49 protein-coding genes are annotated in these 57,671 nt (G+C 47.0%); 24 read left to right on the top strand and 25 right to left on the bottom strand.

Annotated elements, in window-relative coordinates; genetic code table 11:
* Positions 1-97 precede the first annotated feature (97 nt).
* A complete protein-coding gene (locus B9A32_RS15070; RefSeq protein ID WP_084070319.1) occupies positions 98-1,420 on the top strand; it encodes an FAD-dependent oxidoreductase in 1,323 nt (440 codons plus the stop codon).
* A 132-nt stretch (positions 1,421-1,552) separates the two neighbouring features.
* Here the strand turns inward: B9A32_RS15070 and B9A32_RS15065 are convergent, their stop codons facing one another.
* The 9 genes from B9A32_RS15065 to trxC form a co-directional block, all read right to left on the bottom strand.
* Entirely contained in the window at positions 1,553-2,875 is a 1,323-nt protein-coding gene (locus tag B9A32_RS15065) for an L-lactate MFS transporter (RefSeq protein ID WP_084070316.1), read from the bottom strand.
* A 166-nt stretch (positions 2,876-3,041) separates the two neighbouring features.
* Positions 3,042-4,457 (bottom strand): ATP-binding protein, encoded by a 1,416-nt coding sequence (locus tag B9A32_RS15060; protein ID WP_084070314.1) that lies wholly within the window; start codon positions 4,455-4,457, stop codon positions 3,042-3,044.
* A gap of 16 nt (positions 4,458-4,473) precedes the next feature.
* The gene (locus B9A32_RS15055) at positions 4,474-5,196 is read right to left on the bottom strand and encodes a response regulator transcription factor (protein WP_232367185.1); all 723 of its coding nucleotides are present in this window, start codon (positions 5,194-5,196) and stop codon (positions 4,474-4,476) included.
* A gap of 398 nt (positions 5,197-5,594) precedes the next feature.
* Positions 5,595-5,942: a cytochrome c3 family protein gene (locus tag B9A32_RS15050; RefSeq protein ID WP_139795847.1), complete on the bottom strand. Its 348-nt coding sequence runs from the start codon at positions 5,940-5,942 to the stop codon at positions 5,595-5,597.
* A gap of 144 nt (positions 5,943-6,086) precedes the next feature.
* Positions 6,087-6,188 (bottom strand): rubredoxin-like domain-containing protein, encoded by a 102-nt coding sequence (locus B9A32_RS22475; RefSeq protein WP_332308522.1) that lies wholly within the window; start codon positions 6,186-6,188, stop codon positions 6,087-6,089.
* 169 nt (positions 6,189-6,357) lie between these two features.
* Positions 6,358-8,514 (bottom strand): FAD-dependent oxidoreductase, encoded by a 2,157-nt coding sequence (locus B9A32_RS15045; RefSeq protein WP_232367184.1) that lies wholly within the window; start codon positions 8,512-8,514, stop codon positions 6,358-6,360.
* 149 nt (positions 8,515-8,663) lie between these two features.
* Positions 8,664-9,776, bottom strand: a complete 1,113-nt coding sequence (locus B9A32_RS15040) for an NAD(P)/FAD-dependent oxidoreductase (RefSeq protein ID WP_084070303.1) — start codon at positions 9,774-9,776, stop codon at positions 8,664-8,666.
* A 266-nt stretch (positions 9,777-10,042) separates the two neighbouring features.
* Positions 10,043-10,873, bottom strand: coding sequence for a rhodanese-like domain-containing protein (locus B9A32_RS15035; RefSeq protein ID WP_084070300.1), 831 nt, complete (start codon positions 10,871-10,873; stop codon positions 10,043-10,045).
* 222 nt (positions 10,874-11,095) lie between these two features.
* A complete protein-coding gene (trxC, locus tag B9A32_RS15030) occupies positions 11,096-11,542 on the bottom strand; it encodes a thioredoxin TrxC (protein ID WP_084070297.1) in 447 nt (148 codons plus the stop codon).
* 311 nt (positions 11,543-11,853) lie between these two features.
* Here trxC and B9A32_RS15025 point away from each other — a divergent pair, with 311 nt between their 5' ends.
* Together B9A32_RS15025 and B9A32_RS15020 are read left to right on the top strand one after the other, a co-directional pair.
* A complete protein-coding gene (locus B9A32_RS15025; RefSeq protein WP_084070375.1) occupies positions 11,854-12,642 on the top strand; it encodes an exodeoxyribonuclease III in 789 nt (262 codons plus the stop codon).
* 95 nt (positions 12,643-12,737) lie between these two features.
* Positions 12,738-14,192 carry a cytochrome c family protein gene (locus B9A32_RS15020; protein ID WP_084070294.1) on the top strand — a complete coding sequence of 485 codons (1,455 nt, stop codon included), beginning with the start codon at positions 12,738-12,740 and terminating at the stop codon, positions 14,190-14,192.
* A gap of 262 nt (positions 14,193-14,454) precedes the next feature.
* Here the strand turns inward: B9A32_RS15020 and cooS are convergent, their stop codons facing one another.
* Complete coding sequence (cooS, locus tag B9A32_RS15015; protein ID WP_084070291.1) at positions 14,455-16,419, bottom strand: anaerobic carbon-monoxide dehydrogenase catalytic subunit; 1,965 nt, start codon at positions 16,417-16,419, stop codon at positions 14,455-14,457.
* 945 nt (positions 16,420-17,364) lie between these two features.
* Here cooS and B9A32_RS15005 point away from each other — a divergent pair.
* Both B9A32_RS15005 and B9A32_RS15000 read left to right on the top strand, forming a co-directional pair.
* Complete coding sequence (locus B9A32_RS15005) at positions 17,365-17,826, top strand: ferritin family protein (protein ID WP_084070285.1); 462 nt, start codon at positions 17,365-17,367, stop codon at positions 17,824-17,826.
* A gap of 273 nt (positions 17,827-18,099) precedes the next feature.
* Entirely contained in the window at positions 18,100-18,924 is an 825-nt protein-coding gene (locus B9A32_RS15000; RefSeq protein WP_084070282.1) for a potassium channel family protein, read from the top strand.
* Here B9A32_RS15000 and B9A32_RS14995 read toward each other — a convergent pair.
* The 4 genes from B9A32_RS14995 to B9A32_RS14980 are packed head-to-tail and all read right to left on the bottom strand — an operon-like array spanning position 18,914 to position 21,413.
* Positions 18,914-19,600: a rubredoxin-like domain-containing protein gene (locus B9A32_RS14995; RefSeq protein ID WP_084070280.1), complete on the bottom strand. Its 687-nt coding sequence runs from the start codon at positions 19,598-19,600 to the stop codon at positions 18,914-18,916. The genes B9A32_RS15000 and B9A32_RS14995 overlap by 11 nt on opposite strands.
* A 5-nt stretch (positions 19,601-19,605) precedes the next feature.
* Entirely contained in the window at positions 19,606-20,793 is a 1,188-nt protein-coding gene (locus B9A32_RS14990; RefSeq protein ID WP_212637959.1) for a citrate/2-methylcitrate synthase, read from the bottom strand.
* Between the two features lie 15 nt (positions 20,794-20,808).
* Positions 20,809-21,138: a ferredoxin-thioredoxin reductase catalytic domain-containing protein gene (locus tag B9A32_RS14985; protein WP_084070277.1), complete on the bottom strand. Its 330-nt coding sequence runs from the start codon at positions 21,136-21,138 to the stop codon at positions 20,809-20,811.
* A gap of 2 nt (positions 21,139-21,140) precedes the next feature.
* Entirely contained in the window at positions 21,141-21,413 is a 273-nt protein-coding gene (locus tag B9A32_RS14980; RefSeq protein ID WP_084070274.1) for a glutaredoxin family protein, read from the bottom strand.
* 608 nt (positions 21,414-22,021) lie between these two features.
* On the opposite strand from B9A32_RS14980, the gene B9A32_RS14970 reads away from it, so the two are divergent.
* The 6 genes from B9A32_RS14970 to B9A32_RS14945 all read left to right on the top strand — a co-directional run bounded on the left by B9A32_RS14970 (position 22,022) and on the right by B9A32_RS14945 (position 28,208).
* Positions 22,022-23,722, top strand: a complete 1,701-nt coding sequence (locus tag B9A32_RS14970) for a 2-oxoacid:acceptor oxidoreductase subunit alpha (protein WP_084070268.1) — start codon at positions 22,022-22,024, stop codon at positions 23,720-23,722.
* 3 nt (positions 23,723-23,725) lie between these two features.
* The gene (locus B9A32_RS14965; protein ID WP_084070265.1) at positions 23,726-24,574 is read left to right on the top strand and encodes a thiamine pyrophosphate-dependent enzyme; all 849 of its coding nucleotides are present in this window, start codon (positions 23,726-23,728) and stop codon (positions 24,572-24,574) included.
* Between the two features lie 99 nt (positions 24,575-24,673).
* The gene (locus B9A32_RS14960) at positions 24,674-25,828 is read left to right on the top strand and encodes an alpha-hydroxy-acid oxidizing protein (RefSeq protein WP_084070262.1); all 1,155 of its coding nucleotides are present in this window, start codon (positions 24,674-24,676) and stop codon (positions 25,826-25,828) included.
* A 169-nt stretch (positions 25,829-25,997) separates the two neighbouring features.
* Entirely contained in the window at positions 25,998-26,792 is a 795-nt protein-coding gene (locus B9A32_RS14955) for a sulfite exporter TauE/SafE family protein (RefSeq protein WP_084070259.1), read from the top strand.
* Positions 26,793-26,826: 34 nt separating this feature from the next.
* A complete protein-coding gene (locus tag B9A32_RS14950) occupies positions 26,827-27,261 on the top strand; it encodes an NADPH-dependent FMN reductase family protein (RefSeq protein ID WP_084070256.1) in 435 nt (144 codons plus the stop codon).
* A gap of 2 nt (positions 27,262-27,263) precedes the next feature.
* Positions 27,264-28,208 (top strand): phosphotransferase enzyme family protein, encoded by a 945-nt coding sequence (locus B9A32_RS14945; protein ID WP_170923854.1) that lies wholly within the window; start codon positions 27,264-27,266, stop codon positions 28,206-28,208.
* On the opposite strand, the gene B9A32_RS14940 is transcribed toward B9A32_RS14945, so the two are convergent.
* Positions 28,209-28,955: a DUF3047 domain-containing protein gene (locus tag B9A32_RS14940; protein WP_084070253.1), complete on the bottom strand. Its 747-nt coding sequence runs from the start codon at positions 28,953-28,955 to the stop codon at positions 28,209-28,211.
* 480 nt (positions 28,956-29,435) lie between these two features.
* Between B9A32_RS14940 and B9A32_RS14935 the strand changes: the two genes are divergently transcribed.
* From B9A32_RS14935 to B9A32_RS14920, 4 genes are all read left to right on the top strand, one after another.
* Positions 29,436-29,594, top strand: coding sequence for a rubredoxin (locus B9A32_RS14935; protein ID WP_084070252.1), 159 nt, complete (start codon positions 29,436-29,438; stop codon positions 29,592-29,594).
* A gap of 12 nt (positions 29,595-29,606) precedes the next feature.
* On the top strand, positions 29,607-30,800 hold the full coding sequence (locus B9A32_RS14930; protein WP_084070251.1) for an FprA family A-type flavoprotein: 1,194 nt from the start codon (positions 29,607-29,609) through the stop codon (positions 30,798-30,800).
* 248 nt (positions 30,801-31,048) lie between these two features.
* Positions 31,049-31,519 (top strand): ferritin-like domain-containing protein, encoded by a 471-nt coding sequence (locus tag B9A32_RS14925; RefSeq protein ID WP_084070250.1) that lies wholly within the window; start codon positions 31,049-31,051, stop codon positions 31,517-31,519.
* Positions 31,520-31,555: 36 nt separating this feature from the next.
* Positions 31,556-31,903: a DsrE family protein gene (locus B9A32_RS14920; protein WP_084070249.1), complete on the top strand. Its 348-nt coding sequence runs from the start codon at positions 31,556-31,558 to the stop codon at positions 31,901-31,903.
* A gap of 431 nt (positions 31,904-32,334) precedes the next feature.
* Here B9A32_RS14920 and prxU read toward each other — a convergent pair whose 3' ends face one another.
* The 4 genes from prxU to B9A32_RS14895 all read right to left on the bottom strand — a co-directional run bounded on the left by prxU (position 32,335) and on the right by B9A32_RS14895 (position 35,371).
* Positions 32,335-33,057, bottom strand: a complete 723-nt coding sequence (gene prxU / locus B9A32_RS22170) for a thioredoxin-dependent peroxiredoxin (RefSeq protein ID WP_232367181.1) — start codon at positions 33,055-33,057, stop codon at positions 32,335-32,337.
* 173 nt (positions 33,058-33,230) lie between these two features.
* Complete coding sequence (locus tag B9A32_RS14905) at positions 33,231-33,605, bottom strand: desulfoferrodoxin (RefSeq protein WP_084070246.1); 375 nt, start codon at positions 33,603-33,605, stop codon at positions 33,231-33,233.
* Between the two features lie 41 nt (positions 33,606-33,646).
* Entirely contained in the window at positions 33,647-34,225 is a 579-nt protein-coding gene (rbr, locus tag B9A32_RS14900; protein WP_084070245.1) for a rubrerythrin, read from the bottom strand.
* Positions 34,226-34,228: 3 nt separating this feature from the next.
* On the bottom strand, positions 34,229-35,371 hold the full coding sequence (locus B9A32_RS14895) for an NAD(P)/FAD-dependent oxidoreductase (protein WP_084070244.1): 1,143 nt from the start codon (positions 35,369-35,371) through the stop codon (positions 34,229-34,231).
* A 362-nt stretch (positions 35,372-35,733) separates the two neighbouring features.
* On the opposite strand from B9A32_RS14895, the gene B9A32_RS14890 reads away from it, so the two are divergent.
* From B9A32_RS14890 to B9A32_RS14870, 5 genes are all read left to right on the top strand, one after another.
* Positions 35,734-36,966, top strand: coding sequence for a GAF and HD-GYP domain-containing protein (locus B9A32_RS14890; protein ID WP_232367180.1), 1,233 nt, complete (start codon positions 35,734-35,736; stop codon positions 36,964-36,966).
* A gap of 318 nt (positions 36,967-37,284) precedes the next feature.
* On the top strand, positions 37,285-38,487 hold the full coding sequence (gene rocD, locus B9A32_RS14885) for an ornithine--oxo-acid transaminase (RefSeq protein ID WP_084070243.1): 1,203 nt from the start codon (positions 37,285-37,287) through the stop codon (positions 38,485-38,487).
* Positions 38,488-39,021: 534 nt separating this feature from the next.
* Positions 39,022-40,797 (top strand): substrate-binding domain-containing protein, encoded by a 1,776-nt coding sequence (locus B9A32_RS14880; protein WP_084070242.1) that lies wholly within the window; start codon positions 39,022-39,024, stop codon positions 40,795-40,797.
* Positions 40,798-40,921: 124 nt separating this feature from the next.
* A complete protein-coding gene (locus B9A32_RS14875) occupies positions 40,922-42,631 on the top strand; it encodes a histidine kinase dimerization/phosphoacceptor domain -containing protein (protein WP_139795846.1) in 1,710 nt (569 codons plus the stop codon).
* Positions 42,632-42,634: 3 nt separating this feature from the next.
* A complete protein-coding gene (locus tag B9A32_RS14870; RefSeq protein WP_084070240.1) occupies positions 42,635-43,264 on the top strand; it encodes a response regulator in 630 nt (209 codons plus the stop codon).
* A gap of 37 nt (positions 43,265-43,301) precedes the next feature.
* On the opposite strand, the gene B9A32_RS14865 is transcribed toward B9A32_RS14870, so the two are convergent.
* Both B9A32_RS14865 and B9A32_RS14860 read right to left on the bottom strand, forming a co-directional pair.
* Positions 43,302-44,225: a DMT family transporter gene (locus B9A32_RS14865; protein WP_084070239.1), complete on the bottom strand. Its 924-nt coding sequence runs from the start codon at positions 44,223-44,225 to the stop codon at positions 43,302-43,304.
* Between the two features lie 14 nt (positions 44,226-44,239).
* Positions 44,240-45,646, bottom strand: a complete 1,407-nt coding sequence (locus B9A32_RS14860; protein WP_084070238.1) for a sigma-54 interaction domain-containing protein — start codon at positions 45,644-45,646, stop codon at positions 44,240-44,242.
* Between the two features lie 326 nt (positions 45,647-45,972).
* On the opposite strand from B9A32_RS14860, the gene hybA reads away from it, so the two are divergent.
* The 3 genes from hybA to B9A32_RS22385 are packed head-to-tail and all read left to right on the top strand — an operon-like array spanning position 45,973 to position 50,115.
* Complete coding sequence (gene hybA / locus B9A32_RS14855) at positions 45,973-46,896, top strand: hydrogenase 2 operon protein HybA (protein ID WP_084070237.1); 924 nt, start codon at positions 45,973-45,975, stop codon at positions 46,894-46,896.
* The gene (gene nrfD / locus B9A32_RS14850; RefSeq protein ID WP_084070236.1) at positions 46,886-48,088 is read left to right on the top strand and encodes an NrfD/PsrC family molybdoenzyme membrane anchor subunit; all 1,203 of its coding nucleotides are present in this window, start codon (positions 46,886-46,888) and stop codon (positions 48,086-48,088) included. Before hybA ends, nrfD begins: the two co-directional genes overlap by 11 nt.
* 11 nt (positions 48,089-48,099) lie before the next feature.
* Entirely contained in the window at positions 48,100-50,115 is a 2,016-nt protein-coding gene (locus B9A32_RS22385) for a tetrathionate reductase family octaheme c-type cytochrome (RefSeq protein WP_408607041.1), read from the top strand.
* 85 nt (positions 50,116-50,200) lie between these two features.
* Here the strand turns inward: B9A32_RS22385 and B9A32_RS14840 are convergent, their stop codons facing one another.
* The 4 genes from B9A32_RS14840 to tyrA all read right to left on the bottom strand — a co-directional run bounded on the left by B9A32_RS14840 (position 50,201) and on the right by tyrA (position 56,459).
* Entirely contained in the window at positions 50,201-52,291 is a 2,091-nt protein-coding gene (locus tag B9A32_RS14840) for an ATP-binding protein (RefSeq protein ID WP_084070235.1), read from the bottom strand.
* 175 nt (positions 52,292-52,466) lie between these two features.
* Positions 52,467-53,678, bottom strand: coding sequence for an ABC transporter substrate-binding protein (locus tag B9A32_RS14835; protein ID WP_084070234.1), 1,212 nt, complete (start codon positions 53,676-53,678; stop codon positions 52,467-52,469).
* A gap of 222 nt (positions 53,679-53,900) precedes the next feature.
* Positions 53,901-55,019 (bottom strand): ABC transporter substrate-binding protein, encoded by a 1,119-nt coding sequence (locus tag B9A32_RS14830; RefSeq protein WP_170923851.1) that lies wholly within the window; start codon positions 55,017-55,019, stop codon positions 53,901-53,903.
* Positions 55,020-55,193: 174 nt separating this feature from the next.
* On the bottom strand, positions 55,194-56,459 hold the full coding sequence (gene tyrA / locus B9A32_RS14825) for a bifunctional chorismate mutase/prephenate dehydrogenase (protein WP_232367178.1): 1,266 nt from the start codon (positions 56,457-56,459) through the stop codon (positions 55,194-55,196).
* Positions 56,460-56,603: 144 nt separating this feature from the next.
* On the opposite strand from tyrA, the gene B9A32_RS14820 reads away from it, so the two are divergent.
* Positions 56,604-57,596, top strand: coding sequence for an HAD family hydrolase (locus B9A32_RS14820; protein WP_212637958.1), 993 nt, complete (start codon positions 56,604-56,606; stop codon positions 57,594-57,596).
* The last annotated feature ends 75 nt before the right edge of the window (positions 57,597-57,671 follow it).

The following is a 57,671-nucleotide window of genomic DNA, read 5'->3' as shown; positions in this document are numbered from 1 at the left end:
TGGGAATGATCGGGACAGAAGAATTTTGTCTCGTTTTTTTATGAAATAAAATAGAACGAACATTCGTTTTAGAAAATTACAACTCACGGAGAAAATCATGAAAAAAAGTGATATTATTATTATTGGAGGCGGTGCTGCGGGTATCGTTGCTATTAATACCATCCATGCCTTGAATTCCAACCTTTCACTCACCCTGATCAAGGATGAAGAGATGCTTGTCAATAGATGCTCCATCCCTTACGGAATTGGGGGAGAAAAGGAAATTGAAAACTATGTTGTCCCCAACAGCAGCATCACCAGTACCGGAGCCGATCTTGTCATCGGACGGGTGGAAGAAATAGACAAAGGAAAAAAAGAGGTGATTCTCCAGACAGGTGAGAGATACGGTTATAAACAGCTTCTGCTGGCAACCGGTTCTCGTCCCCTGCTTCCCCGGTTGCCCGGCATCCAATCGGAAAAGATCCTGGTAGTGCGCTCCCTTGGAGACTTGGAGCACCTCCGTGCTTCAGTCCGCGCCAGCCGTAAAGCATTGATTGTGGGCGGGGGGTATGTGGGAGTAGAACTGGCCACCGAACTTCAGCAGCTGGGATTGACAGTCTCCTTGGTGGAGATGCAGGAGAGAATCCTTTTGGCCACCACCGAGCCGGAGTTTATCGGCGACGTGGAGCAGATGCTTCACCGTAAAGGCATTCGGGTGGTGACCGGGCGTAGGGTGACGGCATTTGAAGATGATCCCCAGGAGATGGTCACCGCCAGGCTTGATGACGGGACGGTGATTGAAACCGATTTTGTGGTCATTTCTGCCGGGGTTGTGCCCAATATGGAACTTGCCCAGCGGGCGGGTATCGAAACCTCTCCCTTGGGAATCATCACCGACACCGCCCTTCGAACCAGCGACAAGGATATTTTTGCCGCCGGTGATTGTGCAGAAAAGCATGCCTTTGGCACAGGTCAGCCCATTCGGGGAGATTTTGGCACCAACGCGGTTTTCATGGGCAAGGTGGCTGGACAAAATCTTGCCGGGATGAAGACTTCCTTTATGGGGATCATCAACGCCAATGTTTCGTCGATCTACGATACCAGTTTCGGTTCGGCGGGTCTCACCGAGGCCGAAGCCCGGAAAGCGGGATTTGATGTGGCTGTGGGGCTGTCCGAAACCCTCGATAGATACCCCATGATTGATGGTGCCGCTCCGTTTCGAACCAAGTTGATCTTTGATCGCACCAGCCGTGTTCTCATCGGGGGAAGCGTCATAAAACAAGGTAAGGGCGTGGCACCGCACATCGATCTGATTTCCCTTGCCATCCAGAAAAAAACCACTCTTGAGGAATTTCTTTGCCACCAATACGCTACCCATCCTCACTTGGCGGTGGTTCCTACGGAAAATAGCTGTCTGACGGCTGCCATGAACGTGAAATGAGGTGTGGGCCACGACAACATACTGATATTAAAATAATAAGTTTGAAATTTGGCAGTTTTTACCTCTTAAACGGTTATTTCTATCCCCAAAATTGCTGCTTTTGGTGGCACACTGGACCATGATAGCCTGAGATCAGTGTGAGGTAATCGAAGCGTTTTCCCCTACAGAAAATTGTTCAAAATTTGGTTTTGTGGTTAGCCTGGCAATAGCAATGCCTACCAGTAGTAATGTACCTGAAAGATAAAAGGCATAATTGAGGTTTCCCGTATAATCCTTGATTATACCTGCAAGTTGGGGAATGAACATTCCCACACCCCAGCCCAGGAACACAATACCGTAATTAAAGCCAAGGTTTTTTGAGCCGAAAAAATCGGCTGTAAATGCAGGCAGAAGCGAAAGACCACCGCCATACTGCCAGAAGGCGATGCCAACGGCAAGAAAGAGTAGAAATACGTTCTGGGTTTTGATGATGAACGGAAGCAAAAAGAGGCACAGGGCGGATACCCCCATATTGATGCAATAGGCATTGAGACGTCCGATTTTGTCGGAGTATAAACCGGTGGCTATACGTCCGCTGGCATTGATAAGTCCGCCATAGGCAACAAGAATCCAGGCGTTTGCGGCAAAAAACGGGATGTCCTTGCCAACGGTTTTTAAGAGGCCGTTGGCATTACTGATGATCAAAAGCCCTGACTGGGTGGAAAGCATGAACATAAATATCAGGGAGTAGAGCTGCCAGCACCTAAGGGTCTGTGCCGGGGCCCACTCCTTTGAAGTGATGGCCGTCTTTTGTTCTGGAGAAGCGTGGGCCTTTCCAGGTGCTTTGTATCCACTGGGCGGATTGACCAGAAGCTGTCCTGCGATACACACGATTACTGCAAACCAGATCCCCAGTCCTACAAAACTGCCCGTAATCCCGTAATTATTCATTAAATATTGACCAAAGGGGGCGATATAAAGGGCTGCTCCCCCATACCCGGATACAACAAGGCCTGCAATGAGTCCTCGTTTATGGGGACCAAACCATTTCATGGCGGCCGGGGTCGGGGCAGCATATCCGATACCCATACCAATACCTCCCAGGAAGCCAAAACCAATCACAAGCCCGGTAAAGCTTTTCATGAGTCCTGCAAGGATACAGCCTGCCGCCAGAAACAATCCACCCAGAATTGCACCTGTCTTGGGACCGAACCGGTCCTGGATTCTGCCGCCTGGAATCATGAGAAGAGCAAAGACGATGACACAGATTGAAAACGGAATGGCGGCCTGAGTGTTGGTGATGTACTCCCAACCTGAATTGGGGCCAGTCATGGACTGCCCTGCACGTTCGGTATCAATCAGGGCGGAGGACCAGATGCTCCAGGCATAAAGTATTCCCAGGCAAAGGTTGATGGCGGTTCCTGCAAAAACGGTAATCCATGCATTTAAAGGTTCTTTTGTTCCAATCGAAGACATGGTTTTCTCCTTTTTTTATTTTTTTGATAAAAAAATCCATATACAGAGTGCCATCTATATAATACAAGAATTAAGGAGAACATGTGGTTAAGAGTTTGAAAAGGAGACGTTAAGAACTGTTAATTTTTTGTGACATCTCTTTACACTTCTTTACATTTGGGGTGGATTAGATGGCCCTGAGTGGTAATGGTTCAGGTATCGGTCTGTGATGGGGCTGGAAGGGAAGATATGTTTTAACGGTCAATCCTCCCCCGGCACGATTTGAAGCAAGGATGAATCCGTTGTGCATTTTCACGGCCCTGTCCGAGATAGCAAGCCCAAGTCCGGTTCCACCGCTCTTTCTGTCCCGGGCATTCTCCACCCTGTAAAACGGATGGAATATTTTTTCAAGAGAATTCTCAGGCACTCCGTCACCATGGTCTGACACCATTACCACCACATAGGATTGACCTTCTTTTTTTTCCGTAAGGATCGAGATATCGATGGGCAGTTCGGTTTTTGAGTAGAGGACGGCATTACGAATGATATTGTCAAAGGTGCGCTTGAGAAGATCTATATTGCCGTGGTAGACGATTTCCCGGGCATGGATAACGGCAACCGGCGAATTTTGAGACTGGGTTTCAAAATCTGCATCCACCACAATACGCTTCAGCAACGCTTTGAGGTTTATCGGCTCAATTTTCATTGTCTCAATGTCCTGCTTAAATCCTGCCACCACCAAAATCTGGTCAATCAGGGCGTTTAGGCGTTCCGCCTCAAGGCGGATTCTGTCTAAAAACAATCCGTTGTTGGTGCCCGCCCTCCGGCATTCCAGCTCCAGGGCTACTCCGAGACGGGTCAAAGGAGATCTGAGTTCATGGGAGATATCCCTGAGTACCTGGGTTTGAATGGTTTTGAGACGATCAATTTTTTCGGCCATATTGTCAAAATCCCTGGCCAGATCAACCAGTTCATCCCTTCGTCCGTGGAACTGATTTCCAATTCTGACAGAAAAATCACCCCTGGCAATTCGAAGAGTGGCCTGCTGTATTTTTTTGATGGGGGATACCAGGTGACGGGTCAAAAAAAAACTGATAACGCCTCCGGCAAAAAGGATGATAAAAAGGCGCAGGAAAAAATTTTTACTGAGAATATCTGAATGGATAAAGATACCCGGTTCAAAGATCACAACATAGCGATTCCCCTCGGTTCCAGAGATCCGTCTTGCCATCACCGGCTTCCAGAAATAGATGATATTGATGAACTCACCCTCAGCAAGTGCAGCCTTGATGATAGGGCTTACCGTGTCAAGGGATGTGTTGCCGCCTAATTTTTCACCCTCTTCATTATAAAGGGAAATTTGAACTTCGTTTTCTTTTTCACTATCCCTTAGCATTGCATCAAGGGCCGATTTTCTCTGGGCCTCGTAGTGCTCAACCGCCACCTGGCCAAACAGATAAAGTGCCTTGCTCGACACCCCGGTCAACACCGAGTTTTTTGAGTCGGTATTCAAAAGGATGATCACTGTTGAGGTGACAATGGTGGCAAAAAAGATGGAAAAACAATACCAGATAAAAAACAATTTTAGAAAAAGTTTGTTCATATTTTTTGACTATGCATTAGGTTGCCACATAAAGATACCCCGTGCTTCGTATGGTTTTTATCCGCTCATGGGCACCTGTGACATGGCCGATCTTTTTACGCAGGTTGCTGATATGAACATCAATGCTCCTGTCAAAGGGAGAATAATCTCGGTCGAGAACGGATTTCACCAGTTTCTCTTTCATCACCACCCTGCCTGCCTGCTCCATGAGTATCCCGAGAAGATCAAATTCAACTGAGGTCAGGGGCATGGGCTCACCGCATTTAAAGGCAATCCGGGTGGCTCTGTTAAGTGTTATGTCGCCGATTTCAATGGATGGGGGGGGATTTTGAACCTCCAGCTTTTTTTCTCGGTTAACCCTGCGCAGCACCGCCCTGACCCGGGCAACCAGCTCCCGGGGATTGAAGGGTTTGGGCAGATAATCGTCCGCCCCCATTTCAAGGCCCACAATCCGGTCCACTTCATCGCCCCGGGCGGTGAGCATGATCACGGGAATGGCTGAATGTCTACGAATATGGCTTAGAATTTCAAATCCGTTGCTTTTTGGCAGCATGATATCAAGAATAACGATGTCATGTTTTCCGGAAAGAGCCTGCTGCATTCCCTTTTCTCCGTCTTGCCGGAATGTCACCTTAAATCCTTCGGGGGTGAGATAGGCTTCAAGGAGTTCACAAAGTTCGCTGTCATCGTCAATGATGAGCATGGTCGGCATGGTTGCAACTTTCCTTCCGATTTTCATATAACCGCCACGGGCGGACCGTATTTTGATCCGGCTCTGCCCACAACAAAGTTTGTACGACTGCTTTCGCGGAAAACGTCTTCCTCCCATGCGGTCGGTTTGAGTGATATAGTATGCCCGGCATGGGCGTGAACTTATGGGGTGCCGTGAATCCTATTAACAGAGTCATAGTTAACACAAGTATTAGCCGAACACAAGGGAGGAACCGTGAGGAATCATCTGAAGGAAGTTGGAGTGCAAAACTATGAGCGGACGAACAGCAACAGCATATAGAAGTTGCTCTGTTTTTGTTACTATTTCAGGTTGTCCATCAAGTAGAAACAAAACATCCCCTACTGTAATCTCTACAGAAGGGGATATTGAATTGATGAATCAAAAAATATCGGTTCTCTGATATCTTATTTTTTTTTGTGGCAGTCGTTACATGAAATGGGACCGTAGCTTTCCCCTTTGGATTTCAGGGCGCGATGACATTTAATGCAGGTTTTATTCATTACCTGTTTTCTTTTCAGTTTTTTTTCTGCCTTCATGGTTTTAATAACACCAAGCTCCATGGGAAATACATCGTGACACGCATTGCAATCCCCAAGGATCTCCTGATGAATCTTGTGGGGAAAGGGTACTTCGCCTTTGGAGCCTCCGTCAATGGCAAATTGCTCTGCACCATGGTTTACCATGGCAAGGGTTGCCACGGCAGAAAAGATCATGAGTCCTGTCACAACAATTGCCAGTTTGATTGCCTTCATATAACCTCCTTTAATTCACGTTGTTTTGATAAGATGTTTTTCACAGAAAATGGGTCATGCCTGGCTTATGGGCATTATTTTTAGTGGCTTATGCGTTTGTCTGGATAAATAACGCCCATAAGCCAGGTTTGACTCCATTTGACTTTACCAGTTTTTGGCCAGAACCTCAAAATATGCCGAGGGCTTTACACAGGCCGGGCATTTATCCGGTGCCTGTTTACCTGGATGAATATACCCACAGCTCAAACAACGCCATTTGATCTCTTCAGGACGATTAAAGACTCTTTGTTTTTCATACAAAATCTGTCATCACTTTTTGAAAATTATGTTGAAAAACTTGCTCTTTGGGTTATTGTTTTATACACTCATGCGAAAACAGTCAAATATAAATTGTAAATATATTGGCCCTTTTGTCTTACTTTCGCCTCCAGGAGTGAAATTTTTCCACCCAGGAAAGTAGTTTTTCCGGTTTATGTGCCCGTTTCCACGCCCCGGCAACGTATTTATTGGCCTCGGCCATGGTGGGGTAGATATGAATGGTGCCAAGGATCTTGTTTAATCCCAGCCCCGCCTTCATGGCCAGTACAAATTCTGCAATGATCTCTCCGGCATGGCTCCCCACCAGGGTTACCCCCAGGATTTTATCCTTTTCCGGCACGGTGAGGACTTTTACAAATCCCCGGGCCTCCCCATCGGCAATGGCCCGGTCCAGATCATCCAGGTTATAACGGGTCACCTCATACTCAATGTTTTTAGCCCTGGCATCAGTTTCATTTAGCCCCACCCGGGCCACCTCCGGGTGGGTAAAGGTGGCCCAGGGAATGGTGTTGTAGTCCACCCGGAACTTTTTAATTCCTCCAAACAGCGCATTCACCGATGCATACCAGGACTGATGGGCAGCCACATGGGTAAACTGGTAGGGGCCTGCCACATCCCCTGCACAAAATATGGTGGGGATGCTGGTTTCCATGAATTCTCCTGCATCAATGGTTCCCCGGGGGGTTAGGCGCACCCCCAGTTCTTCCAGACCAAACCCGGTTACATTGGGTTGCCGTCCCAGGGCCACCAGTATTTCATCAAAGGCGATTTTTACCTCTTCACCATTGTGGGTGCACACCAGATACCGGGTATCTGACTCCACCACCACCGCCTTTGCCCCATGGTGGGTAAATACCTCTATGCCCTGGGATTCAAACTGTGCTTTGATGAGATCGGACACTTCCGGGTCTTCCCGTTTCATGAGATGTGCCCCCCGTTGAACCAGGATCACCCGGGCCCCAAATCCGGCAAAGGCCTGGGCAAGCTCGCAGCCAATGGGCCCGCCTCCCAGGATCATGAGGCGTCGGGGCAGTTTTTCCATTTCCCAGATGGTATCAGAAGTGTAAAAAGGGATGCTATCAAGTCCGGGAAGATCCGGTATCATGGGACGGGCTCCGGTGGCCACCACAATATTGCGGGTGGTCAACACACGGTGGTTGACTTCCACCTCCCAGGGCGACTTTATCAAGGCTTTTCCCTGGATACATTCAACGCCAAGGTCAGTGTAACGATCCACAGAATCATGGGGGGCAATGGTTTTGATTACCTTCTGGACCCGTTCCATGACGGTTTTAAAGTTAAATTTAATATCTCCACGGTCAAATCCAAACTCCCCGGCTCGGTTCACCTGGGAGAGTATCCGGGCGCTGCGGATGAATGCTTTGCTGGGTACACATCCGGTGTTAAGACAATCTCCCCCCATTTTATGTTTTTCCACCAAAGCCACCTTTGCTTTGACAGCTGCGGCAATGTAAGAGGTCACAAGACCCGCTGATCCTGCTCCCAGGACCACCAGATTGTAGTCAAATTTACCGGGGCGCCTGTACTGGGACAGGGCTTTGTTACGACGTAGCACATCAACGGCTTTTTTCGCCACCAGGGAAAAAAGACCCAGCAGCATAAAAGCAAACAGGATGCCAGGGGAGACAATATCCTTGACAGAGTCAATGCGGGCCAGCTGGGTGCCGGCATTGACATACACCATGCAGCCGCCCAGCATGCCCACCAGGCTCACCCCGGCAAACACCCGGGTGGAAATGGCGGTGACCCCCATGACCAGATTGATGATGAAAAAGGGGAAAATGGGTACCAGACGCAGGGTTAAAAGGTAAAAGGCTCCTTCCTTTGCCAGGCCTCGGTTGATCTTTTTAAGTTTATCCTTGAATCGTCTCTGGATGTAATCCCTGAACAGAAATCGTGAAACCAGAAAGGCCAGGGTGGCTCCGATGGTGCTTGATATGACGGCAAGCAGGGTGCCTGTGAACAGACCAAAAAGGGCCCCGGCCGCCAGGGTCATGACGGCGGCACCGGGCAGAGACAGGGCTGCCATGGTAATGTAGGCTGCCATGTAAAGGCCCATGGTGAAAACGGCATGGGCGTCGTAAAATGCTTGAAAGCGTACCTGCCGGGCTTTTAAACTGCTTAGGGAAAAATAGTGATGGAGGTCCAGCATGAAAAAAAGACCCACTGCACACAGTACAGCGATGACCACCAGAGATTTCCCCTTTGAAAACACAGATTTGCTTTTTGTCACAATCAAACTCCTTCTGGCGCAAAAACGTTCAGGGACCCAGACCTTATTGATTTACCATTTAACTCGATGGTTGTTACTTCCCGTGAATGAGCCCCCGAATAAACGGTGGATTAAAAATTGCTGACTCCCTTAATTTAAGCATTGGACATCTATTCAATGGCCTGGAACAGTTTCATGAATTTTCGATCAATGTAGTCTTTAAGCTTAAATGCCAGACGGCCCTTTAAGAAAATACCGCGTTTTTTTAATACTCCCAGCCCGTCACCGAGGTTGAAAATCAGCAGATAGTCTCCACCGGGGGCAAACACCTTCAGGGGATTGCCGGTGAGGCATGCCATGATATTGTGCAGCAGTATGGGGTTTTCCCGAACGGCATATACCCCCACCTTATCCAGGGGGGCGTCCTGGAAATAGATACAGTCTCCTCCGCCAAAAATTTCAGGATACCGGGTGCTCTGGAGATATTTGTTCACCAGAAGTCCCCCGTCCGGTCCCGTGGGAAGGCCGGATTGTTCAAAAATGGTGGAGGGCTTCACCCCCAGGGCCATGAAAATAAAATCTGCAGAAAAAGTTTCCCCTGATTTCAAGGTGACTTTTTTGTCTTTTACCTGGGAGACATATCCAGATTCATTGAGGATAATGTCTCGTTTTTGAAGAATGGTCATGACCCCCTGTCTGACTTTTTCCGGGAATCGTCCCATGAATTTATTCCCGGCAAAGATGGTGATATCCGGGGTGTTAAAGCCTGATCCACGGGTCAATTGCCTTACATTGCCTGCAATTTCGGCAGATGACGGCCCGCCCCCCACAATGGCAATGGCAATTTTTTTCTGGCGGGTGAGTTCCTCTATCCGGGCCTGGGCCTCCATGAGTTTTTCAATGGGCTTCACCGGATAGACATCGTTGTCATCCCCCATGACACTTTCCTGGGGCACGTAACTTCCCGCATTAAAGGAGATAACATCATAAGACAGGCTCTTTCCCGATGCCAGAAAAAGGGTCCGGGTGTCTGGATCAATGCGGACGCCTTTGTCCTCTATAAAGATGGCTCCCTTTTTTTCCACCACATGCCTGGTGGCAAAACGAATTTCTTTGGGGGTGTAGGTTTTGCCCAGCATGCCGGGTCCCATGCCCGAATAGTAGTGGTGGGTGGAGGGCCCCACCACGATGACCTTAAAGCCTTTTTGTACAAAGTCTTCCAGGTGGGCCAGGGTTTCCATGTGGGCATGGCCTCCTCCCACCAGTATCAATGTTTTTTCCATGGTGTTCTTTCCTGTTTTTTTATTAGAAAATAAAACTTCCGAGCATCCTCAGCAGAGCCCCCCCGAGGGGTAATAGGAACCGGCCAATCGAGCTGTCTACAGTTCCGGGCCGGGCCCATTGCCCGTCGGGGGGCGGCATGCCACCATTTTCAATATTCGTTGTGTCCGACAGGACATGCCCGTTTATATGAAATACTTTGCAAATCAGGAGGGTATTTCAAGCTTTGTTGTGGGCAGACCGAGGTTAGAATGGTCGCCTGTGGCAGTTATATGCGATCCATTAATTTACCCAGTTCCTCAAGGTGGCTGCGCTCTTCCCGGGCAATCTGGGTGAGGATTTCCCGGCTTTTTTCATTGCCGACCTTTGCCGCTGTGCGCTGGTACATGTCCAGGGCCTGGGCCTCGATGGCCATGGCAATGGAAATGACATCCACGGGGGATTCCCAGTCCGGGTTGTATAGTTTTGCATATTCATCTGTGCTCATTCCCCCTTCAACGGCATTGACCACAATCTCATTTTCAAAGGCTTCCAGGGTGGGATTGGTGTCAGACAATTCAAGGTATTGCTGGAAAAGACGCTCCTGGTGTTTGACCTCAATTTCAGCAAGGAGGGAGAAAATTTCTTGAACCTGGGTGTTTTTGACCTTTTTTACCATGGACAGATAATATTCCCGCAGGCCCTGTTCCAGGGAGTAGGCCACCACCAGGGTCTCTTCCGGGGATTCACTGCCGTCAAAAAGTTCCACCCCCAGATCCTGGCTGCCCACGGCGGCATGACCTTTCCAGGCCTTGAATCCACCGGCCACATTGATGACATTCTCAAACCCCTTGCCGGCCATCATCTGCGCAGCAACACGGCTGCGTCCTCCGACAGCTCAGTACACCAGCTGGGTCTTTTGGGGGTCCAGTTCGTGGAGACGGTCCCCCAGTTCCGGCAGGGGAATCAGGGTGGCACCGGGGATGTGTCCCTGTTCGTACTCTGATGGTTGCCGTACATCCAGCACGGTGAATTCATCAACATCTCTTTGGTCCATAAAGGCTTTTGCTTCATTGGTGTCCAGGGATTTTGCCGGGGTCAGGAATTGTTTCCATTTCATGAAATCGTTCCTCCTTTTATACAATTTTTTTTAAAGGTTCGTCCGTGGCGGTCATACTGCCGGAAAGTGGGTAAATATTCGGCTTACTAAGGTAAATGTTGGGGCCGTACCCCATATTTGCCTGTTTGGGACTGCGTAGCATACTATTGCTGGGGGGGAGCAGGCTAAAACAGGTAAAGATGGGGTGCTGACCGACTATTTACGAAAGTGGTATGTCGAATTTTATCCAATCAATGGTTTCAATCTTGATTCCATTTCTGTTCTCGGGACCGCCCCCACAAGGGTGTCTTTGAGTTGGCCGTCTTTGAAAAGAAGCAGGGTGGGGATGCTTCTGATGTTGTATTTTGAGCCGGTTGCCGGATTTTCATCCATGTTTATTTTGATCATTTTTACCCGTCCGGCATAATCCCGGGCAAGACCATCGAGAATGGGACCCATGGATTTGCAGGGGCCACACCAGGGTGCCCAGCAATCCACCATCACGATCCCTTTGTGTGCAAGTACCGCTGTATCAAATTGGGCGTCGGTGATGTTCACTGGAAACCAGGGAATATTGGCAAGGGATGCCCGGCATTTTGCACACACCGGTTTTTGTTTGATTTTGTTTTTGGGAATTCTGTTCCGGGTACCGCAGCTTGTACATGCAATAATAATGGAATCGTTCGTCATGATAAGTACCTCCGTTTCAGCAAGAAAAAAGCGTTTCTTAACGGATAATAATGAATACAAGAAATATGCCGGATTCTGGGCATATGGAAAAATGATAACTGTTATTATGCCAGACCTCATTTATGGCCTGGCTGTGCACAGCAAATAAGACAACGGTGGCATGGTGACCGATAATTGTTCTGGGCGGAACAGGTGGTCTTTTACTGGACTTTATTCCCCATCCAACGTATGAAAAGAGGATCAAATTAAACTTAAAATAGATGGTAAGGCTAATTTTAAATATTTTCAACAATTATATGGAGAAATTTTCCATGGGAAAGAAATATGTTAAAATTATTTCATGGAACGTCAATGGATTAAGGGCCGTTTTAAAAAAAGCATTTCATGGGACAGTTGAAACCCTTGACCCTGATATCTTACTTTTGCAGGAGACCAAACTCCAGGCTCATCAGCGAACAAAGGAGATGCAACCGTTTATGGATTACCATGATTACTGGGCATATTCCACGGTGAAAAAGGGTTACAGCGGGGTGGCTGCATATACCCGGCCGCTTCCTGAAAGCGTTAAAACCGGCATGGGAATTCCCCGGTATGATACAGAAGGACGGATCCTGGAATTGGATTATGAAGATTTTATTTTATTCAATGTTTATTTCCCCAACGGCCAGATGAGTGACGAACGCCTTCAGTATAAAATGGATTTTTATGCTGATTTTTTTGCCCATGCCCAAAGCTTGCGGGACAGTGGAAAAAGCCTTATTATCACAGGAGATTTTAACATTGCCCACAATGAAATAGACTTGAAGAATCCTGGTCCCAACAGTAAACGATCGGGCTTTTTACCCAGTGAACGGAAATTGATAGATGATATCATCGCCCATGGATATGTGGATACCTTTCGGTTCCTGCATCCTGATGCCGTTGAATATTCCTGGTGGTCCTATCGGTTTAATGCCAGGAAAAATAATGCCGGGTGGCGCATTGATTATTTTTTTGTCACCCAGGATATTATTGATAAGGGGTGGTTGAAAACAGCATTCATTGGGGGGGATGTCCTGGGATCTGATCATTGTCCTGTGGGCATCACCCTGGAGATGTGAAAAAATCTAACCTGTTTTAAGTTTTTTTAAAACCAGTGGCGAAACTCTAATCTTCAATGGAGAATGATGACAATATTTTAAGGAGAAAAATTATTATGAGACAGCAATGTTTCCTGGTCAGTCTATTAGCGGTTTTAATTGGTTTGTTTGCAGGTGGAGTGGCCCAAAGCCGGGATACTTACATGAAAACCGATACCTCCCTTTATCCCTATGCGCCATCTCTTCTTCAATGGGAAAAAAGCAGTGCAGATTTTACCCCCCCGGAAACCTGTGCAGACTGTCATCCCGGAAAATTTGAAGAGTGGACCGGCTCCATGCATGCCTTGGCATTCAAAGATCCGGTGTACCAGGGGGAACTCAATCTTGCCGTAAAGGAGGCAGGGCATGCAATTGCCCGGCAGTGTGAGGGGTGTCACACACCGGCGGCTGTGGTAAAAGGTGAAATCAAAGGGGCCGGGCTTAAGGGTTTGAGTGATATGGCCCTGGCCGGTGTCTCATGTGATGTGTGTCACTCGATCAAGGGACACACCCATTGGCAGACCCCCTACCGCCAGCCGGAAAACGGTTCCTTGATTCTTTCCCCGGGAACGGATGGTCCAGAGGAGCCCCAATTAACCAAATATGGCCCCAATGCACCGGATGAATATTGTGGCGATGATTTTCATCAGTGTGTTGAATCTTCTTTGCATAAAAGTTCCGAGTTGTGCGCCTCTTGCCATCAGGTGTCCCACCATGAAACCCATACGCCCCTGGAAGAGACCTACCGGGAATGGAAAAACGGCCCCTATGCCACAGCCAATATCCATTGCCAAGATTGTCATATGGTGGAGACCCAGACTTTTAAACGTTCCGCCGATGAATTAAAAAAACCTGAGCCGGGTGAGTATCATCACTATTTTAACGGTGCCAATTTTCTTTTGTATTATTTAACGGAACTTGCGGCCAAAAGGGCCGGGGATGAGGAGCTGGCTGAAAATGTACACAGCAAATACACCATGGCCGTGGAGCGCCTCCAGGCAGCAGCGTCCCTGGAAATTACCCCGGTGTTCCGGCAGAAGAAACTGGCAGAAATAAAGGTAAGGGTGAAAAATATCCGGGCCGGGCATAATCTGACCACCTCTCTTACCAATATTCGTCAGATGTGGCTGGAGGTAACGGCAACGGATAACAAGGGAAATATTATCATGACCACCGGCAGTGTGGACAGCCATGGAAAACTTCCCAAAGATATTCGCATGTTTAATTCCCATACCCAGGATAAAAATCTTAAATTTACCCTTAAGCCCTGGGAAGCGGAAAGTTTTTCCAAAAACGATACCATCCCCCCCAAGGGGTACAAAGATGTCTATTATGGATTGTCCCGGGAGCCGGGGACATCGGTGACCGTGGAGGCCAGATTGAGGTACCGACAGGCAGACCAGAAAGTGGCGGAAAAGCTATTGGGAATGGTGCCCGGAGATATTCACCTGGAGGCGGTGTATGGAATCAAGGAGATTCCGGCCCTTCCCATCATTGACATGGCGTCAACGCGTGTGGTGATTCATAAATAACCGTCACGGGCAGACCGTATGCTGCCCTCGCTTCGCCACAACAAAACTTGAAATACACCCCTGATGTGCGGAGTGCTTCATATAAAAAAATATCCCCCGGATCTTGATTTCAAAATCCGGGGGATGGGTGATTGCCTGCCCGGTGAATTTTCCCCTGAGCCCAAATAATATATGCGGAAAAGGAGGTAACCCCATCTATTATACGGCCAATCACATGGCAGGCAAACTCAGGGTTAACAGTTTTTTTGCATGGGTTGCTTTTTTATGCCAGCCCACGGCGGTCAGCCATGTCCACAAGCACCCGTTCCCGGCCCTTGTCAATACCAAGTTCCTTTCTCTTTTTGTCAATATGGGCAATCATCTTGTGCGCCATTTCAATGGGATCTATGGCGTGATCCCATTTTCCAATGCCTTCGGATTCCAGCCCGTCAAAAAGATAATTGTGAAATTTGGTGTCTTCAATGGTGGGGAAAGTCACTCCAAACACGGTGTAAACCCCCGATGCCACAAAATACTGGCCAATGGCAATGGCTTTTTCACTCATATACTCCGGGGCCGCACCGGCCACGGGCAGATCTGCAATGCTGTTGCCCAGACCTCCCTGGGCCACCATGGCCGAGGCTGCGATGAGTATGCGGCTGTTGTCCACACAGGAGCCTAAGCCCAGCACCGGGGGCATGCCCACGGTTTCGCACACTTCCTGGAGTCCGGGACCGGCATAATGGGCCGCTTCCGGTACGGAAAAACCTGCCTTGGCAAGGGCAATTTGGGCACATCCGGTGAGCAGCACCAGCACATCATTTTTAATGAGTTCCTTTACCAGTTTTACGTGGGAATCATCCTGCTTTACCCGGGGATTGGTACATCCCACCACACCGGCCACGCCACGGATTCTTCCGTTGATGATGTTTTCGTTCAACGGCGCATATCCGCCGCGGAAGGCACCGCCGAGCATGTACTCAATGTATTCATGGGAAAAGCCCTGCACTCCGTCATTCACTGCTTTGGGAATTTCAATTTCATGACGTCTGTTCTTGAACCGTGTGATGGCCTTTATAACAATCTCATCGGTGCAGGCACTGGGGTTGTGCTCTTCAAACTCCACATGGGTGGCCCCCTCAATGTGGGCCCGGGTGTTGGTGGTAATCAATGGGGTATCATAGCATTGGGCCACGGCGGCCAGGCCCTGTTTGATGCATTGAATATCCACGGCCATTGCATCCACGGCCCCGGTGACCATAATGGCTTCCGTGGAGGAGAAATTACCGGCATGGGGAACTCCGTGCCGGGACATCATCTCTGCACCGGAACAGCACATCCCCACCAGGTTGATTCCCTTGGCACCTGCGGCCACTGCCGACTCCACCAGGGTTTTTTCATTCACAGATACCAGCATGGATTCAAACAAGTTGGGCTCATGGCCATGGATGATAATATTTACCATATCCTCCTTTAAAACGCCCATGTTCACACCCACGTTGATGGGGGACGGTGTGCCAAAAAGAATGTCTGAAATCTCAGTGGACACCATGGAACCTCCCCATCCATCGGACAGGGCCGTTCGGCTGGCCTGTTTGGTGATGTTTTTATAATGCTGATCCACGCCCATGTGGGTGCGGTGCATCATCTCCATGATTTCCCTCATGGCTCCCCTGGGGACAATCCCCAGCTTTCGCCATGTGTCCAGGGTTCCCTGGGGCACCCGCTTGGTAAAGGGGATCTCTCCATCCACCTGGGTATAAGTGCTTTCCAGTTGTTTGTATAGGTCCGTTGCGATCTCCTTTGGGGTTCTGCCTTCTGTTTCAATGTCCAGGGATTTTGCCACCCGCTCGAGTTTGAATTCATCCTTGATTTCATAATCCAGGACCTTGCCGTTGACCACATCCCTGAACAACTCCAGCATGGCCATGCCGTGGTCTGTGTGTGATGCGGCACCGGCGGCAACAGCCCTTGCAAAGTTCCGGGCCATGATGGTGTCAATGGTGGCACCGCATACCCCCGCTTTTTTATAGGGATCCCTGGGATTGAGCCTGCAGGGTCCCATAAAACAGTTCTTGCAGCACGCTGAATCTGCACCAATGGGGCATGCCTTCATGTCCGCCGCTCTGTCAAAATGAAGAATTACCCCGTCTTTTCTGGCCTTGGTGATCATCTGTGAAGTGGAATCACAGGCCGTGCAATCCTTGGGATCTAATTGGTTTTTTACCTCTTTTTTCGATTTTGCCATTTGGGCCTCCTGCTGTTTTACGGATTGTTGTTTGCTTTCTGGCGTTTTACTCACAATCACAAATCATTTGAGCGGAGTGGGTTACGATAAGTGAATGTTTTGTAAGTAGCAGAAGCACAATCGTCTCAATGAGATGATACAATCATGAATCACAAGAAACAGATTCTTGATTCTGGTCGTGGAATATAATTATTACCACTCATAATTAGGCTCCGGTCGTGTTCACAGTGATCCCCATCCTTTCAAGGAGGGACCCCCATGGGTAAATGGAAGTGTTGCTGTTCTGGTGATTCCACGGGATTATATTCTGAATGCCACAATGTGGCAATTATATTAAAGTTAATGCATTAATCCTGCCAAACAAGTCCCAGGTGAATAAAATTATGAAGGAGGATGGTGTGTAACTCAACTTTCGGTGTTCGCATTTCGTGGTGGGTTCAGGCTTTCGTCATTACATTATCGAGGCTTTTTTCGTTAGCAAAGGCCTTGGTCGATAACATCAATAACAAAAGCTTGACCCCGTCGGCACACTGAGCCCATCGGCACATTTAAAAATGCCAGCTTTGAAATGAAGCCCGAAAGTTGAGTGTGTAATTTGCAATGGTTCATTTGAAGGGCCACAAAATCGTGGTTTGGGCTTGCAAGAGTATTAAATTAAGATTATAGTATTTTAAAATTGTCAAAGGTATACTGAAGTTATTTTTTCACTGTTTCATAAAAGGGAGGCGCTATGACTACACCACAGCATTGTCCAGGGTTTGAACAGTTTAAAGACCTTAAATCATTCACATGTCAATGTCCTGAATGCGGTAAGGATAATGAAATATTTTCAGATGAGTTTGACAAAACCCATAAATGCACCAGCTGCGGTAAACCCATAGAATTTTCAAAGTGTACTGGAGCGAAATAAATTAAACCTGCCAAGTGTTAAATTAAGGAGAAATCATGACATTTAAATCTGTAGATGAGATCCTGGAGTATGCCATTGGAAAGGAAGAAGAGGCCGTGGCATTTTACACGGACCTCAGCAAAAAAGACACCTTTGCATCGGTGAAAGATACTTTTGTCAGTTTTGCCAAAGAAGAACAAAAACATGTTGAAATGCTCCAGGGGATCAGCGCAGACACGGCCAAGGTGGAGACCTATGAGCTGAAAAAAGTCCCTGACCTGAAAATCAGCGACTACCTGGTGGAGACAGAATACAAAGAAGGGATGTTCATGCAGGACATCCTGAGAATTGCCATGAAAAGAGAAGAAATGGCAGTAAAACTTTACCAGGATCTTTCTGAAAAAGCAGACAATGCCGAGTTCTGCAAACTGTTTGCCCTGCTGGCCCAGGAAGAATCAAAGCACAAGCTTGCCCTGGAGACCATGTACGACGATTTTCTTGCAGACAACGAAAACTGATTTGTCTCAGAAAAAAACAAAGCGCCGGAGATGATGTTATTATTCATCTATGTCCTCCGGCGTTTCCTCGTTGGGATTTAGACTGCTGTGTCTGCACTCGGTTTGTTTTCTGTGTGGACATAAAAGATGTTTAAAACACTGAAAGCCCAAATAAACCCCTGAAATAACTGCCACGGGCAGACCTTATTCTGATCCGGTTGTGCCCAAAATCAAGTGTGAAATACGCTTTTGATCTGCGGAGTATTTCGTGTAAAAAAAATTCCCAGAGGTGCCATGAGCGAAGTCAAACGACGACTACAGATATTTTTTCTTATTTTCATTGGCATCACCGTGCTGGGTACCCTTGGATTCATGCATTTTGAGTCCCTTAGCTTCACCGATGCCTTTTATTTTAACATTGTAACCATGTCCACGGTGGGGTATGGAGATATCCATCCCACAGTTACAGCTTCCCGGTTGTTGTCCATTTTTTTGATTGTGTTGGGGGGCGGCAGTTTTCTGGGGGTTATTGCCAATGGAACGGAGTTGATCCTGCTCCGGCGGGAGGCCCGGAATCGCATGCGAAAAATTAACATGGTTTTGGGAATTTTTTTCAGCGAAACCGGATACCGGCTTTTGACCATTTTTTCCCGATGTGACACCGAGATGAAAACCATCCGGCAGCATCTCATGGTGAGCACCAAATGGACCGGGGAACACTTCATTGCTGCACAGAGGCAATTAAAAAGACATAAATTTAATCTTGATATCAGTGATCTTGTTGAATTCAAAGACCTGCGTGACTTTTTAACCAGCCGACGCAGAGCTTTGATCAGTCTGCTTGAAAATCCTGCCATTATTGAAGATGAGGGATTCAGCGAGGTTCTTCTGGCCGTGTTTCACCTCACAGATGAATTGGAGTGTCGGGAAAATTTTAGGGAGCTGCCCCCTTCGGATGTCCGGCATCTTGCCATGGATATGAGCCGGGCCTATCGTCTTATGCTGGAACAGTGGCTTTATTATCTCCAGCACCTCAAGGTGCATTATCCCTATATCTTTTCCCTGGCCATCCGTAAAAATCCCTTTGATCCCCATGCAAAGGCGGTGATTAATCTTTGAAAACCAGTTTTCCCCCCAGAAAACCTGCCACACCGGCGGCACCCAGCATTCCGGCGTTGATGAGAATAAAGAGCCATGCATAACAGGAGTGAAGCACCCCAGGATCTTTCATAAACCACACCAGGCTCACCAGGCATGCCAGAAAGGTGACAAATGCGGCGATGATTTTAATTTTAAAGAACATGGTCATGGCTGAATTGTATTTTTTTGTCCATTCCACAAATCCTGCGAAAATAACCAGGGGAAGCGCCACAAGCACCACCACGATGTTGTAAAAGCCTGCCGTTGCCAGGGAATCCATATTAAATATCAGTGCTGCCACAAAAAAGAGCACTGCAACGGGCAGAACCCCATTGGGGAAATGAACAGACACGGGGTGGAGGTGGTGTTTCAGCATCTGGTCCAGCATGAAATCCACCATGCGAAACAAACGAATTTTTTTGCGTCGGACCTCTTTAATTTCCATTTCCAGGGCTTTTATTTTTTCCTTGTCAGATGGGTCGGTGGATGCCTTGGGTTTCCCGGACGTTTTATTCACCTTGCCCGGAGAATTTTCTGCTTCTTCTTCTTTCAAAAGAATAAATTTTGAAGCAGGTGCCTTGCAGATGGGGCACATCTCCGGTGGTTCTTCTCCTTCGTGAATGTAACCACAAATAATACATTTCCATTTTTTCATGCCGCTTAGTCTCCTTTTCTGTTATCAATGTCAACAAAACTGCATTCATTGGGTCCGCAATAATCGCCCACATAGGTGGCTCCGGGTCTGTACAGGGCCGGTTTGGGAGCGGCTGTTGCAAATTGCTCTTCAATGACGTGGGCTGCCCAGCCACTCACCCGGGACAGGGCAAAGATGGGGGTAAAAAAATCCGTGGGAATCCCCATGGTGTAAAAAAGTGAGGCACTGTAAAAATCAACGTTCACAAAAATATCCATGTTCTTGTGGGTTTTAAACGCTTTTTTTGCTTTTATTTCAAGTTCTTTGGACAGTTCGTACCATCGGGTGTCTCCGATGATTTCCCCCAGTCGCCGGGACATGGGGGCCAGGATATCGGCCCGGGGATCGTCCACCTGGTAAACGGCGTGGCCAAGTCCCATGATTTTACCCCCTGAGGCAAGGGTATTTTCAATATAAGGATCAATGGCATCAGAGGTGCCAATGGCTTTGAGCATCTCCATCACCCTCACATTGGCCCCGCCATGGAGTTCTCCGGAAAGGGACCCCATGGCAGCAGACAGGGAAGCATACATGTGCGCCCTTGTGGAGGCCACCTGGCGGGCCGTGAAGGTGGAGGCATTAAAGGAGTGTTCTGCGTGGAGCACAAGAGCGGTGTCAAAGAAATGCATGATTTCAGGATGGGGCATTTCGCCTTTAAGCATGTATAGAAAATTGGCACCGTGGTCCAAATCATCCCGGGGAGACACCACAGCTTTTTTATTGCGGATGCGCTCCCATGCCGCAACAAGGGTGGGAAAACCGGCAATGATATTAAGTGCACTTTCCAGGGCCGCGTCAATGGTTTTTTCTTCTGCACGGGCATCGGCCCGGGCAAGAAGGGGGATGGCTGCCTGGAAAACATCCATGGGGCTGGAGGAGGGGGGCAGTGCTTTCATGAATTCAAAGACAGATTTATCAATTGGTCTTTTGCCCAGAAGATGCTGCTTGAATTGAGCCAGCGCATCCCGGGTGGGAAGGTCTTCATAAAGCAGCAGATATATGATCTCCTCAAAGGATGCCTTTTCGGCAAGGTCTGCCACAAGGTATCCGCGATAGATCAATTTTCCTTTTGCCCCGTCCACATTGCTGATTTTTGTACTGGCCACACTGGCACCCCGAAGGCCTGTGTTCATTACCGGCATGCATTCATTCATAGTTATCCTCCTGGTCTAAAATATTTTTTCCGGGGGTCTTCTTTCCGGAACATATTCCGCCGCCCTTTTTCCCTGGTGAAGGGATTCTGAAACATAAAGCCCGCAATAACAGGCTCCGTACTCTTTGACATCGGCTTCCCGATAAGCACAGGGGCAGATAATGTCTTTGTCTGCCTCTTTGTCTCCGCATGCCAAGCGGCAGGGGCATGCCATGTAGCCGTAAATTCCCTTGTTGTTTATAAGAGAATCAAGGAGTTCATATACAAGCTCACGGTCTTTATTAAAGTAGTACCCCTTGGGTTCATGAATTTTTTTCAGTTTTTCATACAGGTCTTTAATGTCCATTTTCAGAGTCCCAGCGCCTCCTTGATTTCATCTTCCTGGAATCCCACAATCACCTTTTCATTGATGACAATGGTGGGAAAAGAGCATCTTGGATTCAGTTCTTTGATATCTGCCACAATGGCCTTGCGTTCATTTCCTTTTAAGCAGTCCACATCAATAAACGTGTATTCCACACTACAGTCACTGAGAAAGCGCTTGGCAGCTTTGCAGTGGCTGCATGTGCTCAGTGAGTAGACCTTTGCGCAGTTTTCTCGATCATTTTCAACTTCAGTCATTGTTCCTCATCCTTAATTTGATATTCTTTAATCTAACTCGTCAGCCATAAGTTCTCCAGTTTGACGTCACATAAGGGAGTCGGCAATTTTTAATCTACCATTTATTCGGGGTCTCATTCATAGAAAATAACAACCATTGAGTAGTAAATGATAGATCAATAAGGTCTGAGTCCCTAATGTGTTTCTTTGAAATTGAACATATCCCATGTGGTATGAGAAATGAGATCTTCGGACCCATGGGAATCTAAATATGACAATACAAGTTTCATACCATTAGACGGGTCAAGATGTCAAAATCATTTCAACGTAGTTTTTATGGCCCACTTTTTGCTGGAACGTTCCCATAAATTGTATGGGGCCGCAGGGTAATATGTTCCATTTTACCCCCGGGGAAGTCACTTGGAATTGAATATGAGTCTTGAAAAAAATATATATTTATGACACCATTTGCAACCAGAATATTATCAAGGGCACTCAGGGTTTCATTCCATCTCAAACCCGATCCAAGGCATTATAAACTGTATCAATTCGGGCAGGGAAGGCTTCAGATCAGAATTGACATACATTGATTATTCTCACCTTAACCGATAATTTCGCAAGGGGAAACAATGACAATAGATATTACAGTGAAGATTGGCGGAGAAGCGGGGCAGGGCATTCAAACAATCGGGACACTTTTGTCCCAAGTGTGCCATGGTGCCGGTCTTTTCATATTCTCCGTGGATGATTTTGAATCCAGAATCAGGGGGGGCCACAGTTTTAATCTGCTTAGAATCAGCGATGAACCGGTGAAAGCCCCGGGTAACGGACTGGATATTCTGGTGGCCCTGGATCAGCGTACGCTTTCTTTGAACCGTGATAACCTTGCACAAGATGCCATGGTGATTCTTAATTCTGACACAGATGTGGGTTTTAAAGAAAATATTTTGTCCATTCCCCTGAAAGGATTGGCCAAAGAAGCCGGTGGAGCCATTACAGCCAACACCGTTGCCGCCGGTGCTATTTTATCCATACTGGGTGCCCCATATAAAATACTTGAAAATCTCCTGAAAAATCGCTTTGCCGCCAAGGGAGAAAAAATCATTAATTTAAATACCACTGCAGCAAAAAAGGGGTATGGGGCTGCCGGTGAGATTCGATTTTCAAAAAAGTTTTCCTGGACGCCCCAGGATACCGGTGCCGTTATTATTAACGGGTCCCGGGCCATTGCCATGGGTGCCCTGGCATCTGATTGCCGCTTTTTCTCCTTTTATCCCATGAGTCCTGCCACGGGAATCATGACAAGCGTGGTACCGTTTATGGACAAATTACCCATAGTGATGGAGCAGGCAGAGGATGAGATTGCCGCTGTTAATATGGCCATAGGCGCTTCCTTTGCCGGTGTTCGTTCCCTGACCGCCACTTCCGGAGGGGGCTTTTGTCTCATGACCGAAGGATTGGGGCTGGCTGCCATATCGGAAACGCCCCTGGTCATTGTCAATGCCCAGCGCCCCGGGCCGGCCACAGGACTTCCCACCCGCACGGCCCAGGCAGATTTGTTATTTGTTCTCAACGCATCCCAGGACAGTTTTCCCCGGTTTGTGTTTGCTCCGGGAAGTCCCATGGAAGCCTTTGAATTAACAAAGAAAGCCTTTGCCCTGTCAGAAAAATACCAGGTGCCTGCCATTGTTTTAACGGACCAGTTTTTGAATAATTCCCAGGTGACCCAGGAGAATACTTTTGTTGTTGATGAAAATCTTCCCACCTTTATCTGCCATGACGATGATATGACAGATCCCGGGCAATACATGCGGTATTGCTTCACACAGGACGGCATCTCCCCCAGGGCAATTCCCGGCAGGGGGAAAGCCATTGTCCGGGCCACGGGCAATGAGCACAACGAAGCCGGTCAGATCAGTGAAGATGCTGAAAACAAAATAGCAATGAGTAAAAAAAGGAATGGAAAATGCAAGGCCATGATCCAGGAGATGGACCTGCCCCGGGTCCTCCATGGAGACAGCAATACCCTTTTGGTGGGCTGGGGCTCTTCCCGGGAGATCATCATTGAAGCGTGCACGGCACTAAGACAAAAGGGAAAAGACGTGGGTGCGGTGTTAATAAAAGAGATCTGGCCCCTGGACCGTGACCGGTGGCGGGATATATTGAAAGACAGGACATTTATCATGGTGGAACAGAATTCAAATTGCCAGATGGGGCAGATTATTTCCCGGGAAACGGGTCTTTTTTATCATGGTGCTGTTTTAAAAGACGACGGACGGCCCCTTTATCCGGAATATATCATTGAAAAAACCACACAGATAATGGAGTAAAATATGGTCCAACCCAACGATTACAATAATGATTTCGAAAACAAGTGGTGTCCGGGGTGTGGCAATTTTTTAATTTTGAATGCCATGAAACAGGCCTTTGCTGCCCAGAATATTCCCCCGGAAAAAATGATGTTTATTTCCGGCATCGGGCAGGCAGGCAAGACCCCCCATTTCATCCAGGGCAATATTTTCCATACCCTCCATGGCCGAGCTCTTCCTGTGGCCACCGGCGCAAAGACGGCCAATCATGATTTGAATATTGTGGTGAATTCCGGGGACGGAGACTGTTATGGTGAAGGGGGAAACCATTTTTTGGCGGCCATTCGACGAAATGTGGATATCACTCTGCTGGTTCATAATAATCAGGTGTATGGGTTAACCAAAGGTCAGGCATCTCCCACCACTGCCCTTGGAACGGTGACCCGGCTTCAGAACCAGGGCACCACCTCCCAGTCCTTTAACCCCATGTCTGTGGCCCTTGCAGCCGGCATCGGTTTTTTGGCCCGGGGATTTTCCGGAAAGACTGAGCAGCTCACCGACTTGATCCGGCGGGCCATGGCATATCCCGGTTTTGCCCTTATTGATATTTTGCAGCCCTGTGTCTCTTTTAATAAAATAAATACCCAGAAATGGTACATGGATCGGGTGTATGACATTGAAGAGACCGGCCATGACAGTGCAGACTTTGCCAAGGCCATGGCCCTTGCCATGAAATGGGGGGATAAAATTCCCACTGGGGTGTTGTATGAGCAGGAAACCGTGCCTTTTCATCAAAGGATCAAGGCCCTTGGGAAAAAGACTTTGATTTCCCACGCATTTGATGCCCGGAAGGTTTCCCGGGCCATTTTATAACCGGTGAACACAAAAAATATTGAAAAGGGTACTATGCCGCCCCCCCGAGGGGCAATGGGCCCGGCCGGAACTGTATCATATAAAAAAAGGAGTTCAAATATGGCAAAATGGTATTGTACGATGTGTCACACGGAAGTTGAGCAGGACACTGCACCGGATCACTGTACCACCTGCATGGCAGCGGGAAAGTTGATCCTGGATCTTGAGGCGGGAATTCCTGCCACCCCTGAAGATGTAAGAGATCAAGCCAGAAAGCGTCTTAAAGGATTGTGTGCGGCCTATCCTGCCTGTGACGGTAATTTTGACAAGGTTTGCCAGAAAGAAGCCTATGGCAAACCCATTGGATTTGGTGGGGCAGGCCAGGGCTCTTCCTTTCGGAATAATGCCCAGGCCCTTATGAATCTGCGTCTTAAAATGAGGGTGGTGGGGGAGCATGCGGAACCCGACGCATCCATTGATTTTTTGGGTATGAATCTGGAGTTTCCTGTGATGGGTGCTTCCACCGCAGGCATAGAAAAATACAATGATGCCATGCCGGAAAAGGATTTTTGCCGGGCCATTGTCAATGGATGTCGGGAAGCAGGTACCATCGGCTGGCGGGGAGATACCTGGTTTTATACGCCGGAAAACAATCCTGCCCTGCAGGTGCTTAAAGAGGAAAAAGGCCAGGGCATTCCCATTTTTAAGCCCAGGGCACAGGATGTGTTAAAGAAACTGATTCACATGGCCGAAGATGCCGGATGCCCTGCTGTGGGTCTCGATCTGGACGGCTGTGGTTCCACCATCATGGCCCGGAATAATCAGCCGGTGTTCAGAAAAAGCGTAAAAGATATCAAGGAGCTGGTGGAATTCACCTCTTTACCTTTTATCACCAAGGGCATCATGGCTTTGGAAGATGCCGAAGCCTGTGCCGAAGCAGGGGCAAAGGTGGTGGGAGTGTCCAACCATGGGGGAAGGGTACTGGATGCAACCCCCGGCACCGCCGAGGTGTTACCGGAAATTGCCCATCGCCTTAAGGGCAAGGTGTTTATCACGGTGGACGGTGGGATAAGGACCGGATATGATGTTCTTAAAATGATTGCACTTGGTGCCGATGCCGTGCTGTTGGGCCGGGACATCATCCGGGCCGCTGTGGGAGGAGGAACCCTGGGGGTACGACTGCACATGGAGCATGTTAAAAAAATATTTAAAAAAGCCATGTTCATGACCGGCCAGAACCGTGTGGCCGATATTGATCGAAATATTCTTTGTTAAAAACTTAAATTGTTTTAGTTTCTAATTGGGTCCATGTTATCTGTCTCAATACATGCAATGGATTGGAATGTTTAATCTTAAACAGCTTCTGAGCTTTATATATGTGTGGGAACAGGCATCATGGGCCATTATAATGATACGGCAGTAATACTGCTCTGGAGACGGTTTGATGTCACTGATTTTTCTTTATCTTGCCCTGGGGGCCCTTGCCGGAGTTCTGGCCGGTCTTCTGGGTATTGGGGGCGGACTTGTCATTGTTCCCATGCTCACCTTTGCGTTCACAGGCCAGGGCTTTGCCCATGACCATATTCTTCACCTGGCCTTGGGTACATCCCTGGCCAGTATTTTGTTTACCTCCCTGTCAAGTGTGCGTTCCCACCATCAAAGGGGAGGGGTTGCCTGGCCGGTGGTCCTTAAAATAACCCCGGGCATTCTGGTGGGTACCTTTGTGGGGGCATGGGTCGCTTCCCAGCTCAGTACCAATTTTTTAAAGGGATTTTTTGCGGTTTTCCTTTTTTATGTGGGCACCCAGATGCTTCTTGGCATCAAGCCCAAGCCCAACCGGGAAATTCCCGGTGCCCCGGGTATGTTTGGTGCCGGTGGGGTTATTGGCATTTTTTCCAGTCTGGTGGGTATTGGCGGTGGAACCTTGTCCGTTCCTTTTCTGGTGTGGCATAATACAGCCATGCGTAACGCCATTGGCACCTCTGCCGCCATTGGATTTCCCATTGCCGTGGCAGGCACCATGGGATACCTGCTCAATGGATGGGGAATGTCGGATTTGCCCCCTTACAGTTTGGGATACATTCAAGGCACGGCTCTTGCAGGGATTGTGTCAGCCAGTGTTTGCACTGCCCCGTTGGGGGCAAAGCTTGCCCACACCCTTCCCGTGGATAAGCTTAAAAGAATTTTTGCATTGCTGCTATATGTAGTGGCAGTTCGCATGATCTGGTCTGCTTTTTAAAAATTTTAATATTTACCAGAAAAAGGAGAGTAACATGGCTGAAGTTTTAATTGTTTACGCAACCCGTTCCAGAGAGACCCTTAAAATTGCTGAGCTCATTGCCGAAGGCATTCGTATTTCCGGGCATGGCGCCACCTTGAAAAATGCCAATGAAGTCAAATCAGAAGAGGCCTTGAAAGGTTTTGACGGATATCTCTTTGGTTCTGCCACCTACCATGGAGAGATGATCTCTTCCATGAAACAGGTGCTGTTCCTTGCCGAACGGGCAGAATTAAAAGGCCTTCCCGGCGGTTCCTTTGGGGCCTTTGGATGGAGTGGGGAAGCCCCCCAGCGAATATTTGATACCATGGTGAACATTTACGGCATGAACATGGTGGGTTCCCCCTTGACACTCAAGGCCAGCTGGCTTGACGGTGGTGTGGTCATGGCCCAGGATTACGGAAAAGATCTTGCCAAGTTGCTGGGATAAAAGTGGATTTTCAACTTTTAAAAAAATGGAATTTTGCTTTTTCCAGGTTTCGCCGGGACATTGATATTCCCGGCAGCCCGGAACGGTGTGAAGAAAGAACTGTGCTGGAAGATCAGCGACAACAACTGTTTGTGCTGGAAAAATTCACCCTGGATCAGCTTCCCCGAAAGCGTAAAATAGCCTTTGTATGTCATCATCTTAAAGCCCGGGGGCTTTTGTGGGTGCATCCCCCTTTAAAAAATATTGAAAACACCTTTGTAACCTCTTTTCAGGGGGCGGGATGGCAGCTGACGCCTTTTATCGAGGGAGTGCCCCTGCATCGACCGGAATATGCCTTTGAGGCATGGCGGGGAAGGGTGATGGCCCGGGTGCTGCTTGAATTCAAACAAAAGGCGGGCACCCCCCCCGGTGGGGAACCGGAGAAGGTGTTTTCCATCACAGATTATATGATGATGCTTTGCCGGACCCTGAAGGAGCGTGAACCGGAAATATTAAAACGTCTGGGCCCCATTATCGCCCATCTTGAACAAAATTTTTTCCCAGTGCATGACAAGATCCCTTCGGGGTTCAGCCATGGTGATTTTCACCCCCTCAATGTCATCTGGGCCGGAGATGACATTAATGGGGTTATTGACTGGGAATTCATGGGCTGGAAGCCGGAAATTTATGACCTTGCCAACCTGCTGGGGTGCCTTGGCATGGAGGACCCCCCGGCGTTGGTGGGGGAGCTGGTGCGCTCCCTTTTCCATGGTTTGGCGGCTGGGAAGTTCTTTTGTCCCCTGGGATGGCAAGCTTTGCTGGATTTTGTCATTGCCCTGAGATTTGCCTGGCTTTCTGAATGGCTGAGGAAAAAAGACCATGAAATGATTGAGATGGAGCTTGTGTATCTCGCCTTACTTGTGGAAAATCATGATGATATCACCGCCAGCTGGAATGCAATGCGTTAATCACTCTTTTGAGAATGTAATATCCCCGTAAAATGTGGTGGCTTCTTCGCCGGTATTGTCAGTGTCGGTCATGATGGCCACCCCGGAAATCATGGGAGGTTCCTGGCCAAACAGTTTTCGATAATCCTCCCGGATATTCCGTCGCTCTTTAACCCAGGTATTTAAATTGTTACTGCCGCTTTCCACCACCACCATCATCACCCTGGCGGTGTAGGCATTGGGAAGGGTTGTCCCCTGGGGGGCCTTTCCATCCCAGATGTAATTGATGGCGCCCATGGGGGGATATTCTCCATAAATTAGTTTTGCCGCATTGTATTTGGCCTTTTCAAAAAATCCCAGCCTGGCACCGTCATAGGCAAAGGTAATATAAATCCGTGCGGGATAATCATCCCCTGATTTAAGGGTGACATCTCCTTTTTTCAGCATGTTACGGGTCTTCCATCGCCAGGAAACAACAGGGTACTGCATGGGGTCAATGGAGATGCGACGCATGAGCCCCGAGGATGAACTGTTGCTGTGGGCTTTTATGACCATGGTACCGTCATCCCTGATTAAAACATAGCTGGTGTGATTTGTTATTTTTTTGAACTCCATGGGTTCCCAGCCCCGGGGCAGGATCTCTTCCGGGGACGCAGCAGAAAAATGGCCCACCATTATCATTGATTCGGTACTGTTGGCCCCTGGTGCTCCTGTCCATGCCATCAATCCGGATAAAAACAGCCATCCTATTATTTTTTTTACATACATGGGCTATCCTCCCTTTTGTATTGTTTTTCTGTCTCAGTTTCTGAAACACAAATGTCTCTTTTGATGTGATGCATCATTGTTGCGCAACTCCCCTGCCAAGCTACAACGCAATTGTTTGATTTTCTTCTGTGCCATGGGCTGCCCAGGGAGACAGGAGGTTTGTTCATAAAAAAATAATAGACTCCGGCATGGAACTTGATAGAATCTTTTTTGTAAGAAAGAGTGGATAAATTTAACACGCTTTCATGCTTTGTCTGGGCAGGACGAGATCAGAATAAGGTCTGCCCTGGCGGTTATAGGTATAGGAGCCGTTCCCATTGGTAAATATTCGGCACAGGATAAAACTTAAAACTTTACCTCGTGGTTTACAAGGAGAAAAAACAAGTATAATATTCTATTTTAGTTTTTTTGAATTATAAATTCATCTTGTTGTGATTTTTATCAACATTGAAGAAAAGACCCCCCCTTAGGAGAACAATAATGAGTAAATATGAATGTCCCTGCGACTATGTATACGATCCTGCTGAAGGTGATTATGAAAACGGTATTGAAGCAGGAACGGCCTTTGAAGACCTTCCTGACAGCTGGGTGTGTCCCCTGTGCGGTGCGGAAAAAGAGTTTTTTGAGAAACTTGATTAAGGAGATATCAACATGTTTAAGCCTGTTGAAATAGCACCGGGTATATATTCTGTGGGGTGCCGGGACTGGGATATCAGAGATTTCCATGGGTATTCCACCTATGAAGGTACCTCTTACAATGCATTTTTGATTTTAGATGAAAAAAATGTTCTTATTGACACGGTTAAAAAGGAGTTTGCCCAGGAGCTTCTGGATAACATAAGCAAAATCATTGATCCTTCTGACATTGATGTTGTCATTAGTAACCATACAGAAATGGATCACTCAGGCGCCCTCACAGCTGTCATGGAACGCATTGGCAAAGAGAAAACTGTTTTGTGTTCCAAAATGGGGCTTAAAAATTTAAACAGCCATTTTCCCGGTAAGTTGAACCTTCGGGCCGTTGACAACGGGGAAGAGCTGAATTTGGGAAAGCGAACTCTGGCCTTCATGGAAACCAAGATGCTCCATTGGCCGGACAGCATGTTCACCTATGTAAAAGAGGATAAAATCCTTTTTTCCAGTGATGCCTTTGGCCAGCACTATGCTGGAGATTGTGCCTTTGATGATGAAATTGGTGATAAAGTCATGGACCATGCGGCAAAATATTACGCCAATATTTTGCTCAATTATTCTTCAAGGGTTCAGACGCTCTTGAAATCTGTACAGGAATCGGGACTTGAGATTGGGATGATCTGTCCCGACCATGGGGTGATCTGGCGGGATAATCCCGGCGCTATTATCGCCAGGTACGATGAGTGGAGTAAACAGGACGGTGTGAAAAAAGCCGTTATTATCTTTGATACCATGTGGAAAAGCACGGCCACCATGGCAAGGGAAGTTGCAAAGGGCATTGAATCCCGGGATGTGCATGTGCGCTTGATGAATACAAGAAAATGCCACAGAAGCGACATCATGACCGAAGTGCTGGATGCCAAGGCCCTTGTGGTGGGATCTCCCACCTTGAACAACGGTATATTTCCCGTGGTGGCGGATGTGTTGACCTATATCAAGGGCCTGAAGCCCCAGAATCGCATGGCCGCAGCCTTTGGTTCCTATGGCTGGAGTGGGGAATCTGTTAAGATTCTCAACCGTGAATTTGAGGCCATGAAGATGGATGTGATACATGAGGGATTAAAAATTCAATATGTGCCGGATGAGGCAGATCTTGAAAAATGCTTTGTAATGGGGCAGGCCATTGCAGATAAAATTCTTGATGCCTGTTAATGTGACATTTTGATGAAAGTTGTGAGCGCTTACAAACCGGTGCTTCACACGAATATTTCATATAACCGCCACGGGCGGACCGTATTCTGATTCGGCTCCGCCCACAACAAAGTTTGAAATACCCCCCCGGTTTGCGGAGTATTTCATATAACATACATGGCTGTAACCACCAGCCACAACGAAAAATGAAACTCTCATAATTCCAGAGCTTTGGACGGAGTTTCATATAAAAAAAAAGGAGAAAATAAATGGGATATGATTTCAGTGCCGATGAAATCTTTGAAATGGCAAAGCAGATTGAGGTAAACGGCGCCGCTTTTTACAGAAAAGCGGCGGCAAAGGTAAGTGGAGAAGCGGAACAGGCATTTCTTAACACCCTTGCCGACATGGAAGATCAGCATGAAAAAACCTTTGCCGACATGCAGGCGGATCTGAAAAAAGAAGAAGGTGATCTTGTTTTTGATCCCCAGGGCGAGGCTGTTTTGTATCTCAAATCCATGGCTGACACAAAAATCTTCTTTAAAAAAGAGGAACCGGGAAATGAGATGAAAGAGATTCTTTCCGCTGCCATCAAAGCAGAGCAGGACTCCATTGTGTTTTATCTTGGCATGAAAGAACTGGTTGCCGGTGCTGCCGGTAAACAGCGTGTGGAAGATATTATCAAAGAAGAGATGTCCCACATACGGCTTTTGGCCGGTAAGTTTTCAGAAGCCAAATAATCCATTGCACCTTTGACAAAACCAGGAGACAAGATCATGGCCCAAAATGCATTATTTGTATTTAATGGTGATCCCATGTGCTTTGTCCATGTGCTTTTAAATGCATTGGATATGCACGAAAAAGGGGATGAGGTAAAGGTGATCCTTGAAGGGGCATCTGTTAAACTGCTGCCGGAACTTGTTAAGTCCGGCAACCCTTTAAACAGCCTGTGGAAAAAATGCCGGGCCGTGGGTGTCATTGACGGGGTCTGTAAAGCATGTGCACAGAAGCTGGGAACTCTGGATGCCGCAAAGGAGCAGGAACTGCCGCTTTTGGCTGATCTTTCCGGCCATGCGGGTATGTCCGGGTATCAGAAACTGGGTTATGTTATTATTACGTTTTAACCCATGGCTTTAAAGTTCTCATTTGCCATACCGCATGGGATGTTTTTAATGTCAAAAAACACATGGTGTGTTGATAAATTGGAGAACTGGCGGCTTAAGATTCTTGGGCTTGGTCATAACATGGGCCATTTTGTAGTAAAATTTTAGAGGTGAAAATTAATAGCTGTAATTACAGGACTTTGAAGTCAATAAAATTTTATTTCACGTATAGTGGCCCAGCTTATGATCAACCCCGGATTCTTGATGATCAGTTTTTTTGTCAGGCCGGATGATATCCGGCCTTTCAGTCAATAAAACTGATCATCAGGAAATTGTAAATATTTGGCTTGCCTGTGTAAATGTTTGGACAGTGCCCCATATTCGCCTGTTAGGGGCTGCGTAGCATACTATGGCAAAGCAAATTGAATATTTACAGAAAATTGGCAGTTTAATCAATCAAAGGCCATGTCTGTGGTCCAGTTCTCCCATACTTTACCCACCAGATCAATGCCGGGATTCAGTACATGTTTACCCGGTTTCCAACCCGAGGGCGTTGCTTCAGCACCCTTAGAGGCCCGGACCAGCTGAAATGCCTGGATCTGTCGAAGGGTTTCACTGACATTTCGACCCACAGGCGGTGTGAGCACCTCAAAGCCCTGGACAATGCCGTCGGGGTCAATGAGAAAACGTCCCCGGTTTTCAACACCGGCATCGGGATCATACACGCCATAAAGGGTACCTATTTTGCCACCGGCATCGGAAAGCATGGGAAAGGGAACCCCATCTTTTACCATTTTTGATAATTCATGATCATTCCACATTTTATGGACAAACATGCTGTCAATGCTCATGGACAGCACTTCCACGCCCAGTTTCTGGAATTCAGGGTATTTTTCAGCAACTGCTGAAATTTCAGTGGCTCATACAAAGGTAAAATCACCGGGATAGAAGCAGAGAACCACCCATTTGCCCAGGTGTTCTGACAGTGTCACATTGACAAAGTTGTTATTATGATAACCTGCCGCGGTGAAGTCAGGGGCTTTCTTACCGACTTGTATCATTTTTTTCTCCTTGATCATGGGATTATCAAGTTCTTTTATGGGCTCAACAGCCTGGACATCTTCCACAGGACCGCTTGCGGGACGTTCACATCCGGCGTTCAACTCTTCTGACATGTTTTAACCTCCTGATGGAAATTTTGATTAAGAGCCTGTTTAAAAAATATTCCATTGTTATGCAATGAGAATTTGAGGCAAGTTAGAGTGTGTCCATGATTAAAAAAAGAATGGATTCACCCTTGGTAAACATTTTATAAACAGGCTCTAAGGCCACAAACAGCTGTGTAGGATCAGGCTTTCCAGAATCCATGGAGATTGCAGAATTCCCGGGCTGTCACATTTTCAGCGTCTGTGAGAAACGTCGCCTCCGGGGTGTCTCCGGGATTGAGAAATTTTCGGTAAACCACTCCTTCGGCATTGAGTTCAATCCACTCAATGTAGTGCTTTTCTTCCATGGGATGGGCAACACTTCCCACCTTTACAAGATATCCGCCTTGGATTTTTTCAATGACAGGAACATGTTTTTCCAGGGCTGCGTCCACGGTGTTTTCAGTCATTAATGTCATGGGTTGATTGCAGCAGCTCAGCGGGGGTTTTGATCCATGCAGGACTTCCACAATATTGCCACATTTTTCACATTTATAAATACCCAGTTTTTCTGCCATGATACCTCCTTTAATTGGTTGATTGTTTTTTTGGGGACCCCTTAGTAATTTTCACCCAGAATCTCGAAATGTGCCTTGGCATGGGCACATGCCGGGCAGACGTCCGGTGCTTCGTCCCCTTCATGGATGTAGCCGCAGTTACGGCAACGCCATGTAACGCTTGTTTCTCTTTTAAAGACCTTGTTATTTTCAATGTTGGCCTTTAAATCAAGAAATCTTTTTTCATGTTGTTTTTCTGCAACGGCAATGGCCATGAATACATCGGCAATGGCGTCAAATCCTTCTTTTTTTGCGGTTTCTGCAAACTCAGGATACATGGTGGTGTGTTCATAGTTCTCACCGGCTGCAGATGCCTCAAGGTTTTCCACGGTGGCCTTGAGGGCTCCGGCTGGAAATGCTGCGGTGATTTCAATTTCTTCCCCGCTTTTCAAAAATTTAAACAGGCGTTTGGCGTGCTCTTTTTCCTGGTTCGCGGTCTCTTCAAAGATATGGGCCATCTGCACAAACCCTTCTTTTTTGGCAAGGCTTGCAAAATAGTTGTACCGATTCCTTGCCTGGGATTCCCCTGCAAAGGCTTTAAGCAGATTCTTTTCTGTTTCTGTGCCCTTTAATTCTACCATGATCTATTGATCTCCTTTTATCTGTTTCAGTATTTTGTTAAATGAAGTGGTATCTCCGAGCATGATACACCCAATAATGGTGCCGTCGTCGTTTTTGACAATTTTTTCATAGGTTGTATCTGTGGCCACAATATCTGAATGCATTTTTCCTTCCACATCAATATTGCCGGCCGATGCAAGGGCAATACCTGCCACTTTTAAAACATTGGAGGGGGGAATGTTCTTAAAGGTTGCCTGCCCCCCGGCCATATTTATGCCTGCCACCCGGCCCTGCTCAACGGCTTCCGGCCATATGCAGAAATTGATGTCGTCAAACTGAGCCACATCACCGGCGGCATATACCCCGGTAAGGGATGTTTCCATTTGTTCATTTACCACGATGCCACGGTCTGTCTCTATTCCGGAATCTGCCACCAGGGACATTTCCGAGCGAACCCCTGCAGAAAAGAGAACCGCGTGTGCCTTGAGTGTTTCACCTGATTTAAGCGTCACCCCTTCCACACGGTCTTTTCCGCAGATTTCCCGGGTGATTTCACCCAGCCTGAAGGCAAATCCCATGTTTTCCAGAAGGACTTGCAATCTTTTTGCCCCTTCATTGTCCAGTTGCCGTGGAAGAAGTCGGTCAAAAAATTCCACCACAGTCACCCGTTTGCCTTTGCTGACCATGGCTGCCGCAGCTTCAAGACCCAGTAGACCACCGCCGATGAGCACCATTTCTTTTTCGTTGGTGTCAATGGCTGCCAGGGCCCTGGCATCGGCTGCGGTTCTAAGGGTAAATACGCCTTTTTTATCACTTCCTTTGACAGGGGGGATAAAGGAATTGCTCCCCGTTGCCAGGAGCAGAGTGTCATAGGAAAAAGTTGTCCCCTCTTGTGACACAGCTGTTTTGTTTTTATAATTAATTTGTGACACAATTGTCTCAGTTATGAGATTTATGTTCCGTTGTTCATGCCATGGGAGGTCTTTGATGATTAAGGCCTGTTCCTGGATCTTTCCACTTAAAAATTCTGGAATCCGTATACGGCTGTACAGGGGAAGAGACTCTTTGGTGATCATGGTAATTTCGGCATGGGGATCATGTTTACGGATCTGTTCCGCCGCCGTTGTTCCGGCTGCGCCATTGCCGATGATAAGATGTGATGTCATGGAGCCTCCTTAAAGGTTAGAATTTTTAGTGTGACATGACTTTCAAAATAAGCAAGTATCCTGCCAGACAATATCTAAGATATATAATGTCTCAATTTATTTTGATGTGGGGTGCCTGATTTGTATGTGAGCTTGAAATTTTTTATTTTAATTGCTTTTGTTAAATATTCAGGAGCTCCCCGGAAAGTTGAGATACAGATTATAACCTTTTGAGGATTAAAAGGACAAGGAAAAAAGGAAAATTTACCGCTTGTTCTGTCAGCTCAAAATGTGATACCTATTTTGAATAATTCCAAATCTCTTCCCGGAATACCGGATGTTGTGGGTTCGCCTTGAAAAAGGAATAATTTAAGGAACATTTAATGATGCTGACAGAACAAGAAAGAATTGATTTAATGACGGAGTTAAGCATAGAACTCGGTCAGGTGCAGGACCTTGATATTCTCATGGAGCATATCCTGACCAAGGCCCGCATGGTGGCCAATGCCGATGCCGGTTCCATCTATATCAGGGAAAAAAACTGTCTTCGCATCACTTTCACCCAGAACGATACCCTACAGGGACGGCTGAAGTCAGGCGAAAAATTAATTTACTCATCTTTTTACATCAAAATTAATAAAGAGAGTATTGCTGGCTATGTTGCGGTTACTGGGGAATTGATGAACATAAAAGATGTATATCACATAGATCCATCTAAATCCTATCATTTTAACGAACATGTTGATCATAAAGCCGATTATCAAACAAAATCCATGCTCACCATTCCCCTGAAGCAGTTCAATGGCGAGGTTTTGGGGATTCTTCAAATTATCAATGCCCGGGATGCTCAGGGGCATGATACGGTCTTTTCCCGGGAAGATGAAAAAATAATGTGTCATTTTGCAGCCACGGCATCCATGGCATTGGAGCGGGCAAAGATAACCCGGACAATTTTATTGCGCATGGTCCACATGGCTGAGCTTCGGGATCCCAGGGAAACCGGTGCCCATGTCAATCGGGTGGCAGCCTATGCCACTGAAATTTATGAAGGGTGGGCCCTTCGGCGAAAGCTTGACAGGAAGAAAATCGATCAGATCAGGGATCGACTGCGCATTGCGGCCATGCTCCATGATGTGGGGAAGGTTGGAATTTCCGACCTTATTTTGAAAAAACCGGGAAAACTTACCCCTGAAGAATATGAAATAATGAAGGCACACACCAGTATTGGGAAACGTCTGTTTATAAACAAAGCATCGGATTACGATGATGATGCCATGGAGGTGGCGTTAAGCCATCATGAACGATGGGATGGTACAGGGTATCCAGGTTATGTGGATGACACCCACGCCCCCATTCCCGGCAAGGTGGATGCCAATGGAAAACCATTGATCAAAAAGGGCAAAGACATTCCTTTGTTTGGCCGTATCGTTGCAGTTGCTGATGTTTACGATGCCCTGTGCTCCCGGAGGGTGTATAAAGAGGCATGGGATGACGGACGGGTGAACACCGTCATGCGGAAAAATGCGGGAAGTCATTTTGATCCAGAGCTGGTTGATATTTTTTTTGAACGTATGAATATTATTCATTTCATTCGGGACCGGTATAGAGACGTCTGATCACCTCTTTAAATATAACTGCCTGTGGCAGTTTTATATGAAATACTCCATGTACCGATGGGGTCAGGCTTTTGTTATTGATGTTATCGACCAAGGCCTTTGCTAACGAAAAAAGCCTCGATAATGTCAATAACGAAAGCCTGACCCCACCACGAAATGCGAACACCGAAAGTTGAGTTTACCATTTACAAAACTCAGACCGCTATATTTTATGGGTGGCATATTGGATACACGGTAAATTAAAAACTGCTGCCTCCCTAATATCCTCTTTAACTATAACTGCCCGTGGCGGTTATATGAAAAATAAGGGAGAATTCCATGAAAACACAAGAATACATTGATATTGAAGACAAATTCGGTGCCCGAAACTATAAACCCCTGGATGTTGTATTGTGCCGGGGAGAAGGCATCTGGGTATGGGACGTTGAGGGGAATAAATACCTGGATTGCCTGTCTGCCTATTCAGCAGTGAACCAGGGCCATGCCCACCCCAAAATCAAACAGGCCATGCTGGACCAGGCAGAGCAACTGACCTTAACCTCCCGGGCCTTTAGGAATGATCAACTTCCCTTTTTGTACCGGGAGTTGTGTCACCTGACCCGGTCCCACAAGGTGCTGCCCATGAATTCCGGTGCAGAGGCTGTGGAAACCGCCATTAAAAGTGTGCGCAAATGGGGATATGAATCCAAGGGGGTGAAGGCAGATCAGGCAGAAATCATTGTATGTAATGATAATTTTCATGGCAGAACCCTTGCCATCATTGGATTCAGTACCGATGACAATGCCCGGAAAAATTTTGGTCCCTTTGCCCCGGGATTTAAAATTATTCCCTTTGGGGATGCAAAGGCCCTGGAAGATGCCATCACCCCCAACACTGTGGCTTTCATGGTGGAACCCATACAGGGAGAGGCCGGGGTTATCATTCCTCCAGATGGGTATTTAAAGCAGGTTCGTGATATTTGTACCCGGAACAATGTAATTCTTATTCTGGATGAAATCCAGACAGGTCTTGGAAGAACCGGAAAGATGCTGGCAGAAGAGCACGAAGGCATTGAGGCCGACCTCACCCTTATTGGAAAGGCCCTTTCCGGTGGTTTTTATCCGGTGTCTGCGGTGCTTTCCAACGAGGCGGTGTTGGGCCTTCTTCAACCGGGGCAGCACGGCAGCACCTTTGGGGGGAATCCCCTTGCCTGTGCCGTGGCTCGGCAGGCCCTCAAGGTGTTGGTGGAGGAAAATATGGTTGAAAATGCCGCCGAAACGGGGGCCTATTTTCTTGGGCAGTTAAAGCAGATTAAATCCCCTGCCATAAAAGAGGTAAGAGGTCGGGGATTGATGATTGCCATTGAGCTTGTTGAAGGTACCCCGGGGGGAGCCAGAGCCATTTGTGAAAAATTAATGACCATGGGTATTTTGTGTAAGGAAACCCATACTTATACCATCCGGTTTGCCCCCCCACTGGTCATCACAAAAAAAGACATAGACTGGGCCATGGACAAGATAAAAACAGCTTTTTCTGTATAACCGCCACGGGCGGACCGTATTTTGATCCCGCTCCGCCCACAACAAAGATAGAAATTTTCCACATATTTGCGGAGTATTTCATATAAAACTGCTACGGGCAGACCGTATTTTGATCCGGTCTTGCCCACAACGAAGTTTGGAATACGCCTCTGACCTGAGGAGTATTTCGTATAAACGGGTACCTCCTGACGAACACAACGAATAATGAGAAAATTGTCACTGTTGGAGCCCAGAGCCCAGAACTCAATACCCAGTACCCAGAACCAGTACCTGCTTTTTAATATTTCAACTTTCGGTGTTCGCATTTCGTGGTGGGGTCAGGCTTTCGTTATTGACATTATCGAGGCTTTTTTCGTTGGCAAAGGCTTTGGTCGATAACATCAATAACAAAAGCCTGATCCCGTCGGCACACTGACCCCATGGGTACATTTAAAAATGCCGGCTTTGAAATGAAGCCCGAAAGTTGAGTTAATATAAAAACCCATTCGGCCTGCTGAGTATAAAAATACCATATTTGCGTTTTAGGATGTGATTATGAAAATAGAAAAGTACATAAAAAAAATTAGAATTTCATTTGTGGCGGTCTTTCTTTCTTTTGTTTTTCATTTCATTTTTTTTCTGCCCCATGCCGAAGCCGGAAATGAAAGAACCGTGGCCCTTGTCATGAAAGCGCTTTCCAATCCCTTTTTTTCAAAAATGGAAGAAGGCGCAAAAAAATATGCCATGGAAGAAGATATTCCCTTGGAAGTTTTTGGCGTTGAGCGTGAAACCGATGTTGAAAGGCAGATTGGTATTTGTGATAATCTTATCTCAAGGGGATACGGGGCCATTGTAATCGCACCGGCTGACTCAAAAAAATTGGTTCCCATTTGCAAAAAAGCCATGGAAAAGAATATTATAGTCATTAATATTGATAACCCTCTGCATAAGAAGACCATGAAGCAAATGGGAATTTCCATTCCCTTTGTGGGATCTGATAATTACACCGGGGCTGGCATGGTTGGAACGTATATCAAGAAAAAGCTGGACGGACAGGGGGATCTCATCGTGATTGAAGGGATTCGGGGTGTTGAAAATGCAGAGTTGCGCAAAAACGGCTTTATAGAAACCGTCACACGGGACAGTAAGATCCGGATTGTGGGCTCTGAGAGCGCAAACTGGCACACAGATGAAGCTTTATTTGTTACGACTGGTTTACTCAAAAAACATAAAAATATTAACGCTATTTTTTGTGCCAACGATCAAATGGCACTTGGTGCTTTACAGGCCATAGACATCATGGGGCTTACTGGAACCACTCTTTTGGCAGGATATGATAATATTGAATTGGCACGGGATCACATGCACAATGGGCGCATTCACGCCACAATAGAGCAACATCCGGAACAAATGGGGGAATATGGTGTGCAATTGGCGTGGCAAGCCTTAAATGATCAAAAAATTTCTTTTTACAAATCAACGAGTCTTGATTTAATAACCCATGAATCCTTTAACAAAACCATTGGTTTGTCTGTTTCCACTTTACAAACCTCTTTTTTTTTAACCCTGCTGAAGGGAGCACAGGAAGCCGCAGATTTATATGGATTAACGCTTATTGTTAAAGATGCCCAGAACAGTGATTCTCAGCAACTATCTGATATCGTTGACTTGTTGGAACAGGATGTTGATATCCTGATGGTTAACCCCACCAATACGGAATCGGTAATGCCGGGCATAGGAATGGCAAACAAAAAAGCTGTCCCCATTATTTCAGTTGATAGAAAAACGTCTGGGGGGAAGATTCTTTGCCACATTGAATCTGATAATGTGGAAGGGGGCAGGATGGCTGCCGAGATCTTAGCCCGGTATTTTAAAGAGGGTGCCAGGGTTATCGAGATTGAAGGCATCCCAGGCACGTCTGCCTGTTATGAAAGGGGGGTCGGATTCAATAAAGAACTTCAGAAATACCCCCAAATCAAGGTTGTCGCCCGCGATGTTGCTAATTTTGATCGGAAAGAAGCCCGGGAAGTGATGCTGCGCATTCTACAGGGCGGTGAGGGGTTTGATGCGGTTTTTGCCCATAACGACGACATGATCCTGGGTGTCATTGATGCGCTTAAAAAATTTAATTATGGCCATTCCCCGCTTCTCATCGGTTTTGATGCCCTGCCTGAGGCAAAAAAGGCAATTCATCAAGATGAGCTTAACGCCACAATTGCCCAGCAACCTGAGCTCATGGGTAAATTATCCATTGAAACCGCAGTTCGATATTTTCGGGGGGAAAAAGTAAAACCAAAGCTCTTTGTTGATCTCTCCGTGATTTCCAAATAGGAGTTTGGGTTTGTTTCATACGGTTAACAGTAAGTTTTACGCCATCGCTGGGGTTCTGGTTTTTTTGTTCGTCCTGGAATACGGTATATTGGCCGTTTTCTTACGTGTGCAAAACCACCACACAATGCAGGTTGAGGAGGCGGTTGTCTTTGAAAGGGACATCCGGACACTTCATGATCTGTTTTACGAGATGCGTTTTTGGGAAAAATCTGTTCTGTTGCGCCGACAACCTAATGCCGATAAAAAATTTGGAATCATTATAGAGCAGTTTAGAAAACGCATATTAAAAATATCCAATATGCAACCCCAAGCCTCTATAAATGAAAAAATAAACCTGATTTTACAAAGCCTTGCCAGATATGAAGAAGCGTTCAATCAAAATGTCCAGTATAAGACCGATCAAAGATTGAACAGGACAAGGATCGATACGGCCTACCAATCCTTGACGTCCAATGTTTTAAGAAGCAATCAGACATCTCTTTTGAAACCTTTGTTTAATTTAACTCATTTTTTAACAACTTACCGGATTGATACAAGGAAATCCGAATACCAGGCCCTTCTGCTGGTTGTGGATTATATTGAGAGTAAACTTTTGCAGGCCCGGCTCATTGATCCTCGTATGCAGGGATATATTTATAATTTCAAGGGGTTGTTGGTTAAAGATTTTGAGTTGGAAGAAAAAATGAACTCAATTGACCAAGGTTTTGATGTGATCACTGTGCATCTGATGGACCTTATGGAAAATATTTCCAGGGAAGCCCAAGATATACTGAAATTAAAACTGTTGGAAACCGGTAAAAGCAGGGAAAAATTGAATAAAATTTTTCTTGTTTCAAGTACCCTCAGTATTGCCGTTTTTTTGTTTATTCTTTTGATAATAGCAAGGGAAATTATTTATCCCATAAGATCCATGGCCAATGTGATGAAGGAAGTTGAAAATAAAAATATTTTATCTCGATTTGAATACCATGGAAATAAAAAGGATGAGATTGTACAATTGGGTTTGGCTTTCAATGAGATGCTGGATACCATTCAAACAAACAATGAGGCGCTGCTGAGCTATCAAAATGCACTTGAAAAAAAGGTTTTTCAACTTGCTGCCAGTGAAAAAGAATTAAAGGGTCACCGGGAACACCTGGAACGCATAGTGCAACATCGTACATCGGATCTAACCGTTGCCAATACCCTGCTGACAAAATCTTTAAAAGAAAAGGACAGTTTGCTGAAAGAGATCCATCATCGTGTGAAAAATAACCTTCAAATTATTTCAAGCTTGTTAAAATTTCAGGCAAATCAGACCAGGGATGAACAATCAGCGGCATTGTTTAAAGACAGTCAGGATAGGATAACCTCCATGGCCCTTATTCATCAGCAGCTTTATGAATCTAAGGATCTGTCCAGTATTGATTTTGGACTGTATATCAAAAATTTGCTAAACTGTTTGATGCGTTCTTACAAACAAAAATCCAGGACAATACGGGCAGAGATTGATATTGACAATATTACCCTGGGCATTGACGTGGCAATACCTTGCGGATTAATTGTTAATGAACTGGTAACCAATGCTTTGAAATATGCGTTTCCTGCTGATGAAGGGGGCCTTATTTTTATAACTGCCCAATGGGCTGACAAAGATTCAATAGAATTGTTAATAGGTGATAATGGTATTGGTATGCCGGAAAATTTTGACATTAGAACTGCTGAAACATTTGGATTGCAATTGATCACCGGACTTGTGGAACATCAGCTTACCGGAAAAATTGAATTCACCCGGAACATAGGCACCCAAATTCGAATCATATTTAAAAATTTCAGCGGAAAGGCCAGGATATAGAATATGGAAACTGCAAGCGTTCTTATTGTTGAGGATGAATTTATTATTGCCAAAGATATCCAGGCAAGTCTGGAGAATATGGGGTATCTTGTCTGTGCCATTGTGTCATCCGGTGAGGCTGCCATTAAAAAACTTGAACAGGAAAATCCGGATTTAGTGTTGATGGATATCATTTTAAAGGGAAAAATGGATGGGATTGAAGCTGCCATGCAAATACGTTCTTTATTCAACATCCCCATTGTGTATCTTACTGCATATGCTGATGAAGACACCCTTGAAAGAGCTAAGATAACAGAACCTTATGGCTATGTGATTAAACCGTTTAATGATCGAGAGTTAAGAATAGCCATTGAGATGGCCACCTATAAGCATAAAATGGAGACAAAGCAGGAACAGTTGGTGGCTGACCTGCAAAAGGCCTTGGCTGAAGTAAAAACATTGCACGGTCTTTTGCCCGTATGTACTTCCTGTAAAAAAATCAGGGATGACAATGGGTACTGGAATCAGATAGAATCCTACATTCAAGAACATTCAACCGCACAAATCAGCCATAGTCTTTGCCCCGAATGCTCTGATAAGCTTTATGGCGATGAAGATTGGTATATTGCAATGAAAGATAAGGATATAGAATAACCGCCGGGGACGGACTTACGGGGCTATTGATTGCCGGTCAAGCTTTGGATTTCAGTTCAGATGAACGGGGCGAACTTTTACCGCTGGTGGACCCAAGATAGATGGAAGACAATGAAAGGGCCACGCCGCACCACGCCATGGGTGAGGTTTCCCGGTGGAAAAAAAGGACGTCCCAGACAAAGGCAAGGGAGGGCTGGAGCAGCAGAATGAGCCCGGCAACAGCAGCTGGAATCCGGGGCAAAGATCGGGTGATGAACAGCCAGCCCACGGTTTGACTCATGAGTCCCAGACCCATCAATGCAAGTGCGCTTTTAATATCTGGAACGGCAAAGGTATCATGGGTACGAACCATTTCCAGGGCAAGAAAGGCTGCCGTGGCAAAAGAGATCACCATGAGATTAAGAGCAGCCGAAGGTCTGGAGTTGTGGGATTGGAGTTTACGCAGCACGATTAAAAAGCCTGTGTAAAAAACTGCGGTGAGAAAGCCATACCATATTCCCATGTGGTAATCCGGGGAAAGCATCTCCCACGGTATGCCAATGATCATGAAAAGGCCTGCCACTGCCAGGGGCACAGATAAGATAAACCGTATATTCAATGCTTCCCCATAAAGAAGCAACCCTGCCAGCGGAACCATAAATACCTGAAAATTACTCAAAATGGTGGCCAGCCCAGGCCCCACATACTGAATGCTCAAGTGCCAGACATATAAATCCAGGGCAAAAAAAATCCCCGCCAGCATGGACAAACCTGAAAATAGATCCTTTTTTGCCATGCGTTGTTTCCGCATCAGCATAAAGCACGTCAGAAATATTCCACCCAGAAAAACCCGGTAAAAAGCAGAGGCTGTGGGGGTAACATGGGCAAGCTTGACCCACACGGCAGAAAAGCTGATCATGGTGGCCCCCAGGGTGGTTCTGAGCATGGCCTGATCCGGGGTTAACAGTTGATTATGGGGCATGGATATCTCCGATTTTACTGGGTAATAATTTTTTGCAGATCAATACCATACTTTTTCATGCGATTCCACACCGTCACCCGATTGATGCCAAGTATCCGGGCGGCCTGGCTCTGATTACCTCCGGTGGTTTTTAATGCGGCCACCAATGCCTCTTTTTCATTGTTTCTGGGGAGGGATATGTTTTTATGAGTTCTTTTTAAGGTCGCCTGCCGGGTGATTTTGCTCTTTTTTTGTATCTGCCGGGGAAGATGATCGGCATGAATGCTGTCCTTTTCTGTGATGACATAGGCATACTCCAGGGCGTTTTTCAGCTCCCGGATATTACCGGGCCACTCATAGGCCATGAACCGCTCCATGGCATGGGGGGTTAAACCAATGATGGTTTTTTCGCTTTGGCTGTTGAGTCTATGGATAAATGTGTTCACCAGAAGGGGAATCTCTTCTGTTCGATGGCGAAGGGGGGGAAGATGTATGGGGATGACATTGATGCGGAAAAAAAGATCTTCTCGGAACAGCCGCCGGGAGATCATGGCGTTGAGATCCTGGTTGGTGGCGGTAATGATGCGCACATCAACTGATGTTGGATTGACGTCCCCCACCGCTTCGAATTGACCGCTTTCCAGCACCCGTAACAGCTTGGTCTGTATGGACAGGGGGGCATCTCCGATTTCATCCAGAAAAAAACTGCCGCCGTGGGCCGCTTCAAATCTGCCCGTGCGACGGGTGTGGGCACCGGTGAAGGCGCCTTTAACATGCCCGAAGAGTTCACTTTCCAGCAACGATTCATTGAGGGCTGCGCAGTTAAGTTTGATAAAAGGCTGCTGTTTGCGGCTGCTGCACATGTGGATGGCATTGGCCACCAGTTCTTTTCCTGTGCCGCTTTCTCCCAGAATGATCACCGGGGCATTGCTTTCTGCCGCTTTTTCTATCAGGTCAAACACATTGCGCATGGCCCGGGAATTTCCCAGTATACCGTAAAATCCTTTTTCCAGGTGTACCTGGCGCTCCAGCTGGTGCACCTGGCGGTCCAGGCGGGTCAGTTCAGAAATATCAGTGAGGGTTTCCACCACTCCCATGGCAGTGCCGTGATCATCCCTTAAAATAGAGGCATTCTTTAAAATGGGTAAAAATGTGCCGTCTTTGCACAGGGCGTGGCATCGGCATCGCTTGATGTCGGTTTGGCCGGGTCTGAAGAGCCTGCATGAACTGGTGTCATCTGTTTTAATAAGGGTGCTCTCACAGGCGTCACACTCCAGTATCTTGCAGGATTGTCCAGTGATTTCTTTGGAGGTGTATCCTGTCATCTGCTCAAAGGCGCTGTTCACCATGAGGATGCTACAGTCCGGTGCCACCACCATTAAACCGTCGTTCATGGTATTGATAATCTTTTCCCAGTATTGATTAATCTCTTTTATGTTCATGGATCTCCTGTTGTTTGATCATGTGTTTAAACACCTGTTGATTAAAACAGGGAATTTAAACAGTCAACTAAAAAATAATTGAAACGTTGAAATAAAAATTATTTGTTAGATCAAATGGTTGAAAAATTAAAGATGCAATATAAAAATTACGGCATAACTGTTGCTGATATGATTACAGGTAGAGCTAAGTTCTGATGACACCGGCCTTTCATGGAAGTTGTTGCCACACAAGCCGGAGCCCGTGCCATGGCCCATTGGGAAGGGTATCCAAATACAAATACCCCTGGGCGGCACGTTTGACTATCCCCATTGAAACAGGAGAGAAGATGAACATTAACAGACGTGGTTTTTTTAAGGTGATGGGGGCTGCCGGTGCAACGGCAATGACCCCGGCAGCCGGGGCCCGTGCATGGGAATCGGCCGCACCGCCGGATGCCTTTGGGTGTCTGGTGGATCTCACCCGCTGCATTGGCTGCCGTAAGTGTGAAGAGGCCTGCAACCGAGTAAATGGATTACCGGCACCGGAGATTTCATTTGACGATCCAACGGTGCTGGACACCAGGCGCCGTCCCCATGAAAAATCTTACACCGTTGTCAACCGCTATTTTCCCGGTACACTGGACACCCATGATCAACTGGTGCCTACCTTTGTAAAACTTCAGTGCATGCATTGCCAGGATCCGGCCTGTGCCTCTGCCTGCATTGTGGGGGCCTTGACCAAAAAAGAAAACGGCAGTGTTTACTATGATGTGGGTAAGTGCATTGGCTGTCGCTACTGCATGGTGGCCTGTCCCTTTGAGATTCCTGCCTATGAATACCATGATCCCGTCACCCCCCGGGTGATGAAATGCACTTTTTGTTTTGAGAGAATTTCCAAGGAAAACGGCCTTCCCGGATGTGCACAGATCTGTCCGGTGGAGGCCATCACCTTTGGTCGTCGGGATACCGTCATGGCGCTTGCAAAACAACGTCTTAAAGACAATCCTGGCAAATATGTGAATCACATTTACGGTGAAAAGGAAGTTGGGGGAACCTCATGGATCTATATCTCTTCAGAGCCCTTTGAGGATCTGGGCTTTCCCTCCCTGCCGGACCGGCCCACCCCTAAATTAGCCGAAACCATCCAGCATGGATTGTTCAGTTATCTATGGTCCCCCATTCTTTTGTTTGGTGTGCTGGGAGGAATTATGCGCCGAAATGAAAAAAAGAATGTCCATGGAAAAGACAAGGAGGCCCGCCATGACGCATAATCCCCGACCGGTGAATAAAAAATTCTGGACCCCGGGTGTCTATGTGATGCTGGCCTTTATGGCGGCAGGGGCCGTGGCCGTTATTGCCCGCTTTACCGGGGGCATCGGCTATGTTTCCAACCTTTCCACGGCCCGTCCCTGGGGATTGTGGGTGGGGGTGGATGTGGCCACCGGCGTTGCCCTGGCAGCAGGTGGATTCACCACTGCGGCCCTGGCCCATATTTTCGGGCGCCATGCCTACGAGCCTGTGACCCGACCGGCCCTGTTGACAGCGGTGCTGGGATACACCTTTGTGGTGTTGGGGCTCATGGTGGACATTGGCCGTTCCTGGGCCATATGGAAGCCCATGTTTAACTGGAACCCCAACTCCGTGCTCTTTGAAGTGGCCATGTGCGTGATGTTTTATCTTAATGTGCTCTACATTGAATTTTTACCCATTGTGGCAGAACAGTTTAAAAACAGTGTAAGACTTCCGGGGACACTGGCATTATTGAATCGGCCCCTGGAGTTTCTATTGCAATTTGCGGACCGCCTCCTGGATAAGTTCATGTGGATCTTCATCATTGCAGGGGTGGTATTGTCGTGCATGCATCAATCCAGCCTTGGGTCACTTATGCTCATTGCCCCCACAAAGATTCATCCATTGTGGTACACCCCCATCCTGCCGTTGCTGTTTTTAACATCGGCGTTTTCCGTGGGATACCCCATGGTGGTTTTTGAGACCACCCTGGCCACCACTTCCATGGGCCTGGCCGATGAAATGGAAATTCTAACCCCCCTTATCCGCATCACCATTTTTACCCTGGGAACCTATATGGCCCTGAAACTGGGGGATATGATGGTCCGGGGCACCTGGGTATATCTGCTGGACGGGACCTATCAGACCAATGCCTTTTTAATAGAGATTATCCTTGGGGTCATTGTCCCCTGGTGCATGCTGCTTTCCCTTCGGGTGCGGCAGTCCCGTTCTCTCTTGTTCACGGCCTGTTCCCTGATTGTGGGGGGCGTTGCCTTGAATCGCATCAATGTGTTTATTGTGGCCTACTCACCGCCGGTGAGTCACTCTAATTATTTCCCGGCCCCCGGGGAATTTCTGGTTACAGCCGGACTCATTGCCACATTGATGTTCATCTATCGTTTTGTTGTTACTTTTCTGCCGGTGTTGTCCGGTTCCCGGGAGGTCTCTGTATGATTAGAAAAATAATGGTATGGGCCGGTGTTGTCATGCTTGGGGCCTGCCTTTGCAGTGCCGAGGTGTGGAAGGCCCCGGATCAGGAAAAGGCAAAGGAGCGGGCAAAGGAGCTGGTGCCCTTTGTGGATGCGGTCAAAGATGACTGCAAGGTCTTAAGAAGGGTATGCCTGCTGGATAAGGGTATTGACATCAAAGATGTTGAAACCACCTATTTTCATCTGGAAAGTCCAATAATAAAGGCCCGGGAAGATCATTACGGCCCGGTGCGGTTTGCCCACAAACGCCATGCGGCACTTATCGGTGACTGCACAGCCTGCCATCACTATCGTCCCAAAGATGAAAGCATGTCAGAAACCACCCGCTGTTCCGCCTGTCACCAGGAAGCCTTTAAAGCGGATAACCCCCAACGCCTGGGCCTGAAAGCTGCCTTTCACCAGCAGTGCATGGCCTGTCATAAACAAGAAGCCAAGGGTCCGGTGAACTGCACCGGGTGTCATTTGAAAAATGTGCCGGATCACAAGGAACTGGTAAAGCTTCCTGATGACGCAGATCCGTTCCAGGTGACGGCAGAGTGCCGGCGGTGCCATGATGCCCAGGCAGAGGACATGCTCACCACAGCCCACTGGCTCTGGAAAGGGCCATCGCCTTTTACGGTGAAGCATCGAAAGGACATCCAGCACGGCAAGGGCACCACGGCTCTGAACAACTACTGAATCAGCCCCATCAGCAACGAGGCTCGTTGCACAAGTTGTCATGCAGGTTATGGATGGAAAGATGCATCATTTGATTTTACAGATAAAACTAAAATGGACTGTCTGGTGTGCCACGACACCACCGGCACCTATAAAAAAGCCCCTCCGGGCGCAGGGATGCCTGCCAAGGATGTGGATTTAAAATTTGTGGCCCAGAACGTAGGCCACTCCAGCCGTGCCAGCTGCGGTTCCTGTCATTTTAACGGCGGGGGCGGGGATGCCATTAAGCATGCTGACCTTTCCCGGCAGCTGTTAACACCTGACAGAAACTGTGATGTTCACATGGGGGGATATGATTTCTCCTGTGCCGAGTGTCACAAGACCCGGAACCATAAAATCGCCGGAAGAAGTTCTTCTGTCCCGGCATCGGAAGGGGCCGTCTCCTGCCGGGACTGCCACTCTGATACCCCCCACTATTGCGGCAGCCTGCTGGATCATCATTTGAATAAACATTGTAAAACCATTGACTGCAACACCTGTCATTCACCGGTGTATGCCAAGTGCAAACCCACCAAAACCTGGTGGGACTGGTCCAAGGCCGGGGACAAAAAACGAAAACCCAAAAAAGACAAGTACGGTCAGCCCGACTATCATTGGAAAAAAGGTGAATTTAAATGGAAGGAATCCCCCAAGCCCACCTATGCCTGGTATGACGGTTACATGGAGCGGGTTCTCATGGGACAGAAAGTGGATATTCATGCCCCGGTGATTAATTTAACTGATCCTGTGGGTTCCATCAAAGATCCCTCATCCAAAATCACGCCGTTTAAGATCATGAAGGGGGTCCAGGCCGTTGATGCGGAAAATGATTATTTTTTAATTCCCCATCTGTTTCCCAGAAATAAAGAAGACAAGACTGCGTATTGGAAAAATCTTGATTGGGAAAAGGCCTTCACCGATGGCATGCAGGCCGTAAATCTCGATTACAGCGGCACCTTTAAATGGGTGGAAACCTGGATGTATTGGCGTCTGGAACACGAGGTGATGCCCGCAAACATGGCGTTGTCCTGTGTGCAGTGCCATGAAAGCCTTAAGGAAGAAAAAACCTGCAACCGCTGCCACCAGGACAATCGGGACGTGGACTTTAAAGCCATTGCCCAAAAAGGAACGGATTTCAGTTTTATGATGTCCAAGGGCAGGGATGTGAGTCATCTCAAAGATACCACGGATTACATTGACTTTAAGGCGCTGGGGTATGAAGGGGACCCCATTATCCATGGCGGTCGGTTCAAGAAGCTGCCCATGGGGTATGGAGACAAAATGCCCCGGGAATAAATTTAAATCATCAGCAGTAAATGACAATTTCCTGGAACTTTTCAGGGAATTGTCATTTTTTTTTTAGATGAAAATGAAAATATTTTTAAATTGGCTCTCTTCTCAATAGCTCATCTTTAATGGCCCGGCCCAGCTTTTCAATGGTATAGGGCTTTTTTATGTATGGACCGGCCCCCAGTTGCTGAAGGGTTTTTACCCGGTGGTTTTCCGCATAACCGGATACGATGAGCGCCTTTTGACCGGGATGTGTTTCAATTATTTTTTTATAGGTTTCAAGACCGTCCATACCGGGTGCCATGATCATATCCAGGATCAACAGATCCACGCAATGGCTTTCCAGGTATTTAACAGCTTTTTCTCCACTGGATACGGATACTGGGGTATAATTGAGCTTTTTCAGTATCATTGTGGCAATTTCCACCTGCTCCTTTACATCATCAATGATCAATATTCTTTCCCTGTTTCCCATGTGGGAGGCCAGAGATGGTATGTCTTCCTGCTTTGCTGAATGCTTTCTTGTGATGGGGAAAAACAGTTCAAAGGTGGTTCCACGGTTTAATTCACTCTTAATATTGATGTAGCCCCGGTGATCCTGGATGGTTCCCCAGACCACGGCCATGCCAAGCCCTGTGCCGCTGCGGCCCATGATTTTTTTTGTATAAAAGGGTTCGAATATTTTTTCCCGGTCATGTTCAGAAATGCCCATGCCGTGGTCTTTTACTTCTAATATGACATAATCACCTTCTTTAATCAGCTGGTATCCCTGGATGGGTTTGTCCACATATCGATTGTAGGTGGATACCTGAATACTGCCGCCGTCCGGTTGGGCTTCTGCAGCATTGGAAACTAAATTCATGACAGTTTTCTTTAAATGAAGTGGAGATCCTTGGATGTTAAACAGATCCTCCTGGAGCAGCACCTCCACGGTAATATTGCTGTGAAACAATATCAATCGCTGATGCTCCGGTGAAGTAAAATATTCTGATATAATGGCGTTTACGTTCACCACTTCATTGCAGATAACCCCCCTTCTGGTCAGGGTCAGAAGATCCTGGACAATGGCCGCTGCTTTTTGGCCGGAATTTTTGATGGTCATGATGGGACCATAACCGGGATCATCCGGGGAGAGATCCAGTAAAAGCAGGTCCGGGTAACTGACAATTCCCGAAAGAACATTGTTCAGATCATGGGCCACTCCTCCGGCAAGCAGACCCAATGTTTCCATTTTCTTTGAACGATCCAGACGCTTTTCAAGCTCACGCTTTTCCCTGTAGGCCCGCTGGCGCTCATCTATTTCCTCCTGTAAATGGCGGTTGCTCTTACTGAGCTCGGCGGTGCGCTCCCGGACCCTGGTTTCCAGGTTCTTGTTCAATAATTCAAGGGCTGCATTACTTTTTTTAAGCTTTAACGCATAGGTGTCTTTGGCGGTAATAGCCCTTGTCAATTTTTCTTTTTGCTCATAAAGCATCTGGGACATCTCGTTAAAGGCAGATGCCATCTGGCCAATTTCATCCCGGGAGGATATGGAAACTTGAGTACCAAGTTCCCCTGTTTGTAGTTGTCCCATGGCATCACGAAGCCGGGAGGTGGGCAGGATGACGCAATGACTTAAAAACATATTAAGACAGATGATAATCACAAGAAGAACAAAAAAAAGAATACCAAAGAAAAAAACAACCATTTGGGATTCTTTTTCAAAGGCATTTAAACTATATAAAATTCGTATGTACCCCACATGTACGCCAATGACTTCAATGGGTGAAAAAAAATTGGCGTAGTGGTTTTCCATGTATTTCAATCGGCTGAATTCCGCTGCGGATTCAATGGCATTGAGATCAATTGTGGCAAAGAGTTTCAGGATGTCAGCCCCGGGCCCTGTGGATGTCATCACTTGGCCCTTGGTATTATAAAGCAATATATGTGATATTTTTTCGATTTTCTTGAGTTCTTTGAGAGAAATCACCAACGCCTCTTTTTGATCGGCGTAAATCTCATTGGCAATTTGGTCTTCTTTTTGATTGAAAACAGCAGTTAAAAGCACATGAATATTTTTGAGGTGGGTGTGGCGACGTTCTTTTTCAAATGGATAAAGAAGGGCTGCAATACTCAATGAAATAAAAAAAACGGTTACCATTATGGCTGCACTGATCTTGATTCTGAGACTGCTGAGCTTCAATGAACTTCTCCGTTTTTTAGTTTGTTGGCCATGTTAATTTTTTATGGCAGACGCTGTTGCGTCCTTTTGCTTTGGCTTTTTTTTACTCAACTTTCGGTGTTCGCATTCAATCAGAGGCGTCTTTCAAGCTTTGTTTTGGGCAGAACCGGATCAGAATACGGTCCGCCCGTGGCGGTTATAGCATTTTATCCGCAGCGTTTATAAGTGCCCGGCTTTTTCTATTTTTATCTGGATTGAAACGGGACTGAAAAAGGGGGCATCCATTGCGAATTCCCATGATGATTACATCTTTAATGGGATCTCCATTTTTGTCAAAGGAAATGGTTCCAGTGATTCCTTTAAAATCCTGAACTTGTGAAAGGGCTTCTCTGATTTTTGAACCGTCGGTGGTCGTGCCAGCCTGGTTGACGGCATGGGCAAGAAGGTTTATGGCATCCACTGCAAGGACTTCTGCGGCCCAGACATCATTTTTATTTTGTCTCCGGGCAAGATATTCAAGGGAGCGGGGGGAACTATCCTGTCGGGACCAATGGGTGCAATAATATCCCTGCTTGAGTTCCGAGCCCCCTGCTTTAAAAAAATCATCAAACCCCCACCCGTCTCCACCCAGGGGAATGGCGGTGACTCCGGTCCTGGACATTTCTCGGATGATGATCCCGCTTTCCACAAAACCGGGGATAAATACCACATTGGGTTTTGATTTTTTGACCCGCTCAACCAGTTGCTGAAAATGATGCAGATCTGAATTGTTTTTATATTCCAGGCGACTTAATATGGAACCGCCTGATGATTCAAAATAACGTTTGAACTGTTCTGACAGAACAATCCCATAATTACTGTTTAGATTTACCAATAAAATCCCTGTCCGGGCCTTGAGGGTTTTTCTGGCAAAGCTGGCCATGGCTTTGCCCTGTATGATATCGGTGAAACAGACACGAAAAATATAATTCCCGGTGAGGGTGACATCCGGGTGGGTGGATATGTTGCTGATCATGGGAATGCCCTCCCGCTGTGCCACCTTTGCCACTGCCAGGGAATGGGAGCTCCAGTTACAACCGATGATGGCAACGGCCCCGAGGCGGACTGCTTTTTCTGCTGCCACACTGGAACCGATGGGGGTGCTTTGGTTATCGATTTCCATGAGTTGAATTTTTTTGCCCAGCAGGCCGCCTTGTTTGTTGAGGGTTTGGACAGCAGATCTTATTCCCTGGATAGATGGGGCATTGGAAGTGGCGGCACCACCACTCAATGAGAAGATGGCGGCAATTTTTATTGTTTTTTCATTGGTCAGGGCCGGGGGAGGGGCAATGAAAGTCAAATGGATCAGCACCCATGTCGGTATAAGTATTTTGAACAAAAAAGGAGCAAGGGGATTTTTAAGTGCCATGATAATTCTCCTGTTTTCCAGGAAGTCATTGTTTGTATAGTGTTTTTATATGAAATACTCCGCAAATAGGGGGGTATTTCAAGTTTTGTTGTGGGCAGAGCCGGATCAAAATACGGTCCGCCCGTGGCGGTTATATGAAACACTCCGCCAATCAGGGGCGTATTTCAAACTTCGTTGTGGGCAGAACCGGATCAGAATAAGGTCTACCCATGGCAGTTATATCTATGGTGTTATCGTTTTTAGATAGGCCGCTTTTCCCTGTTCATATTTCAGGATGACCATCTCCTTTCCAACGGGATCGCCGTTTATGTCAAAGGTGATGGTTCCGGATGCTCCCTGGAATTCCCGGGTTGTGGCAAGGGCATCTCTTATTTTCCGGTGCTTCAGGCTTTTTGCTCGCCCCACAGCATTCCCCAGAAGCATGAACGCATCATACCAGGGAACTGCACTGAAATTAATGACATCTGACCGGTATCTGTTTTGATATATTTTTTGTAAATGCCGGCTGGACGGGTTTTTCATGGCCGGGTGCCATACGGCTGTGCAATAACTTCCCTCAAGGGCATCTCCGGCGTAGCGGTGAATATCATCCCATGCATCGGCTCCCATAAAAATACTGTAAAGGCCCTGGCTGACGGTTTGTCTGAGAAAAAGTCCGCTGTCCCTGGAGTATCCGGGAATGAACACCACATCCGGGTGAAAGGGTTTTATCCGGGATATAATGTTTTGGAAATCCACAGCACCACCTTTGTATCCCTTTTTCAGGAGAATTTTCCCCCCCAGTTGTTGAAATTCTTTGGTAAAATATTCTGTCAGCGTCATGGAGTAGGTTTCATTAAGATTCTTTAAAACCACAGCAGTGCCAGCATTGAGAGATTCCCGGGCAAATTTTGCCACCATCTGTCCCTGGAATCGGTCATGGAAATTAATTCTGAAAATATAATTCCCCACACGGGTGATGTCAGGATTGGTGGAAATGGTAATCATGGGGATCTTTGCCTGTTGAAGAATAGGGGCCATGGCCAGGGAATGGGAACTCCAGTGGGCACCGATGACGGCAATGGCATGGTTTTTTATGGCTTGCCGGGCCGCCCGGGTGGAACCGATGGGAGTGCTTTGATTGTCCATTATCATGAGTCTCAACGGTTGTCCCAGTACCCCCCCCTGTTGGTTGATTTCATCCACTGCCAGTTCAATAAGGGGAATCATTGGTAGATTATGGGGGGCTGCAATGCCAGTGGTGGAAAGGATTGCAGCCACGGTGACCGGGGAAGATGTTGCCATGGCACATGGGGGTATTGTAAGTAAAATAACCCAGACCCATGGAAAAAGACGTTTCATATTCACCTCATTTTTTATGAACATGCCCCGGAGCGTGGTCCGCTCCAAGGGGGAAGCGCTGGGGGAATTTTGTCCTTTGTCTACAAATGTTCAGTGCAGGCCGGGTGTTGCTGTGAAAGCGTTTCGGCGATGAAAAAAATGTTGTTTTGGGGACGGTGATTTTTAAACAGGCTTTTAAAATCGTTCAATGAGTTTATTGATAATAAAATCACTTTCCCGCATGGCCTGGTTGCCAAAGTCCCCAAACCATTGGGTAACTTCTGAGAATCGTTCCATGAAAAGGGTTTTGTCATTGCTTTCCACCAGCTCAATTTGTTCGTTCATGGCAGCCACATATTGCTTTAAAAGTTTTCGGCGGGACGGGGTGGCAAAAATAATTTCTGAATAGAGGCTGCTGTCCTGGGCAAAGAGACGTCCCACCATGCCCAGCTCCAGACGATAAATGGGGCTTGAAAATTCCAGGGATCTGGCAAGGTTCACCTTTTTACGGCAGAGGAATTGTCCGAAACAGAATGTGGCAAAATGTCGCAGGGCCTGGACAATGTCCATGATATCATCGTGTTCCTCCGGTTCGGCATTGACCATGATGGCCCCCCACAGGGAAAGCTGTTCAACGAGCCATCTGCATTTTCCATTGTCCCGGCCGGGGGTGACGGCAATGATCTGTTTATCCAGTGTGGCACAGGAGGGACCAAATAAGGGATGAAGGCCAATGACAGGACCGGTGAAGTATTTGAGCATGGCATCCACAGGGGCGGTCTTGATACTGGTGAGATCCGCCAGAATGGTGGTGGGAGAGATGTGCGGAGCAATGCGTTGAATGGTTTCAAGGGTGACATGGATGGGCACAGACAACAGTACCAGATCTGCATCTTTGCACAGGCTGGCAACGTCGTTCCAGTTTTTTTCTGAAAGCGTTCTGACAATGTACCCCGATGCCCGGAACAGATCGGAAAAGAAACGGCCCATTTGACCTTCACCGCCCACAATAAGCACTGTGGCACCTGCCTTGATGCCCTGCTGTTTCATTTCCACGGTCTGCTCCATGCGGGAATTCCTTAAAATAACCCGGTACATTTCCTCCATGAAATCAGCATCAATGCCCGATGCTGTGGCTTGGCTGCGAAGTTTTGAAATCAGATCTTCTTCCCTTGCCGGATGGTAAACCGGTATGTTATGGGCCTTTTTCAGGGCAACCACATCCTGGACCTGTGTAAGCCTCTGGGAGATTAAATCCAGGATTTGTCGGTCAATGTGATCAATATTATCCCTTAATTTTTTTATCTCAATGTCAAATACTTTGTCCATGGTTGTTTTTGTCCTGTAAAAAGTCAATTTACTCATTTGTTTTTTGTTGATACGCTTGGGAAAGGTAAAAGCATTGCCTCCCTTGGGCCATGAAAGCATGTGGATGCTTGATGCTGTATGGTTAATAGCCAAATTTTGTTCAAAAGTCAAAATAACTGCCACGGACAGACCGTGTTTTGATCCGGTTTTGCCCACAACAAAGCTTACATACGCCCCTGGTTTTCTGGGTATTTCTTATGAAGGAATTTACAATTTTTTATGAAAAATGATAAAAAAATGTTTGTAACAGATCTTGACGGCACCCTTTTCACAGATGAAAAGATAATCCATGAGAAAGATCTGGCAGCCCTGACGGCCCTTGGCAGTAAGGGGGTGACAAGGGTGTTTGCCACGGGACGATCTTTGTATTCTTTTCAAAAAGCCATCCGGGAAATGGGATTTTCACCCACCTGTAATGATATGCCGGTGGATTATGTTATTTTCTCCACCGGAGCGGGCACCATGGAGTGCACCCATGGTGAAATCATTAAAAAAGAATCCCTTTCTGCAAAGGATGTCTCCGTAATTTCAGATTGTTTTGATTCCCTTGGTCTGGATTATATGATCCACCGTCCAGTACCTGATACCCGACATTTTGTTTATAAAAAGGGAAACTTTTCCAAAAATGATCACAGCGGGGGTAATGGAGAGACAAGCCTTGATGGTATCTGCAATCATGGCAATGCATATGGAAATTCAAATTCCCCGGCCCGGGGAAATTCCCTTTGTTGTCCCTTCCATGACGGGGAAACGGATAATCCTGATTTTTATTCAAGAATCTCCCTTTACCGGAATTTTTGTCGCCCCATGGAAAAAATAGAAAAGACAGATTTTGGTGAATCAACAGAGGTCCTGGCCATTGTACCCCCGGCCCGGGGGCATGACATGGCAGACAGGGTTTACAAAGCCCTTGGGGATTTCAGTGTTATCAAAGCCACATCCCCCCTTGACGGAAAATCCATATGGATCGAGGTCTTTAATCCCCTGGTTTCCAAGAGTCAAGTGGTGGCATGGCTTGCGGCAAAGCTGGGTGTGAATCGCAAGGATGTGGTGGCCGTTGGCAATGACTATAATGATCTGGACCTTTTGCAATGGTCGGGTCAAGGGTTTGTGGTGGCCAATGCCCCCACAGAGGTTAAACAAGGGTTTAAGGTTGTTGCCTCCAATAATGAATGCGGTGTATCCCGGGTTGTTTTAAATCACATGGGGTGTTCACTTCAGCTCGCCTGATATGGGCCGGTTCTTACGTTGGTTGTTTGTGCCAAAGTAGCGGCCTGACTCTATTTTAATCTGCCTTGGTCCTTC

The organism is Desulfocicer vacuolatum DSM 3385, from assembly GCF_900176365.1.
Lineage (GTDB): Bacteria > Desulfobacterota > Desulfobacteria > Desulfobacterales > Desulfobacteraceae > Desulfocicer > Desulfocicer vacuolatum.
This window is presented reverse-complemented; position numbering and strand designations above follow the sequence as displayed.

What these genes read in the sequence shown, in the direction of transcription:
- B9A32_RS15070 (WP_084070319.1), top strand. Translation starts at nt 98, where the DNA reads ATGAAAAAAAGTGATATTATTATTATTGGAGGCGGTGCTGCGGGTATC.
- B9A32_RS15065 (WP_084070316.1), bottom strand. Translation starts at nt 2,875, where the DNA reads ATGTCTTCGATTGGAACAAAAGAACCTTTAAATGCATGGATTACCGTT.
- B9A32_RS15060 (WP_084070314.1), bottom strand. Translation starts at nt 4,457, where the DNA reads ATGAACAAACTTTTTCTAAAATTGTTTTTTATCTGGTATTGTTTTTCC.
- B9A32_RS15055 (WP_232367185.1), bottom strand. Translation starts at nt 5,196, where the DNA reads ATGAAAATCGGAAGGAAAGTTGCAACCATGCCGACCATGCTCATCATT.
- B9A32_RS15050 (WP_139795847.1), bottom strand. Translation starts at nt 5,942, where the DNA reads ATGAAGGCAATCAAACTGGCAATTGTTGTGACAGGACTCATGATCTTT.
- B9A32_RS15040 (WP_084070303.1), bottom strand. Translation starts at nt 9,776, where the DNA reads ATGGAAAAAACATTGATACTGGTGGGAGGAGGCCATGCCCACATGGAA.
- trxC (WP_084070297.1), bottom strand. Translation starts at nt 11,542, where the DNA reads ATGACGAACGATTCCATTATTATTGCATGTACAAGCTGCGGTACCCGG.
- B9A32_RS15025 (WP_084070375.1), top strand. Translation starts at nt 11,854, where the DNA reads ATGGGAAAGAAATATGTTAAAATTATTTCATGGAACGTCAATGGATTA.
- B9A32_RS15020 (WP_084070294.1), top strand. Translation starts at nt 12,738, where the DNA reads ATGAGACAGCAATGTTTCCTGGTCAGTCTATTAGCGGTTTTAATTGGT.
- cooS (WP_084070291.1), bottom strand. Translation starts at nt 16,419, where the DNA reads ATGGCAAAATCGAAAAAAGAGGTAAAAAACCAATTAGATCCCAAGGAT.
- B9A32_RS15005 (WP_084070285.1), top strand. Translation starts at nt 17,365, where the DNA reads ATGACATTTAAATCTGTAGATGAGATCCTGGAGTATGCCATTGGAAAG.
- B9A32_RS15000 (WP_084070282.1), top strand. Translation starts at nt 18,100, where the DNA reads ATGAGCGAAGTCAAACGACGACTACAGATATTTTTTCTTATTTTCATT.
- B9A32_RS14995 (WP_084070280.1), bottom strand. Translation starts at nt 19,600, where the DNA reads ATGAAAAAATGGAAATGTATTATTTGTGGTTACATTCACGAAGGAGAA.
- B9A32_RS14990 (WP_212637959.1), bottom strand. Translation starts at nt 20,793, where the DNA reads ATGAATGAATGCATGCCGGTAATGAACACAGGCCTTCGGGGTGCCAGT.
- B9A32_RS14985 (WP_084070277.1), bottom strand. Translation starts at nt 21,138, where the DNA reads ATGGACATTAAAGACCTGTATGAAAAACTGAAAAAAATTCATGAACCC.
- B9A32_RS14980 (WP_084070274.1), bottom strand. Translation starts at nt 21,413, where the DNA reads ATGACTGAAGTTGAAAATGATCGAGAAAACTGCGCAAAGGTCTACTCA.
- B9A32_RS14970 (WP_084070268.1), top strand. Translation starts at nt 22,022, where the DNA reads ATGACAATAGATATTACAGTGAAGATTGGCGGAGAAGCGGGGCAGGGC.
- B9A32_RS14965 (WP_084070265.1), top strand. Translation starts at nt 23,726, where the DNA reads ATGGTCCAACCCAACGATTACAATAATGATTTCGAAAACAAGTGGTGT.
- B9A32_RS14960 (WP_084070262.1), top strand. Translation starts at nt 24,674, where the DNA reads ATGGCAAAATGGTATTGTACGATGTGTCACACGGAAGTTGAGCAGGAC.
- B9A32_RS14955 (WP_084070259.1), top strand. Translation starts at nt 25,998, where the DNA reads ATGTCACTGATTTTTCTTTATCTTGCCCTGGGGGCCCTTGCCGGAGTT.
- B9A32_RS14950 (WP_084070256.1), top strand. Translation starts at nt 26,827, where the DNA reads ATGGCTGAAGTTTTAATTGTTTACGCAACCCGTTCCAGAGAGACCCTT.
- B9A32_RS14940 (WP_084070253.1), bottom strand. Translation starts at nt 28,955, where the DNA reads ATGTATGTAAAAAAAATAATAGGATGGCTGTTTTTATCCGGATTGATG.
- B9A32_RS14935 (WP_084070252.1), top strand. Translation starts at nt 29,436, where the DNA reads ATGAGTAAATATGAATGTCCCTGCGACTATGTATACGATCCTGCTGAA.
- B9A32_RS14930 (WP_084070251.1), top strand. Translation starts at nt 29,607, where the DNA reads ATGTTTAAGCCTGTTGAAATAGCACCGGGTATATATTCTGTGGGGTGC.
- B9A32_RS14925 (WP_084070250.1), top strand. Translation starts at nt 31,049, where the DNA reads ATGGGATATGATTTCAGTGCCGATGAAATCTTTGAAATGGCAAAGCAG.
- B9A32_RS14920 (WP_084070249.1), top strand. Translation starts at nt 31,556, where the DNA reads ATGGCCCAAAATGCATTATTTGTATTTAATGGTGATCCCATGTGCTTT.
- B9A32_RS14905 (WP_084070246.1), bottom strand. Translation starts at nt 33,605, where the DNA reads ATGGCAGAAAAACTGGGTATTTATAAATGTGAAAAATGTGGCAATATT.
- rbr (WP_084070245.1), bottom strand. Translation starts at nt 34,225, where the DNA reads ATGGTAGAATTAAAGGGCACAGAAACAGAAAAGAATCTGCTTAAAGCC.
- B9A32_RS14895 (WP_084070244.1), bottom strand. Translation starts at nt 35,371, where the DNA reads ATGACATCACATCTTATCATCGGCAATGGCGCAGCCGGAACAACGGCG.
- B9A32_RS14890 (WP_232367180.1), top strand. Translation starts at nt 35,734, where the DNA reads ATGATGCTGACAGAACAAGAAAGAATTGATTTAATGACGGAGTTAAGC.
- rocD (WP_084070243.1), top strand. Translation starts at nt 37,285, where the DNA reads ATGAAAACACAAGAATACATTGATATTGAAGACAAATTCGGTGCCCGA.
- B9A32_RS14880 (WP_084070242.1), top strand. Translation starts at nt 39,022, where the DNA reads ATGAAAATAGAAAAGTACATAAAAAAAATTAGAATTTCATTTGTGGCG.
- B9A32_RS14875 (WP_139795846.1), top strand. Translation starts at nt 40,922, where the DNA reads ATGCAGGTTGAGGAGGCGGTTGTCTTTGAAAGGGACATCCGGACACTT.
- B9A32_RS14870 (WP_084070240.1), top strand. Translation starts at nt 42,635, where the DNA reads ATGGAAACTGCAAGCGTTCTTATTGTTGAGGATGAATTTATTATTGCC.
- B9A32_RS14865 (WP_084070239.1), bottom strand. Translation starts at nt 44,225, where the DNA reads ATGCCCCATAATCAACTGTTAACCCCGGATCAGGCCATGCTCAGAACC.
- B9A32_RS14860 (WP_084070238.1), bottom strand. Translation starts at nt 45,646, where the DNA reads ATGAACATAAAAGAGATTAATCAATACTGGGAAAAGATTATCAATACC.
- hybA (WP_084070237.1), top strand. Translation starts at nt 45,973, where the DNA reads ATGAACATTAACAGACGTGGTTTTTTTAAGGTGATGGGGGCTGCCGGT.
- nrfD (WP_084070236.1), top strand. Translation starts at nt 46,886, where the DNA reads ATGACGCATAATCCCCGACCGGTGAATAAAAAATTCTGGACCCCGGGT.
- B9A32_RS14835 (WP_084070234.1), bottom strand. Translation starts at nt 53,678, where the DNA reads ATGGCACTTAAAAATCCCCTTGCTCCTTTTTTGTTCAAAATACTTATA.
- B9A32_RS14830 (WP_170923851.1), bottom strand. Translation starts at nt 55,019, where the DNA reads ATGAAACGTCTTTTTCCATGGGTCTGGGTTATTTTACTTACAATACCC.
- B9A32_RS14820 (WP_212637958.1), top strand. Translation starts at nt 56,604, where the DNA reads ATGTTTGTAACAGATCTTGACGGCACCCTTTTCACAGATGAAAAGATA.